Raw genomic sequence first — 57,671 nt, 5'->3', positions numbered from 1 at the left:
ACATATTCAGCCATGTGAGGATGACGATTGGTCATGGGTTGATTATTTGAAGCGGGAGAAAAAAATCGTCCAATACAGTTTGATGCGTGAATTTGATTCGGTTCTGTACCAAATAGCGAAAAGTAATGAAAGCAACGATATACAGGTACTGTTAAATGCCATTATGGATGGCAAAGCTTTAGATGTCCGCAAATTTCAGTTTAGCTATACGCACAAACTCAGACTACTGGATACCGATTATGCCGACGAAAAATTTGACAGATTGGGAATATATTTTGACCTCCTACGCAAAGAACCCGATAAAAAACCGTATTACAGCAAACAGGATTTAATCGAACTGATCAGGCTGGCTTATAAGCACTATCCCGTGGACAGTATTACTTTAGCGGACGGCAATTTCGATATACGCTCCCCCACCTCCCCCGACTACTACGAAGGCAGCTACGCTGTCTTCCCTCACCGCGGGACTTGTGCATGGATGATAGGACTGCCGCACAAAATCGGACAAAGCGATATTCCCGACACGGCGGAGGCCATCGACATAGACGGCAAAAATACCTTAGTTGTCAGCAACCGAGACGAGTGGTTTACCTCTTTCAATGCCGAGCATGTGCAGAAAGCCAATTTTTTGGAAATCGCATTATGGGAAAAAGGGCTATTACCTGTTTTTTGATCATGTTCCGTTTCATTGATAGGAAGGCCGTCTGAAAACGGTTTTCAGACGGCCTAAAATATTCGACCTCTATATTGGATCAAACATACCCCCTCAAGAACAAAAAAATCGTTTGAACAACATTATGTTTAATGCGCAGCGTTGCGAACTGTACGACGACGAACACAGGCTGTATGCCAAGATGGGGTTGGGCATTACTATATATTTCTACGGCGGCGGGAGTGAAAGTGGGCAGCGGAACGTATTGGATGTGTTCAAAAGATATCAAGCGCAATATGACGAGTATCTGAACGGTTTGTTCTTTGAAGAACATCAAAGATTTGTCAAATTCAGTGCTGCGAAATTTGAAAAAAAGTATGGAGAAAAGCCAAAAAACAGCCCAATGGGATGAAAGATTAGAAGCCCATATTAGTTCGGAAAGAAAAAGCGATTATGCCCCGGACTACCATTGCTCCACTCTGACCACATCTCTGACAGGAGAACTCGAATACAATCTCCTCAGCTATTTGAGTTTGGCCTTTCCCATAGGTTGGCTGAAGGATGAAACCAAACGGGCGGAATTTGAAGAGTGGGTGGATTACCTGTGCGCACAATTCGACGTGCTGCACGGCTACGCGGGATTAGAATGTATTTTGCCCTATGATCCCGACGAATGGGAGCCGCACGAATACCAGGTTGCCACCCATTACTATAATGTGATGCCCAACTGCAATGCTTATGCAGGATTAAGGGATTATAAGGATGCAGCTAAAAGCATCGCTTGGTACACCATTCTAGGCAAATCCCTATTCATTCGTATCGAGCCGCAGGTATGGGCGCGGCTGGCGGAGCAATAGGTCAAAACGCAGGCAAACGGCGTTTCCGCCATCAGAATCGACGAACTGCCCGACGTCGGAGATGCCGGAGAACCGCTGCCTTTGAATTACCAGGCATTGAACGAAGCCTTAAGGCCGGTCATCAAAGCCGTTCCCAACCGCCTGCACCACCTTTACGACGCGCCCCATTTTGATGCCGTCAAAACCTATTACTGGACACACCGCTGGGACAACCCGAATATGAAGGATGGCGTATTGAACCCGGCGGTAAAAGCCGTTAAAACTGCGCCGATACTGGTGGAAAACGGCGAAACCGTCCGTGTGCCATACAGCGGAGTATGGCAGCCGTTCAACCATAATGGGGAAGCTATACATTTGGAAAGAGGAAAGCCTTTTCCTGATGTGCCCAAGCCTGAAGATTTGCTGGCGCAGACTTTGTGGAGACTAATCAGCAGGGATGACGGAGGGGACTTGCTTGTTATCCCTTCATTTAGATTTAGATAAATATCAGAAAGACCATCGTAAGTAGCTTAATGGTATTTTATTTTAATGAAGCCCAATAGTAAAAGGCCGTCTGAAAATTTCAGACGGCCTTTTTGTTTTTAGATTCTGTAAGTGATTGTACTACTGAAAGAAACAGGAATTAGCAGACTAAAATAGTAGAGTTATGAATTTAACATAATATAAATTAAGGATGTTTTCCCTATTCCCACATCAAAATCGCTTTTTGTTCCTGATTGTTAACTGAGAGTTAATGATACTCTAGAGAGTGTGCTCATAGTACTCCAATTTTTGGTATAGAATCAATAGGTTTATAAGATAAATTTGGCAGTTTAATCTTGCCGTAACTCTACCACTTAATTATTGGTTAGTGGAATAGGGTAGAGAGTAAGGAGCTTATCATGATACCAACCACCTGCAACTCATAGACTGCTACTCTATCACTGATTACGGGCTTAATGAAATAGGATGAGCTAGGATTTTAAATTACCTGAAACTGCCTTTCAGACTGCTTTCTTCCCGTTAATCTTACCCCTTTACCATCGACATCATGAAAGATACTATATCAAACTCATTGTCATACCTTAATTGCCGGCCAGTTTATCACCAAGGAAAATTATGTTCCGCCGTATTTCACTAATCTCCACACTCCAGCGGCTATTTCTATATCCCTTCTAATAATGGCAAAGAGCCTGCCAACTGAAAGGCGAAAGAAAAAGAAATGCTCGACGGAATGGAGAAAAAAATACTGCTCCGACTTTGTCAAATGCTTGCGCGAACGGCAGGAATACGAAGTGCTGAACCAAAATGGCATCTGCCTGATCCGGGGCTTCATCGCCGACGACGGCAGTAAACCCTTTAAAGCAAATACCGGTGTACGCTTTGTCAGACAGACCGATATGTGGCTGGAAATACTGCATGGCGCGGTGCTGCAGCCGAGTGGGCCAGCCCTGCTCGAACGCGACTTGGTTTCCGAAAAAAGCGCATTGGCAAAAATCTTTAAAATCACAGGCTACCGCACCATTCGCCAAGGCCAGCGTACCATTAACGGCATGTCGGGTACGGAAAAACTGATCAAATGGGACGGCAATAAATATATGTTGATTTGGGAACGAGACGGTGGCAATCCGCGCATCATGATGCAGTTTGGTACCGAGAAGAAAGACGGAACGAAGCGTAGCGAAGCCGAAGTGCTGGCTATCTGGGATACGGTTCTGCCGACTTTAAAGCCGGTTGAGTAGAGATTAGACTGATAACGTAGATACAGAATTGAACATATCCATTGAAAAGCACAAATTACGCCAAGGTTTGCGGAAATTGCATCCCTTGTGCGAATTTTTACGCCCGAAGACCGACACTTCCCGATTGGACTGACCATCATGAACAAACCCCTCAAATACACCCTGATTATCTTAGGCTGTCTGGCAGCAATGTTTATTTGGTTTCTCCTTTGGTTGCAATGCAATCCCATCCATATAGGCGGTGCAAACGGTCAGGTTAAACCCGCGTATTGCAGCATAGGGGAAAAGTGGCAAGAAAAGCAACGGAAGAAAGAAACCTTGAAGACCATTGAAGAAATCAAAAAGAACCTAGAATTTACCTGCGTGCATGAAAAACGCCCACCTCTGTCCGAGGAAACACAGCAACTCTACAACTACGCGCTGCACCGTGATTTGAACCATATGTGGCCAGGCCAAAGAGGAGACGGTTTTTGGGATGAACTGTTGCCGTATTACCGTATTGCAGCCGCTAATGGCGATTATAAGGCAAACGTACGACTGCAGTTCCTGCTCAGCGACGGTTGGACGAAGGTTCCCTATATTGAGGCTGAAACTGAAGTTCACAAGTTGTATAAAATGCTGCACAAACAACTTCCAGCTACCGCCTACTATCTGCTCAAAGGCTATATTGAAGACGGCTACGGTGTCAGTGCGCCCTCCGACAGTGAGCTGGCATTTTTGCGCAAGGCTGCGGATATGGGTAACAGGGAGGCGCAATATGCACTGGCGGAAAAAATAGCTTGGGTTGATGACGAACCGACACGGGAGTTCCGACTGGATTTGATGCGGAAAATCTATCAATGCGCCTCTGAACAGGGGCAGGGAGATGCCTCTGTTAATTTAGGGATTAATTTACAAGGGAGGAAAAGGTACAACGAAGCAGTAAAGACATTTCATCAAGGAGTCAAGAATGGAAACTCAATGTCGGCTAGCTTGATTTCTCAAGGTTTTGGAAGAGATAACGCAAATACTTCTGAAGGTACTTCATATTATTTAGACTTAAAATTTGACTTAGAACGCGCCCGTCGTTACGACATCATTAATACCTATCTTTCAGATTACGACTTCATGTCGCCGACCGTTCCTGATTTGGACGATATCGTTCCGCTACCGCCGGCACCTTTACCCGAATGGGACGGCAAAATTGCCTTTCAACGCTGGGTAGAGGGAAATGAACCACCAAAACCCTCTGATGAACTGCTCAAGAAGCTGGCGGATAAAGCAGGGGTAGATGTTAAAACCAGGTTACCGTTATCCGAATAGCCAGGTACTGCACCTCCTGGTGTTCATTTTATCAATCTTGATTAATCAGATACGAACAAATGCAACTTTATCCCTGTATACTGCTTCCCCTTTTCTTGTCCTCCTGCTTGCAGACAGATCCCAAACCATCTGGCGATATCCCTGTTTCCGTCCGCAGCGTCAATTACAACGCCGATAGGGGCGTTACCTTCAGTCTTTACGATGTGGGTGGTGAAGCCGATCCGCAAATCAAGGAGAATCCGAACAATCCCATCGATATGGACGGTTATTATCCCATTGGCGGTGACAACCTGACCACCCTTGCGGGAGGCGGCATTAATTGTTGTGTGAACCTTCCCGCCAAGTGGCGGCCGGATCTGAAATATACCGTTTTATGGCAGGAGGGGTCGGGTGCGATTGACGACGAGACGACGTACCGTTATACGGCGCAATTGCCTGAATATACGAAACCCGAAGACATTACGGTGGTGTTTTACCCGAACCATCAGGTGGAATTCGTATTAGGTAGCGCAATGGCTGGCGAGGTGGGATGGAAGGGGCGTGAGAAAGCAGATCCGCTGACGGCATGTATGGCAAAGAACGAGAAGAAGTTCTGCTATATGTATTTACCACATTATGAGAATGTGGATGATCAGTTTGCAGAATGGATTAGGAAAGACTGCCGTAATATTTTGACAAATCATCCTGAAAAAACAATTGGCTTTTCTTTTTCTAAACAGGAATGTTTAGATTGGGAAAGAGAATGTCTGACAGGATTAACTCATAAAGAAATTTCTAATAAAGATATGTGTAGAATTAACTGGCGTTCGCCTGAATATGGAGAATAAAACTAGATGGCACAAATTGCTTATTGAAATAACTGGAGACTTTGACAACAAGAGACCTTTGCAAAATTCCCCAAAATTCCCCAAAATCCCCTAAATTCCTACCAAGACATTTAGGGGATTTTGGGGAATTTTGCAAAGGTCTCAAACCGCTTGTTTTGTGGTAGAATCAACAAGATTTTTGCCATACGAAATTACAGATAATCATGACCGACGCAACCATCCGCAACGACCATAAATTTGCACTTGAAACCCTGCCTGTCAGCCTTGAAGACGAAATGCGCAAGAGCTACCTCGATTACGCCATGAGCGTGATTGTGGGACGAGCCCTGCCGGATGTCCGTGACGGTCTCAAGCCGGTACACCGCCGCGTGTTGTACGCGATGCACGAGTTGAAAAATAACTGGAATTCCGCCTATAAAAAATCGGCGCGTATCGTCGGCGACGTTATCGGTAAATACCATCCTCACGGCGATATAGCCGTTTACGACACAATCGTCCGCATGGCACAAGACTTCTCCATGCGTTATGTGCTGATTGACGGTCAGGGCAACTTTGGTTCTGTCGACGGCTTGGCTGCAGCAGCCATGCGTTATACCGAAATCCGCATGGAAAAAATTTCCCATGAAATGCTGGCGGATATTGAAGAAGAAACCGTCAACTTCGGCCCCAACTATGACGGCAGCGAACATGAGCCGCTGGTATTGCCGACCCGCTTCCCTGCGCTGTTGGTAAACGGTTCGTCCGGTATTGCCGTCGGTATGGCAACCAATATCCCGCCGCACAATTTGGGCGATACCATCAATGCCTGCCTGCGTTTGTTGGATGAGCCTGAAACTGAAATCGACGAGCTGATCAACATTATCCAAGCGCCCGATTTCCCAACCGGTGCGACTATTTACGGCTTGAGCGGCGTGCGCGAAGGCTATAAAACCGGCCGTGGCCGCGTGGTGATGCGCGGTAAAACCCATATCGAGCCTATCGGTAAAAACGGTGAGCGCGAAGCCATCGTTATCGATGAAATCCCATATCAAGTAAACAAAGCCAAGCTGGTTGAGAAAATCGGCGAATTGGTGCGCGAAAAAACGTTGGAAGGCGTATCCGATCTGCGCGACGAGTCCGACAAATCCGGTATGCGTGTTGTAATCGAATTAAAACGCAATGAAAATGCCGAAGTCGTTTTGAACCAACTCTACAAACTGACCCAGCTGCAAGACAGTTTCGGTATTAATATGGTGGCCTTGGTTGACGGCCAGCCGCGCTTGCTGAACCTGAAACAAATCCTGTCCGAATTCCTGCGCCACCGTCGCGAAGTCGTTACCCGCCGTACTTTGTTCCGCCTGAAAAAAGCGCGTCATGAAGGCCATATTGCCGAAGGTAAAGCGGTGGCTTTGTCCAATATCGACGAAATCATCCGTCTGATTAAAGAATCTGCCAATGCGCCGGAAGCCAAAGAAAAATTGCTGTCCCGCCCATGGCGCAGCAGTTTGGTTGAAGATATGCTCAGCCGCACTGATTTAGACCTGCAAATGATGCGCCCTGAAGGCTTGCCTGAAAATTTGGGTCTGCACAGTCAAGGCTATTACCTGAGCGAATTGCAAGCCGATGCCATCCTGCGCATGAGCCTGCGCAACCTGACCGGCCTGGATCAGGAAGAAATTGTCGGCGAATATAAAAATCTGATGAGCAAAATCATTGATTTTGTGGATATTCTTTCCAAACCTGAACGCGTTACCCAAATAATCCGCGAAGAATTGGCAGACATTAAAGCCAACTTCGGCGATGAGCGTCGCAGCGAAATCAATCCGTTTGGCGGTGACATTGCCGATGAAGACCTGATTCCGCAACGCGAAATGGTCGTTACCCTGACTCATGGCGGCTACATCAAAACCCAGCCGACAACCGATTATCAGGCGCAGCGTCGCGGCGGCCGCGGTAAACAGGCAGCGGCCACCAAAGACGAAGACTTTATCGAAACCTTGTTCGTTGCCAATACGCATGATTATTTGATGTGCTTCACCAATTTGGGCAAGTGCCACTGGATTAAGGTTTACAAACTGCCGGAAGGCGGTCGCAACAGCCGCGGCCGTCCGATTAACAACGTCATCCAATTGGAAGAAGGCGAAAAAGTCAGCGCCATCTTGGCCGTCCGCGAGTTCCCGGAAGACCAATACGTCTTCTTCGCCACTGCACAAGGCATGGTGAAAAAAGTCCAGCTGTCTGCGTTTAAAAACGTCCGCAGCCAAGGCATCAAAGCCATCGCGCTTAAAGAAGGCGATTACTTGGTCGGTGCAGCGCAAACCGGCGGTGCGGACGACATTATGTTGTTCTCCAACTTGGGCAAAGCCATCCGATTTAACGAATATTGGGAAAAATCTGGTAACGATGAAGCAGAAGATGCCGATATCGAAACCGAAAACGAAGATTCAGACGGCCTGGATGATGAAAATGCCGAAAACGCATTGCCAAGCGGCAAACATGGTGTCCGTCCGTCCGGTCGCGGCAGCGGCGGCCTGCGCGGTATGCGCCTGCCGGCCGATGGCAAGATTGTCAGCCTGATTACCTTCGCTCCCGAAGCCGAGCAAAGCGATTTGCAAGTATTGACCGCTACGGCAAACGGCTATGGCAAACGTACCCCAATTGCCGATTACAGCCGTAAAAACAAAGGCGGCCAAGGCAATATCGCCATCAATACCGGCGAGCGCAACGGCGATTTGGTTGCCGCCACTTTGGTCAGCGAAACCGACGACCTGATGCTGATTACCAGCGGCGGCGTCCTGATTCGTACCAAAGTTGAGCAAATCCGTGAGACCGGCCGAGCTGCCGCAGGCGTGCGTCTGATTAATCTGGATGAAGGCGAAACCTTGGTCAGCTTGGAACGCGTGGCCGAAGAGGCTGAAGATGAAGCCGCTTTAGAAACCGATGCAGCTGAAAACCAAGTGGTAGAAACTGAAGATACTCCGTCTCAAGAATCTTAAACGTCAATGAAAAAGGCCGTCTGAAACATTTTCAGACGGCCTGCTTATTCCAAAAGAAAATCCCGTGAGCGCAACCGAACCGTTCGATTTACCTCTTTTCCTAAAAAATCTGCCCAATCTACCTGGCGTGTACCGTTTTTTTGACGAAGACAACAATGTTTTGTATGTCGGCAAAGCGGTCAATCTCAAGCGGCGCGTTTCCAGCTATTTCCAAAAAAACGACCATTCGCCGCGCATCGCATTGATGGTAAAACAGGTTCACCACATCGAAACCACCATCACGCGTTCCGAAGCCGAAGCACTGATTCTCGAAAACAACTTCATTAAAGCCCTGTCGCCGAAATACAATATCCTTTTCCGCGATGACAAAAGCTATCCTTATCTGATGCTCAGCGGCCATCAATATCCGCAAATGGCGTATTACCGTGGCACGCTGAAAAAGCCCAACCAATATTTCGGCCCGTATCCGAACAGCAACGCCGTGCGCGACAGCATTCAAGTGTTGCAAAAAGTATTTATGTTGCGTACCTGCGAAGACAGCGTGTTTGAACACCGCGACCGTCCTTGCCTGCTTTACCAAATCAAACGCTGTACCGCGCCTTGTGTCGGCTATATCAGCGAAGAAGAATATCGCGACAGCGTGCGTGAAGCCGCGACTTTCCTCAATGGCAAAACCGACGAGCTGACGCGCACCTTGCAACACAAAATGCAAACCGCCGCCGCCAATCTGCAATTTGAGGAAGCTGTCCGTTACCGCGATCAAATCCAAGCGCTCGGCATCATGCAGAGCAATCAGTTTATCGACAGCAAAAATCCGAACAATCCCAACGATATCGATTTACTTGCGCTGGCGGTTTCAGACGGCCTGGTCTGCGTACACTGGGTCAGCATCCGTGGCGGACGGCATGTCGGCGATAAAAGCTTTTTCCCCGACACCAAAAACGACCCCGAACCAAACGGACAAGACTACGCCGAAGCCTTTGTCGCCCAACACTATCTGGGCAAAAGCAAACCCGACATCATCATCAGCAACTTCCCCGTCCCCGATGCGCTGAAAGAGGCCTTGGAAGGCGAACACGGCAAGCAGATGCAGTTCGTGACCAAAACCATAGGCGAACGCAAAGTTTGGTTGAAAATGGCGGAGCAAAACGCACAAATGGCGATTGCCCAACGCCGCTTGCAACAAAGCAGCCAGCAACACCGCATCGACGAACTGGCCAAAATCCTCGGCATGGATTCAGACGGCCTCAACCGCCTTGAATGCTTCGACATCAGCCACACGCAAGGCGAAGCCACGATTGCGTCCTGCGTTGTGTACGATGAGCAAAACATCCAGCCTTCGCAATACCGCCGCTACAACATCACGACTGCCAAACCCGGCGACGACTACGCCGCCATGCGCGAAGTGTTGACGCGCCGCTACGGCAAAATGCAGGAAGCCGAAGCCAACGGCGAGGCCGTCAAATGGCCGGATGTCGTGTTGATTGACGGCGGCAAAGGACAAATCGGCGTAGCCGTATCGGTATGGGAAGAACTCGGGCTGCACATCCCCTTGGTCGGTATCGCAAAAGGCCCCGAGCGCAAAGCCGGCATGGAAGAACTCATACTGCCTTTTACCGGAGAAGTTTTCCGCCTGCCGCCCAACAGCCCGGCTTTACATTTATTGCAAACCGTACGCGATGAATCGCACCGCTTTGCCATTACAGGCCACCGCAAAAAACGCGACAAAGCACGCGTTACTTCCTCACTCAGCGAAATCCCCGGCATCGGCAGCAAACGCCGCCAAGCATTGCTCACCCGATTCGGTGGCCTGCGCGGCGTGATTGCCGCCAGCCGCGAGGATTTAGAAAAAGTGGAAGGTATCAGCAAAGCCTTGGCGGAAACCATTTACGAGCATCTGCACTGATTGGCTTGAACAGCAAAAAGGAACAATATGAAATCTGTCATCATCAAAAATATCGAGATCGGCAAAGGTCTGCCTAAAATTGCCGTGCCGCTGGTGGCTGCCAATACGCAGGAATTGGAGCAGGCTTTGCGCGTATTGAAAGAGACGGCTTTTGACATTATTGAATTTCGTGCGGATTTTTTCCAAAAAGCGCTTAATGCCGATTTTATTGTCGAGCAATTAGGCATTGTCCGACAGGCTTTTCCTGACAAGCCTTTGCTGTTTACGTTTAGAAGGGCGCAAGAGGGTGGTAATATGCCTTGTTCTGACGACTATTATTTTGAATTATTGGAAAAAATCATCCGTTCCAAACAAGCCGATATTATCGACATCGAGCTTTTTGCCGAGGAAGGCGGCGTAAAACAAACCATTGCTTTGGCGCATGAGTATCAGACTGCCGCCTTACTTTGCAATCACGATTTCCAGGCCACGCCGTCTTTAGTAGACATTACAGGCCGTCTGAAAACAATGGCCGAGTGGGGCGCGGATATCTGCAAAATTGCCGTCATGCCGCAATCGCCGCAAGATGTATTGACTTTATTGCAGGCAACATATGATGTTTCACAAATTATCGACCGCCCGATTATTACTATGTCCATGGGTCAAACCGGAGCCGTCAGCCGCTTGGCCGGCTCGACTTTCGGCTCGGCCGTTACCTTTGGTGCTGCAGGAAAAACGTCGGCCCCCGGCCAAATTGATGCCAACGAATTAAGGAAAATCTTAGCGATTTTGGGATAGTTTAATTATTAATATTCAAGGCCGTCTGAAAAATATTTTTCAGACGGCCTGATTTTTTTAAATTTATTTCTTTTAATTTTAAATAAAATAGGTAACAATGGGTTTCCTATTTTAATAACCAGAGGAGAAATAAAATGACTACTACTAAAGAAAACCTGGCGAACCCAGGTCCAGTAGGCCTGTGTGGCTTTGCATTGACAACTTGGTTGCTCAGTCTGATTAACGGCGGCTTTTTTACTGCTCAAGAGGGTGTCGGCTTAGTTTTGGGCATGGCTCTTGCCTTTGGTGGTATCGCCCAAGTTATTGCCGGTATGTTTGAGTTTAAGAAAGGTAATACGTTTGGCTTTACCGCTTTTATCAGCTATGGCGCATTCTGGTGGACATGGGCTTTGTTTACCATCTTTTTTAAAGGTGAAACAGCCCCGGCATTTATCGGTTGGTATCTCTGCGTATGGGGTATGTTTTCGCTGATGATGTTTGTGGCCACCTTAACCAAGCCTAAAGTATTGAGCGGTATTTTCTTTTGCTTGACACTGACTTTCTTTGCACTAGGTATTGGCGACGGCATGGAAAATCATAGCATCGTCCATATCGGCGGTTGCTTAGGCTTGGTAACTGCACTTGGTGCGTTCTACTTGGCAGCGGCAGAGGTTATCAACGAATCTTTCGGCCGTACTGTTTTGCCGATTGGCGAACGTAAATAAGCTTGACCATACAAAACAAAATGCCGTCTGAACGGTGGAAATGAAATCAAAGATTTCGGCCACAATGTTCAGACGGCATTTTTATTTGTCTTCAAATAAATCGACATCAAATAAATCCGGCTCTTTGATGCGCTCACGACAATCAAGCTTGATGTCTTCAGTAACCCGGCAGCAGCACGGCAAAATTTCTCCGGGCGCGACAAAAGCGAGTGGAAAATTATCATAAGAGACTTTCCCATCCAAGATTTTAACCCGGCATGAACCGCAATAACCGCTGCGGCATTGGTATTCAACTTCGTGTCCAGTGCGCTCCAAGCCCTCCAATAAGGTTTCGCCTTGTTGGAGTTGGAAGGTTTTGTCGTGTGTGCTAATGAGTGCCATGTGTGTTTTAGGGCATAGAGGCCGTCTGAACAATGTTTCAGACGGCCTTAAATATATAAATTCAAATAATCAAGCCTTTTTTCCACAAGGCCAAAACGACATGAAGCTGGCTGTTATATTTTTTTTCATTACCCACAATTTCGCGCCAGAAAACGGATTTTTTCTGATTTGCCCATTCGGGATCATTTTTTAAAAGGCTGACCGCTGCAACGGCATATTCTCCGTTTTTGGAATGTTTGGTTTTGACTTTTTCCGGGTTGATTCCTTTAACCAACCCCGCACGACACAATCCCAAAAATGCATTCTTTGGGCATCCTTTTTTTCTAATTGACTCCTTGATGGGAAATGATGCCGCAATCTCTGTCCAAGCTTGTTCCATATCTTCATATTTAGAATATGATTCAGCTGCTTTTACCGCAATGTCGCCATAAATCTTCATTTTTGGTTATACCTTGAGGATTGAAAAGAGATTTTCAGACGGCCGGTTACGCCCAAAGGCCGTCTGAAACGCGGTTTACAGCTCGAAATCGCCCAAATCGTCCGCGCTGACTTCCGAATCAATCTGACCGATTAAGTAAGAAGAAATTTCCACTTCCTGCGGCGCAACCTGTACATTGTCAGAAGACAGCCATGCGTTGATCCAAGGAATCGGATTTTGGGTCGCACCTTCAAATCCGGCAGGAAGGCCAACCGCCTGCATACGCAAATTGGTAATGTATTCAACGTATTGAGCCAGAATTTCTTTGTTCAGGCCAATCATGGAACCGTCTTTAAACAGATAGGCCGCCCATTCTTTTTCCTGCTCCGCCGCTTTTTTGAAGAGTTTGAAACATTCGTCCTGCAATTCGACGGCGATTTCCGCCATCTCAGGGTCGTCAACACCGGCGCGCATCAGGTTGAGCATATGCTGGGTGCTGGTCAGGTGCAGGGCTTCGTCACGGGCAATCAGTTTGATGATTTTGGCGTTGCCTTCCATCAACTCGCGCTCGGCAAAGGCGAAAGAGCAGGCGAATGAAACGTAGAAGCGGATGGCTTCCAATACGTTGACGCACATCAGGCAGAGATAGAGTTTTTTCTTCAACTCGCGCAAAGATACGGTAACAAGCTTGCCGCCGACATTGTGCGTGCCTTCACCCAAGAGATTGTAATACTGGGTGTCTTCAATTAAATCATCGTAATAGCAGGCAATATCTTCAGCGCGGGCGATGATGTATTTATTTTGCACAATATCATCGAACACGACTGACGGATCATTCACGATATTGCGGATGATATGAGTGTAGCTGCGCGAGTGGATGGTTTCGCTGAAGCTCCACGTTTCAATCCAAGTTTCCAGCTCGGGAATAGACACCAAAGGCAAGAACGCAACATTCGGGCTGCGGCCTTGGATCGAATCGAGCAGGGTTTGGTATTTCAGATTGCTGATGAAAATATGTTTTTCGTGTTCGGGCAGATTGGCGTAGTCGATACGGTCGCGCGACACGTCGATTTCTTCCGGACGCCAGAAGAAAGACAATTGTTTTTCGATCAGTTTTTCAAATACTTCGTATTTCTGCTGGTCATAACGAGCGACATTTACCGGCTGACCGAAAAACATCGGCTCTTTAAGCGCGTCGTTTTTGGTTTTGGAAAAGGTGCTGTATGACATGACTAGGTGTTCGCAGGACATGGGGAACTCTTTTTAGATTAACTTAAAATGGTAATATTAATATTGTGAAATTTATCTATTTTATCTAAAACATACTTATCAATTATTAAAATCTTTAATATTTTCAATTAATTCAAAACTCTTATTGGCTAACTCTAAAATCCCTGTAAAACAGGTAACTTTTTTTGCAATTTCTCCCATTTTAGAAAGGAGATTCTTACCAGTTTCTGTATTGCTCATGAATTCTTTATATTCATGGTTGAAATACATATGACCAACAGTATTTTCTAGAACTTCGATAATAGCTTCAGAACCAGTAATTGCATATTGATCAATGGATTCAATAAGACGCAAAAGATATTTTAGAATAGAAGACTTAACATTGTCTTCTATATTTTCAGAAATTAATATGTCCTGATATATGTTTTTTATAGAATTATTTATTTCAATTAGTTCACTTTCATCAATTTTTTTCAAAAATGAAAGTTGATTTTTTTCAAAATTAGCATTAATAATCTTAACAGAAGAATAAAGATATGAAGTCATATTTTCATCTAAATAACAAATGACATCACCCCATTGTCTATCTAACTCTACCGATTTACCAAGAAAAAACAATATGTTTCCCATCCAATTCTGACAATGTTCGATATAGTCAGGTTCATTTACTTGGAAATAGTTATTAATTTCCTCAATTAAATTTATAACTTTGCTAATCGAAAATAGAATATTATGATCACTAGCTTCATCGTTAGTTAGATTTAAAATCTCCATCCACGCACCTCTTGAAGTACGAAGTGATGGAACTCCTTTAGCTTTTTTAATAATTTTCAATAATCTTTGTGCTGGATTATCATAATAAGCATTAGACACTTTCTTCCATCCTTTGTTTTATTTTCAGACGACCTTTTAAACTCTAAAGATCGTCTGAAAATCCACCTTATCAAATCTTACAAGCCCCACCTGCGCAGCCGTCATCTTGAATATCGGCTTGCGTATCGTCCGCACCATCGCGGGTGTTATGGTAGTACAGGGTTTTGACGCCGTATTTATAGGCAGTCAGAAGGTCTTTCAGCATTTGTTTCATGGAAACTTTGCTGCCTTCAAATTTGTTCGGGTCGTAGGCAGTATTGGCAGAAATTGATTGATCGACAAATTTCTGCATTACGCCGACGAGTTTCAGGTAGCCTTCGTTGCCGGGAAGCTGCCACAGGGTTTCGTAGGCATCTTTCAGGGTTTCAAATTCTGGTACGACTTGTTTCAAAATACCGTCTTTTGATGCTTTAACACTGACCAGGCCGCGTGGAGGCTCGATGCCGTTGGTGGCGTTGGCGATTTGCGAACTGGTTTCAGACGGCATGAGTGCGGTCAGGGTAGAGTTGCGCAGGCCGTATTTGACGATGTCGGCGCGCAGGCTTTCCCAGTCGTAGTGCAAAGGCTCGCTGCACACGGCATCCAAGTCTTTTTTGTAGGTATCGATAGGCAGTTTGCCTTGCGAATAAACAGTTTGGTTAAACAGCGGGCATGCGCCGTATTCTTTGGCAAGGTTTACCGATGCTTTGAGCAGGTAATACTGCATGGCTTCAAAGGTGCGGTGGGTCAGGCCGAGCGCGGAGTCGTCGCTGTAACGTACGCCGTTTTTCGCCAAATAGTAGGCGTAGTTGATAACGCCGATGCCGAGTGTGCGGCGGTTCATGGTTGCGGTGCGTGCTGCTGCAACCGGATAGTCTTGATAATCCAACAGGGCATCAAGTGCGCGTACGGTCAAATCGGCAAGCTCTTCCAGTTCGTCCAAGTTGTTCAATGCGCCCAAGTTGAAGGCGGACAAGGTACACAAGGCAATTTCGCCGTTCGGATCATTGATGTTGTCCAGCGGTTTGGTCGGCAGGGCAATTTCCATGCACAAGTTGGACTGATGAACAGGCGCAACGTGTGGATCAAAGGGACTGTGCGTGTTGCAGTGGTCAACGTTTTGGATGTAGATACGACCGGTACCGGCGCGCTCCTGCATCAGGGTAGAGAACAATTCTGTTGCCGGCAAAGTGCGTTTGCGGATGTTTGGGTCTTGCTCGTATTGAGTGTAGAGACGCTCGAATTCGTCTTGATCGGCGAAGAAGGCATCATACAAACCTGGAACTTCATTCGGCGAGAACAGGGTAATGTTGCCGCCTTTGATCAAACGGGTGTACAGCAGGCGGTTGATTTGTACGCCGTAGTCCAGTTGGCGGATGCGGTTGTCTTCCACGCCGCGGTTGTTTTTCAATACCAACAGGCTTTCGGCTTCAATGTGCCACAATGGGTAGAACAAGGTTGCCGCGCCGCCGCGTACGCCGCCTTGCGAGCAGGACTTAACAGCCGCTTGGAACATTTTGAAGAATGGGATACAGCCGGTGTGTTGTGCTTCACCGCCACGGATTTCACTGCCCAAGCCGCGAATACGGCCGGCGTTGATGCCGATGCCTGCTCGTTGGGAAACGTATTTCACAATCGCGCTGGTGGTGGCGTTGATGGAGTCGAGGCTGTCGTCGCATTCAATCAACACGCAGCTTGAGAATTGACGGGTAGGCGTACGCACGCCGCTCATGATAGGCGTAGGCAGCGATACTTTGAATGTGGAAACGGCGTCGTAAAAGCGTTTGACGTAATCCAAACGGGTCTCTTTCGGGTATTTGCTGAAGAGACACATCGCTACCAAAATGTATAAGAACTGCGGTGTTTCATAAATTTGGCGAGTAACGCGGTTTTGAACCAGATATTTGCCTTCCAGCTGTTTCACGGCAGCATAAGAGAAGGTCATGTCGCGGCTGTGGTCGATATAGGCATTCAGCTCGTCGAATTCTTCGCGGCTGTAATCTTCGATGATGTGGCGGTCGTATTTGCCTGCCTCGGTCAGTTTTTTAACGTGATCGTAGAGGTGAGGCGGTTCGAACTCGCCGTAAGCAATTTTGCGCAGGTGGAAAATGGCGAGGCGGGCGGCCAGATATTGATAATCGGGCGTGTCTTGTGAGATCAGGTCGGCTGCGGCCTTGATGATGGTCTCATGGATGTCGTCGGTACGGATACCGTTGTAAAACTGAATATGTGATTTGAGCTCGACTTGCGATACGGAGACGTTTTGTAAGCCTTCCGCCGCCCAAGTAACAACACGGTGGATTTTGTCTAAATCGATATCTTCCAAGCGTCCGTCGCGTTTGGTTACTTTAATATTCGTTGCTGCATTCATTATTCAGTCTTCCCATTAAAAAACACAAGATACGGTATTTGATTGCTTTGAACGGCACAATATAATGTATTTTTCTTTGTTTAACTAGACTTGACAATGCGCTTTTTTCGGGGGTTGATTAAAGAGGGGAATGGCTCAGGCTAGGTTTTATGTGGGTTTGTGGCGGTCAGGCATTATTTTGTGTTTGCATCACATTTGTTCAAAAATTTTCTAGAGGCTTATGAAATAAAGAGATTTATATTTAGATTTCGTCTAAATGGAAGGTGTGTTAAATTTTGCAAAGCAAGTAGTATGATGTAGTAATTAACCACATTTTTTATCATATAAAAAATGGGCGTTTTGCCAGTGCTCAGGCGAAACATATAATGGAAAAACTATTTAGGAGAAGAATCATGTTGATGCTGAAAAATTTAGGTTCCGCACTGGCGGCGATTGCCATATTGAGTTTGGGTGCTTATTCTGCCGAGGTGGCGGCCAAGCCGCATGGCCCTCATGTGAGCAAACACCAGCCAGCGAAGAAAAACAAATTGCATCCTGCCTGCAAGCAATACCTTGAGCGCCGTGCCGCTTGGTATCGCTACAAGGGCAACAAGGCCGAGTTGAGGGAAAACCGTAAAGCGGCAAAAGCGTTCCGTGGTTTGCCTTATGCCGAGCAAAAAATCCAATGCCAAGCCGCTTATCGGGCATTTGATGATTTTGATCACGGCAAATTCCGACGCCGTTAATCGGCTGATTTGAATAAAGGCCGTCTGAATATTTCAGACGGCCTTTGATATTTATTTCTCAACGATGATTTTGTTTTCGGCTTGAGGCTCGTATTGAGTGGATTCATCACCGTAATACAACACGCCCAGCTTGATGGGGATGCGGCCTTGCGATTTGCGGTGGGCATTGGAGTCGCGCAGGGAGTAGGCGCATCCGCAGTATTCTTGTTGGTAGAAATGTTCGCGTTTGCTGATTTCAATCATGCGTGCGCTGCCGCCGCCTTTGCGCCAGTTGAAATCCCAATAAACCAAGTCATCGTACGGCTCGGCGGCGCGATGGCCGCAGCCATTAATTTGTTTCATGTCTTTCCAGCGTGAAATGCCCAGTGAGCTGGTGAAAACATGAAAGCCGTTTTCATGGGCGTATTGCGCTGCTTTTTCAAAACGCATGTCGAAACACATGGTGCAGCGGATACCGCGTTCAGGTTCAAATTCCATGCCTTTGGCTTTGGCGAACCATTCTTTACGGTCGTTTTCGTAGTCGTCGTCTTTATCGACAAAGGGGATACCGAATTTGTCCGCAAAGCGCATGTTTTCTTCTTTGCGCAACATATATTCTTTGTGCGGATGGATATTGGGGTTGTAAAAATAAATGGTGTAGTCGATGCCGCTGGCAAGCATGGCTTCCATCACTTCGCCGGAACATGGGGCGCAGCAGGAATGCAGCAGGACTTTTTTATGGCCGCCGGGCGGAACGAGAATAGGGCGGTCAATATCGGTAACGATAGGCGTGGTTTTTTCGGTCATGGTTGTATTCTGTTTTTGATATTTTTTTCAGACGGCCTTTATCTCTGAGGCCGTCTGAAGGGGTTGAAATCTATTTGTCTATTTTAACAGAGCAATACTTTATGGAACAGATTGCTACTGCTTTTCTTTTTCGTTCAATGGCTTGAATTCTTGCGCATCAGGAGGTGGGGCTGCGAAGATGATGTCTGGATTTGGGTGCGCCGCAAACTCTGCCAGCAGATTGCGATAGTCCAGCGACTGCTTCATCAGTTCGGCGGCGGCGGTGCGCAGGTTGTCCACATCTTCCGGTGGCAGATAGAAACTGGTCGGGATATTCAATACTTTTTCCCTCAACTCGGAAGGAGGGAGGTCTTTGAGGTTGAGGCTGACGAAGGAGAAGCTGATGCCGTCGGTCTGTTTGTCTTTATTCCACTGATCGACAAAGGCACGGAAACGGCGTAGGGATTCTTGCGAGTTTTGGTCAATGGGGATATTGACGATGGAGGAGACGACGTCGCGGAAACCGGGAACGGCCGCGGTTTTGTCCAAATTGCTGCTGACTTGGTTTTGCGCATTGACGTTGATGACGACGATATGGCGGATGTTGTTTTGCAGGATTTTGTTTGTCAGGATTTTTTCCGGGTACATTTCCGTCATATCCAAAAGGCTGCGCATACCCAGATTGTCGGTCAGGCCGCCGTCTATCAGGTGGATGTAGGGTCGGTTTTTCCCGTCTGCGTATTTTTGGAAGCGCTCGTAAAATTCTTTTATGGTGCGGCTTTGTTGTCTGCCTGTTTCGCTGTCGTCTGCATCTTCGATTTTGATCGGCGGCGTGTAGCTGCAGCGTCCGCCGTTGTTGTTTAGGGTAATCGGTGCAAATACCATAGGCACGGAGCTTGAAGCTGCGACGGCGCGGGCAAGTCGCAAGTCGCCCAAGTCGATACACATCGGGTCGAAATATTCCTGCGTGAAATTGAAACGCTCGCCTATGCCCATATCGGTGGCGGAAATGATGGCAAACGGGCCCTTGGCATTTTTTTCCAAATCGCGGAAAGTGGTTTTGCCGAAAAGGTAGTTTTCAAACTGCTCCTGCAACAGATCGCCGCGTCCGTATTCAGGCGAGGCCAGTCGGGGCAGATTGGACATGGAGAATGCCTGTTTGACGACTTGGCGTTGGAAGTTTTGGTGTAGGAAACGTTTATAAAACAAGGGAATGGTTTCTTCGCCCTTGAGTGCAAAATAAGCCGCCAAAACCGAGCCGCCAGATACGCCGACCACCACATCGACATTCGACATCAAAGACTGTTTTTTGCCGCCGATGGTAATCTGTTGCTTATGAAGCTGCTCCAACACGCCATAGCCTAAGGCTGCCGCGCGCGTACCGCCGCCGGAGAACATCAATACAATAAGCGTATCGTCTTCGTTGTTGCGCTGAAGTTGGCTGGTTTCAAAGCGGTAGCCGCGTTGCAGGTCGACCGTATCAATACCGGCAAGAGGCTGATATTTCACCAGCGAGCAGGCGGATAATAGGGCTGCGGAGAGTAGGGAAAGGGCGGATTTAAAAGGGAATTTCGGCATAAACACAGGAAAGTCGGTTGTTCATTCAAAACGGATTATAAAGGTTTTCAGACGGCCTTTATAGAAGGTAGACTTTCAGACGGCCTTTTTGCATCGATTTTCCGTTATAATCAACACAATCTTTATCTTTCCAAACCCTTATGGCGCAACCAAACCGCATCAACCACGAACCTGTCTTTCTGCTTGCTTCCGCCCCTTGGCGCGAGAGCAGCTTGTGGGTGGAGGCTTTCAGTCGCCGTTATGGACGGGTGGCTTTGTTGGCCAGAAGCGCGCGTAAACGACAGAGTGAATTGCGCGGCGTATTGGTGCCGTTTGTGCCGGTGAGCGCATCTTGGTATGGTTCGCAAGAGTTGAAGACCCTGCATCGCGCCGAATGGATAGGAGGTTGGCCGCAGCCGCAGGGCAGGGCTTTGTTTAGCGGATTGTATGTGAACGAGTTAATGCTGAAATTGACCGTCCGCGAAGATCCGTTGCCCGAGCTTTACGATGTTTTGGCGGAAACCATGAAAACCATTTGTTGCGAGGCCAACCACATTGCCGCTTTGCGCCGTTTTGAATGGACGCTGCTGACACGCTTGGGCTTTGCCCCCGATTTGTTCCATGACGGCAACGGTAAGGAAATCAACGGCGAAGAAACGTATTGGCTCACGCCGGAAGAGGCTGTGGTACCCTTGACCGAGGCCGACCGCTTCCATGCGCTCAATAAGGGCGTTGCCATATTGGGCGCGACTTTAATCGATTTGAGGGAAGGCAGTTTCGTTCATCAGGAAAGTCTTGGGCAGGCTTTGAAAGTAACGCGGCTTTTGATTGACAACCTTCTACCCGAGGGCATCAAGTCTCGGCAGGTTTTGCAGCAGTTGCAGCAGTTTGGCTTGGGCAGTTGAATTTTTTCAGACGGCATTTGATAGGTAAAGGCTCAGGCCGTCTGAAACCTTAATGAAAGGACATTATTATGTTGTTAGGCGTAAACATCGACCATATTGCCACCGTCCGCAATGCGCGCGGTACGATTTATCCCAGCCCTGTCGAAGCGGCGCTGATTGCAGAAACCCACGGCGCAGATTTGATTACCATGCACTTGCGTGAAGACCGCCGCCATATTAAAGATGCGGACGTGTTTGCCGTTAAAAACGCCATCCGCACGCGCCTGAATTTGGAAATGGCGCTGACGGAAGAAATGCTGGAAAACGCGCTCAACGTCATGCCGGAAGATGTGTGCCTCGTGCCTGAAAAACGTCAAGAAGTAACCACCGAAGGCGGTTTGGACGTATTGGCGCAACAGGATAAAGTGGCCGAGTTTACTAAAATCTTGACCGACGCAGGCATCCGCGTGTCCTTGTTTATCGATGCCGACAACGCGCAAATCCAAGCCGCTTATGATGTCGGCGCACCCGTTATTGAGTTGCACACCGGTGCGTATGCCGATGCGCACAGCCACACCGAGCAAATGAAACAATTCGAGCGGATTCAAAACGGCGCGCATTACGCCAGCGATTTGGGTTTGGTCGTCAATGCCGGACACGGCCTGACCATTCACAACGTTACGCCGATTGCTCAAATCCTCGCCATCCGCGAACTGAACATCGGCCATTCGCTGATTTCCCAAGCACTCTTCCTCGGCCTGCCTGAAGCAGTCCGCCAAATGAAGGAAGTCATGTTCAGAGCCAGAATGCTGCCTTAACGGCATCAGCCATACCGGCTAAAGCGGTTTGCTTTGGCCGGTATTCACACTTTCAGACGGCCTGACTATTTAAACAAGGAGCAGACCCATGATTTACGGAATCGGTACAGACATTGTTTCCCTCAAACGCATTATCCGCCTGAACAAAAAATTCGGACTGGCATTTGCGCAACGCATTCTCAGCCCGGAAGAGCTGTTGGAGTTTCCGCAGGCAGGCAAACCGGTCAACTATCTTGCCAAACGCTTTGCCGCCAAAGAGGCTTTTGCCAAAGCCGTCGGTACGGGCATACGCGGCGTAGTGTCTTTCCGCAATATCGGTGTCGGACATGACGCATTAGGCAAACCTGAGTTATTTTTTGCACCGGCTTTGACCAAATGGTTGGAAGAGCAGGGTATCCGAAGTTGCCATCTCAGTATGAGCGATGAAGAGGATACCGTTATGGCTTTTGTCATTGCGGAAAAATAAGGCCGGATTTAAGTAGTCTGAAATAGAAAATCCTTTTCAGACGGCCTGAAGGGTTAGGTATTTGTTGAAGGTCGGGCGTATAGGCCCGACATCGTTTTTGTACGTATAAATTGGCAGGTATCACTGCCTGCCGCATATAAGAATAATCTCATGATGACTGAAGACACACGTCCATTGGTGCAAGTGGTTGCCGGAATTTTACTCGACCAAAACGGCCGCTACCTGCTCAGTTCCCGCCCAGAGGGCAAACCGTATGCCGGTTATTGGGAATTTGCAGGCGGCAAAGTCGAAGCGGGCGAAACCAACTTCCAAGCCTTGCAGCGCGAGTTTGAAGAAGAACTCGGCATCCGTATCCTTGCCGCTACGCCGTGGCTGACCAAAGTCCATTCCTACGAACACGCACATGTACGCCTGCATTTTTTATGGGTGGAAGCTGACCAATGGACGGGAGAAATCCAATCGAGGGAAGGGCAGAAATGGGCATGGCAAAAGGCAGGGGATTTTACCGTTGCGCCGATGTTGCCTGCCAATAGCGCATTATTACGTTCCCTCTCTATTCCGCGCCAGCTTCAAGGCCGTCTGAAAAGCGGCTTGAGCGGTCAAAACAGCATGGGCGAATATCATGTTGTGCCGTATATGTCGGCTCAGCATCAAACCGCATCTGCCGTATTGCTGGATTTTGCCGATTGGCAACAAGGCGAACCGATAGAAGCGCCCAGCGTGTGGCCAATCATTGAAAACGCCGAACAATGGCAGCAGGTGCAAAATGCCGATGCTGTCGTTTGGAAAGTGGCGAATGAAGCGGCAGCCAAGCAAGTTGTCGATATTTTGGCACAAGGCGTGGCGATGCCGCTGATTGTGGCGGCTCCGGAAAGCATGGTCTCCATTTATCGCGAACAGTGGCAGAGCATGGGTGCGCATGCCGTTTTGACCGATAATGACATTGAGGCCGTCTGAAATGAGTAAAAATCAAAAACTACTGATTGCCGCTGTTTTACTGATTGTGTTTGCGGCGGCCAAACTGCTGCTTTTGGATTGGTGGCAGCGGCAACAGATAAAAGCGAATGTAGTCGAATGTAATTTAATACAAGGCTGCGTCCTGCCTGACGGTTCAAAAGTGCGTGCGACCTCTATCAATACGCACGAGCCGTTTGATATTGTGGTGGAGAATGTGCCGAAGAATACGGGCGCGGTCAGTATCAGTTTCAGTATGAAAAACATGGATATGGGTTTCAACCGCTATAACCTGACGCAACAATCGCCACAAAGTTGGCAGGCTGCGCAAATCCGTTTGCCGTTTTGCGTCGAAGGCCGCCATGATTACACTGCCGACATTACTATTGGCAAACAAACTTTTCAGACGGCATTTAGTGCAGAGTAGTCATCATGCAAAGGCCGTCTGAAAATTTAAAGGCAAAAATTTTAATTTTTTCAGACGTATATTTAAAAGTTCTTTATAAATGAATCAATTATAAATTATTTTTAGACAGATTGTTTACAATCATTCTGACTATAAGCCAAAAGAATAAAACGGACAGAAGCTAGGCCACATAAGGATTTGATGTGGTGCTGCCTGTCCGTTTTTTACATTTGTTGCAAAAAAATCGTTTATTAATAACTGAATTTTTTATAATTTTTTTGAAAAAAGTGTTTGACAAGACCGGTTTTATTTTTTAAATTTGTTTCCATAAATAAAAACTACATCGCACTACAAAGGAACATCATCATGAATCTGTATCAAACCACTCTCTCTTGTTATAGATTTTCCCCTCTCTCCGCCGATCCCGTCGTCGTCTGCTTATTGCCAGTCGCGGCGGTCTGAAGGCTCTCAACCCGAATCCAGTTTCCGCATTCCTTCAAACACTTCGGGTTTTAAAACTTCTTTCCCCTGTTGCATTCATATACTGATTAATAATATTTAAAAAACAAACGCCTCCGCTTCAGCCTTATTATATTTATTGGTTTTGATAACTATTTGTTTTTATTAATTTTAAATTTTTAGATGGTTGATAATGGAAATTTTATAGGCCGTCTGAAAACAGTTTTTAGAACGATTGTTTCTTTTTAAACGGTTCGTTTCAAGTTGTGAAAAACTGAGCCGTCCGATTAATACTGAAAAAAGTCTATAAAGGAGAAATATGATGAGTCAACACTCTGCCGGAGCGCGTTTCCGCCAAGCCGTGAAAGAATCAAATCCTCTTGCCGTAGTCGGTTGCGTCAATGCTTATTTTGCACGATTGGCTACCCAAAGCGGTTTCAAAGCAATCTATCTGTCTGGCGGCGGCGTGGCAGCCTGCTCTTGCGGTATCCCTGATTTGGGCATTACCACAATGGAAGATGTGCTGATCGACGCGCGACGCATTACGGACAATGTAGATACCCCTTTGCTGGTGGACATCGATGTAGGTTGGGGCGGTGCATTCAATATTGCCCGTACTATTCGTAACTTTGAACGCGCTGGTGTTGCAGCGGTTCACATCGAAGATCAGGTAGCGCAAAAACGCTGCGGCCACCGTCCGAACAAAGCCATCGTTTCTAAAGATGAAATGGTCGACCGTATCAAAGCTGCCGTAGATGCCCGCGTTGATGAGAACTTCGTGATTATGGCGCGTACCGATGCGCTGGCGGTAGAAGGTTTGGATGCCGCTATTGAACGCGCCCAAGCTTGTGTCGAAGCCGGTGCGGACATGATTTTCCCTGAAGCCATGACCGATTTGAAAATGTACCGCCAATTTGCAGATGCAGTGAAAGTACCTGTATTGGCCAACATTACTGAGTTTGGTTCCACTCCGCTTTATACCCAAAGCGAGCTGGCTGAAAACGGCGTGTCGCTGGTACTGTATCCGCTGTCATCGTTCCGCGCAGCAAGCAAAGCCGCTCTGAATGTTTATGAAGCGATTATGCGCGATGGCACTCAGGCCGCAGTGGTTGACAGTATGCAAACCCGTGCCGAGCTGTACGAGCATCTGAACTATCATGCCTTCGAGCAAAAACTGGATAAATTGTTTCAAAAATAAGTAACCGCTTTCAGACGGCCTTTCAACAAATCCGCATCGGCCGTCTGAAAAATAAAACCCATAAAAATACAAAGGAGAAATACCATGACTGCAACTACTCAAACCCCGACTTTCAAACCTAAAAAATCCGTTGCGCTTTCTGGCGTTGCGGCCGGTAATACCGAATTGTGTACCGTTGGCCGTACCGGCAACGATTTGAGCTATCGCGGTTACGACATTCTGGATTTGGCACAAAAATGCGAGTTTGAAGAAGTCGCCCACCTGCTGATTCACGGCCATCTGCCCAATAAATTCGAGCTGGCTGCTTATAAAACCAAACTCAAATCTATGCGCGGCCTGCCTATCCGTGTGATCAAAGTTTTGGAAAGCCTGCCTGCACATACCCATCCGATGGACGTGATGCGTACCGGTGTATCCATGCTGGGTTGCGTTCATCCTGAACGTGAAAGCCATCCGGAAAGTGAAGCGCGCGACATCGCCGACAAACTGATCGCCAGCCTCGGCAGCATCCTCTTGTACTGGTATCAATATTCGCACAACGGCAAACGCATTGAAGTTGAAAGCGACGAAGAGACCATTGGCGGTCATTTCCTGCACCTGTTGCACGGCAAACGCCCAAGCGAATCACACATCAAAGCCATGCACGTTTCACTGATTCTGTATGCCGAACACGAGTTCAACGCTTCTACCTTCACCGCCCGCGTGATTGCCGGTACAGGCTCTGATATGTACTCCTGCATTACCGGTGCAATCGGCGCGTTGAAAGGCCCGAAACACGGCGGCGCGAACGAAGTGGCTTACGATATTCAAAAACGCTACCGCAATGCCGACGAAGCCGAAGCCGACATCCGCGAACGCATCGGCCGCAAAGAAATCGTGATCGGTTTCGGTCATCCGGTGTACACCATCTCCGACCCTCGCAACGTTGTCATTAAAGAAGTGGCACGCGGTTTGAGCAAAGAAACCGGCGATATGCGCCTCTTTGACATTGCCGAACGTTTGGAAAGCGTGATGTGGGAAGAGAAAAAAATGTTCCCGAATCTGGACTGGTTCTCTGCCGTTTCCTACCAAAAATTGGGCGTACCGACCGCTATGTTCACACCGCTGTTCGTAATTTCCCGTACAACCGGTTGGAGCGCACACGTTCTCGAGCAACGCAAAGACGGCAAAATCATCCGTCCGAGCGCAAACTACACAGGCCCTGAAGATTTGGCATTCGTGGAGATTGAAAACCGCTAATACGCGTAACAGCAGGGTGGGCCGCCAGCCCGCCCCATCTCGAAATGCCGTTTGAAAATAATGAATAAATTAAGTTTTCGTTTTTCGACGGCCTAGTGCAGTATGCGAGAGAGAGAGAGCCGGCCGTTTGGAAAACATGCTGCTCTGCTGTCGTCATTCCCATACAGGCAGAAATTCAAAAGTTGAAATGTTCTGCTGTAAAGAGTGCTGAAAGATTTAAGTTTGGATTTCCGTCTATACGGGAATGATGGTAGCGGAGCAGCAATTTTTTTTCATACCGCGAATAGATTTCAGACAACAAGCAATAAAACAGAATTCATGGTTTCAGACGGCCTCAAGGTCCGAATCAACAGGCCGTCTGAAACTCCAAAACCAAAAAAAAAGAATAGATTTAGGAGAACCGACATGACTGCCAACCAACGCTACCGCAAAGCTTTGCCCGGTACGGATTTGGAATATTACGACGCGCGTCAGGCGTGTGAAGATATCAAACCAGGCTCTTACGACAAGCTGCCTTATACGAGTCGCATCTTGGCTGAGAACTTGGTCAACCGCGCAGACAAAGTCGACCTGCCTACGCTGCAAAGCTGGCTGGGTCAGCTGATTGAGGGAAAACAGGAAATCGACTTCCCTTGGTATCCGGCGCGCGTGGTGTGTCACGATATTCTGGGTCAGACAGCGTTGGTGGATTTGGCAGGCCTGCGCGATGCGATTGCCGAAAAAGGCGGCGATCCTTCCAAAGTGAATCCGGTAGTGCAAACCCAGCTCATCGTCGACCACTCTCTGGCCGTTGAATGCGGCGGTTACGATCCCGATGCTTTCCGCAAAAACCGCGAAATCGAAGACAGACGTAACGAAGACCGTTTCCACTTCATCAACTGGACAAAAACCGCATTTGAAAATGTGGACGTGATTCCGGCGGGCAACGGCATTATGCACCAAATCAACTTGGAAAAAATGTCGCCGGTTGTCCAAGTCAAAAACGGCGTAGCATTCCCTGATACCTGCGTCGGTACAGACTCACACACGCCGCACGTCGATTCATTGGGCGTGATTTCCGTAGGCGTGGGCGGTTTGGAAGCCGAAACCGTGATGTTGGGACGTGCCTCCATGATGCGTCTGCCTGATATTGTCGGCGTTGAGCTGACCGGTAAACGCCAGCCGGGTATTACTGCCACCGACATCGTGTTGGCACTGACTGAATTTTTGCGTAAAGAGCGCGTGGTTGGCGCATTTGTCGAATTTTTCGGTGAGGGCGCAAGAAGCCTGTCTATCGGCGACCGTGCCACTATTTCCAACATGACTCCTGAGTTCGGCGCGACTGCCGCGATGTTCGCTATTGATGAGCAAACCATTGATTATTTGAAACTGACCGGCCGCGACGATGCACAAGTGAAATTGGTGGAAACCTACGCCAAAACTGCAGGCTTGTGGGCAGATGCTTTGAAAACCGCCGTTTATCCTCGCGTATTGAAATTTGATTTGAGCAGCGTAACGCGCAACATGGCAGGCCCAAGTAACCCGCATGCCCGTTTTGCGACCGCCGATTTGGCCAGCAAAGGCTTGGCTAAACCTTACGAAGAGCCTTCAGACGGCCAAATGCCAGACGGTGCAGTGATTATTGCCGCGATTACTTCATGTACCAATACTTCCAATCCACGCAACGTTGTCGCCGCCGCGCTGTTGGCACGCAATGCCAACCGCCTCGGTTTGAAACGCAAACCGTGGGTGAAATCTTCGTTTGCCCCAGGTTCAAAAGTAGCCGAAATCTATTTGAAAGAAGCAGGCTTGCTGCCTGAAATGGAAAAACTCGGCTTCGGTATCGTTGCCTTCGCATGTACCACCTGTAACGGCATGAGCGGCGCGCTGGATCCGAAAATCCAGAAAGAAATCATCGATCGCGATTTGTACGCCACCGCCGTATTGTCAGGCAACCGCAACTTCGACGGCCGTATCCATCCGTATGCGAAACAGGCTTTCCTCGCTTCGCCTCCGTTGGTCGTTGCCTACGCGCTGGCAGGCAGCATCCGTTTTGATATTGAAAACGACGTACTCGGCGTTGCAGACGGTAAAGAAATCCGCCTGAAAGACATCTGGCCTACTGACGAAGAAATCGATGCCATCGTTGCCGAATATGTGAAACCGCAACAATTCCGCGACGTTTATATCCCAATGTTTGACACCGACACAGCGCAAAAAGCACCAAGCCCGCTGTACGACTGGCGTCCAATGTCCACCTATATCCGCCGCCCACCTTACTGGGAAGGCGCACTGGCAGGGGAACGCACATTAAGAGGTATGCGTCCGCTGGCGATTTTGCCCGACAACATCACCACCGACCACCTCTCGCCGTCCAATGCGATTTTGGCCAGCAGTGCCGCAGGCGAATATTTGGCGAAAATGGGTTTGCCTGAAGAAGACTTCAACTCTTACGCAACCCACCGCGGCGACCACTTGACCGCCCAACGCGCAACCTTCGCCAATCCGAAACTGTTTAACGAAATGGTGAGAAACGAAGACGGCAGCGTACGCCAAGGTTCTCTGGCACGCGTTGAACCCGAAGGCCAAACCATGCGCATGTGGGAAGCCATCGAAACCTATATGAACCGCAAACAGCCGCTCATCATCATCGCCGGTGCGGACTACGGTCAAGGCTCAAGCCGCGACTGGGCTGCAAAAGGCGTACGTCTCGCCGGCGTGGAAGCGATTGTTGCCGAAGGCTTCGAGCGTATCCACCGCACCAACTTGATCGGTATGGGCGTGTTGCCGCTGCAGTTCAAACCGGGTACCAACCGCCACACCCTGCAACTGGACGGTACGGAAACCTACGACGTTGTCGGCGAACGCACACCGCGCTGCGACCTGACCCTCGTGATTCACCGTAAAAACGGCGAAACCGTCAAAGTTCCGGTTACCTGTCGCCTCGATACTGCAGAAGAAGTGTTGGTATATGAAGCCGGTGGCGTGTTGCAACGTTTCGCACAAGACTTCTTAGAAGGAAATGCAGCGTAAGGTAAATCGGGTATCTTCAAAATGCCCAAGTTACGCTAAAAAAGGTTTTCAGACGGCCTCGAATGTTTGAGAGGCCGTCTGAAAAAACCATACTAGAAATACAAAGGAGAACTCGAAATGCCGCAAATTAAAATTCCAGCCGTTTACTACCGCGGCGGTACATCTAAAGGCATTTTTTTCAAACGCACCGATCTGCCGGCCGCTGCGCAGGAAGCAGGCGAGGCGCGCGACAAAATTCTCTTGCGCGTACTCGGCAGCCCCGACCCTTACGGCAAACAGATTGACGGCTTGGGCAATGCCAGTTCGTCCACCAGCAAAGCCGTGATTTTGGATAAATCCGAACGCGTCGATCACGATGTCGATTATTTGTTCGGACAAGTTTCCATCGACAAACCTTTTGTCGATTGGAGTGGCAACTGCGGCAATCTGACCGCCGCCGTGGGCGCATTTGCCATCGAACAAGGCTTGGTCGACAAATCCAAAATCCCTTCAGACGGCCTGTGTACCGTCAAAATTTGGCAGAAAAACATCGGCAAAACCATTATTGCCCATGTACCGATGCAAAACGGCGCAGTTTTGGAAACAGGCGATTTTGAGCTTGACGGCGTAACGTTCCCGGCAGCCGAAGTACAAATCGAATTTCTTGATCCGGCCGACGGAGAAGGCAGTATGTTCCCAACCGGCAATTTAGTCGATGAAATTGATGTGCCGAATATAGGCCGTCTGAAAGCCACGCTTATCAATGCTGGGATTCCAACCATTTTCCTGAATGCTGCAGATTTGGGCTACACAGGCAAAGAGTTGCAAGACGACATCAACAACGATGCCGCCGCTCTGGAAAAATTTGAAACCATCCGCGCGTATGGTGCGCTGAAAATGGGCTTGATCAGCGACGTATCCGAAGCTGCCACTCGCGCCCATACTCCGAAAGTCGCTTTTGTCGCTCCTGCGGCCGATTACACCGCTTCAAGTGACAAAACCGTCCAAGCTACCGACATCGATTTATTGGTACGCGCACTGAGCATGGGCAAATTGCACCATGCCATGATGGGTACCGCTTCAGTTGCCATCGCTACCGCCGCCGCCGTGCCGGGAACGCTGGTCAACCTTGCAGCCGGAGGCGGAGCGCGTAAAGAAGTCCGCTTCGGTCATCCGTCAGGCACACTACGTGTTGGTGCAGCCGCCGAATGTCAGGATGGACAATGGACGGCCACCAAAGCAGTTATGAGCCGTAGCGCACGCGTGATTATGGAAGGACAAGTCCGAGTGCCGGAAGATTGCTTTTAAGTTTTCAGACAGCCACGCTATGAAACAAGGCCGTCTGAAAACCAAATAAGCAGATTTTAGTCGGGTAGCGATACCTGCAATGGAGATTAGGGTTGGGCATAAAGCCTGACTAAACACCAAACCAAAGGCAATCTGGAAAGCTCTCAAATGTTTTTGCTTTTTTCAGACGGCCTGAAGCCAAAAAAACAATCAAAATTCAAAGGAGAAACACCATGTCCAACCAACTCATTCTTGTTCTGAACTGCGGCAGCTCTTCACTCAAAGGTGCCGTTATCGACCGTAAAAACGGCAAAGTTCTTCTGAGCTGTCTCGGCGAACGCTTGGGTACGCCCGAAGCAATCATTACGTTCAACAAAGACGGTAAAAAATGCCAAACTGCTTTGACCAGCCGTAACGACCACGCCGGTGCAGTAGGCATGTTGCTGAAAGAACTGGAAAAACATGGTCTGCACGACCAAATTAAAGCCATCGGCCACCGCATCGCACACGGCGGCGAAAAATACAGCGAATCTGTTTTGATCGACCAAGCAGTCATGGACGAACTCAATGCCTGCATTCCGCTCGCTCCGCTGCACAACCCTGCCAATATCAACGGTATTTTGGCCGCACAAGAACATTTCCCGGGTCTGCCCAATGTCGGCGTGATGGATACTTCGTTCCACCAAACCATGCCGGAGCGTGCCTACACTTATGCAGTTCCGCGTGAATTGCGCAAAAAATACGCTTTCCGCCGCTACGGTTTCCACGGTACCAGCATGCGTTATGTTGCCCCTGAAGCCGCACGGATTTTGGGCAAACCGCTGGAAGACATCCGTATGATTATTGCCCACTTAGGCAACGGCGCATCCATTACCGCCATTAAAAACGGCAAATCCGTTGACACCAGTATGGGTTTCACGCCGATCGAAGGTTTGGTAATGGGTACACGTTGCGGCGACATCGATCCGGGCGTATACAGCTATCTGACTTCCCATGCCGGTTTGGATGTTGCCCAAGTTGATGAAATGTTGAACAAAAAATCAGGATTGCTCGGTATTTCCGAACTTTCCAACGACTGCCGTTCTTTGGAAATCGCGGCGGACGAAGGTCATGAAGGTGCACGTTTGGCCCTAGAAGTCATGACCTACCGCCTTGCCAAATACATTGCTTCGATGGCTGTGGCTTGCGGCGGCGTAGATGCGCTCGTGTTTACCGGCGGTATCGGCGAAAACTCGCGTAATATCCGTGCCAAAACCGTTTCCTATCTTGATTTCTTGGGTCTACACATCGACACCAAAGCCAATATGGAAAAACGCTACGGCAATTCAGGCATTATCAGCCCGACCGATTCCTCTCCGGCTGTTTTGGTCGTTCCAACCAATGAAGAGCTGATGATTGCCCACGATACGGCGCAGTTGGCCGGCTTTTTGGAGGAAGTAGGCTAGGGCGAAGATTTTCTTAGCCCATAAACAATAAAAAGTGCGGATTTATCATCCGCACTTTTTTAATTACAGCTTAATCAAGCCACTTGGGTTTGATGTTCGTCGCCGTTGCGCTCACGAACTGCACCCAATCGGTAAACGGTTTCGCCTTGTTCGCTCAAGAATGCCTGTACTGCATCGGCATCTTCTTTGGCAATGATTACGACCATGCCGATACCGCAGTTGAAGGTACGGTACATTTCTTGGGTTTCCACATTGCCTGCTTTTTGCAGCCATTGGAACAGTTTAGGCAATTCCCACGCTTTGGCATCGATTTGTGCAACAGTATTTTCAGGCAAAACGCGAGGTACGTTTTCGGTAATGCCGCCGCCGGTAATATGGGCCATGCCTTTAATGGTGAATTTCTCCAAAGCGGCAAGGATAGGTTTCACATACAGGCGAGTAGGGGCGATGATGGCTTCGCGCAAGGTTTTGCCGTTGTCAAATTCCGCGTCCAAATCAGGATTGTCGCGCTCGATGATTTTGCGTACCAACGAATAGCCGTTGGAGTGTGCGCCGTTGGAAGCCAAGCCCAAAACAACGTCTCCGGCCTGAATGTTGCGGCCGTTGATGACGCGTTCTTTTTCAACCACGCCGACGGCAAAACCGGCCAAGTCGTATTCGCCTTCGGGATACATGCCCGGCATTTCGGCAGTTTCACCGCCAATCAAAGCGCAACCGGATTCTTCACAGCCTTGGGCAATGCCTTTAATCACATCAGTCGCGCGGGCAACATCCAGCTTGCCGCAAGCGAAATAGTCCAAGAAGAACAAAGGTTCCGCACCTTGAACCAAAATGTCGTTGACGCTCATGGCAACCAAATCGATGCCGACAGTATCGTGTTTATCCCAGTCGAATGCCAGTTTCAGCTTGGTGCCGACGCCGTCCGTACCGGAAACCAATACCGGATTTTTGTATTTTTTGCCAATTTCGACCAAAGCGCCGAAACCGCCCAAATCACCCAACACTTCAGGGCGCATAGTACGCTTGGCAAAGGGTTTGATGTTTTCGACCAGTTGATCGCCTGCGTCGATATCCACGCCTGCGTCACGATAGCTCAAAGAAGTGCTCATTGGATTTCCTTATTCGGGTATGGGTAGATTGTCGGAGCGTATTTTATCTTAAATTGAAGGATTCAGGCTGAATTTTTTGGCATTATTGTCAACAATTGTTATTTTATCTTAATAGCCGTCGCGCGTTCAGACGGCCTTTGTGAATCTGTTATACTGCTTATTTATTTTGAACACCTTAAGCATCAATTGGAGAACACCTTTTTATGTATCAAAAGAAAACGCGCGGCGCAAAACCGTGGATTATTATGGCTTGCGTTATCGCAGCCTTTATTTGGCTTTTATATGCTTTGGGCGATGTTTTGACACCGTTTATTGTGGCCGCCGTTTTGGCCTATGTTTTGAATCCCTTGGTTGAGTGGCTGCAATTGAAGCGTATCCGTCGCGCGCCGGCCTCTATGATTATTATGGCGTTTGCCTTGCTGGTATTGCTGTCGTTGGTACTGATTATCGTGCCTATGTTGTTGAACCAGTTTAACAATCTGGCCGAACGCCTGCCACAAATCGTAGGCTTTGTTCAAAACAAATTGCTGCCGTGGCTCAATAGCGTCAGCGGGGATTATATTCAAATCGATCAAGAATCAATTATTGCATGGTTGCAGTCGCATACGGATGAGTTGAGCAATACGCTTAAAGAATGGATTCCTACCTTGATGCGTCAAAGCGGCAACGTGATCAGCGGCGTCAGCAATTTGGTGTTGTTGCCTTTGTTGCTGTATTACTTCTTGTTGGATTGGAAACGTTGGTCTTCCGGAATCAGCAAATTGGTTCCGCGTCGTTTTATCGAAACCTACACGCGTATCAGCAGCAATATGGATGAAGTTTTGGGCGAGTTCCTGCGCGGCCAGCTGATGGTTATGATGATTATGGGCTTGATCTATGGCTTGGGCTTGATGCTGGTCGGTTTGGATTCCGGCTTTGCCATCGGTATGATTGCCGGTATTTTGGTATTTATTCCGTATTTGGGTGCATTTACCGGCCTTTTGCTGGCAACAGTTGCCGCACTTTTGCAATATGGCTCATGGCAGGGCTTGTTGATGGTCTGGGCTGTATTCGGTGTCGGACAATTCTTGGAAAGCTATTTCATTACACCTAAAATCGTCGGCGACCGCATCGGTTTGTCGCCTTTCTGGGTGATTTTCTCGTTGATGGCTTTCGGACAACTGATGGGTTTTGTTGGTATGCTTGCCGGTCTGCCACTTGCCGCTGTGACGCTTGTTTTATTGCGTGAGGGCGCATCTGCCTATTTCGGCAGCCATTTCTACAAACATAAATAAATCGATAATATTAAGGCCGTCTGAAATCCAAGTCTCAGACGGCCATTGATAACAAAGAAAGTCTATATGTTAGCCATTATCGGCGGCAGCGGTTTGACCAAACTGCCGGAACTCGAAATTACTGAACGAAAAATCGTACGCACCCCTTACGGCTTAACCAGCAGCCCTATTTTGTTCGGCAGGTTAGGGCGCTTGGACATTGTTTTCCTTGCCCGACACGGCTTCAGTCATACCATCGCGCCGCATGAAATCAACTACCGCGCCAATATCTGGGCGTTGCACTCTTTAGGCGTTGCAAACATCATTGCCATTTCTTCAGTCGTCGGTATCAATCCTGATTTTGAAAACGGCAGTTTGGTGTTGCCGGACGATTTGATCGACTATACCTATGGCCGTAAAGATACTTTTTTTGAAGGCCAAGAATGCCCTGTCGTCCATACCGATTTTTTCAACCCTTATTGCGATGAATTGCGACAAGAATTGTTGAATATCACGAAAGCGCATAATGTGCCGATTTACGACTCCGCCGTTTATGGCTGCCTGCAAGGCCCGCGCCGTCCAACTCGCGCTGAAATCGCCCGTTATCGACGTGACGGTGTAGATGTACTCGGTATGACCGGCATGCCCGAAGCCGTTTTAGCCAGAGAGTTGAAAATGGCCTATGCCCACTTTTGCAGCGTCAGCAGTATTGATTGCTTTGATAGCGGAGTAGGGACTGAGGGCTGTAATGAACAGACTTCTATGACGATGACGAAAATCCGACAATTATTGAATGGTTTGTAACTGATAATGCCGTCTGAAATAATGTTTTCAGACGGCATTGTTTTATTTAGGAAGCCGTTTCACGCGCCCAATGAGGTAGGGAGGCTTTTTGTTTGCGGAACGAGGCAAGTTGCATGCCCCGACATTTTTCAAAAATCAATTCGACCCCGCTTTGCAGCTGCAAAATTAAGTTGGTATTCGTTTCCGTTTTAATAAAATCGATATTGCGTTGTACCAAGCGTTGAATGACGGCATATACATCAAGGCAGCCATTTGCAAAAAACCACGGATTCAACTTTACCCAACGACCGCCGCTTAATGCAGCATCAGGCTGAAAATCAGCACGAATTTGTGTCAAACGATTGTCGGAGAAATGCAGTTCAATATCGCCATAAAGCCAAATATTCCAGCCTTTTTGCACCAACAAGCCTTTAGGGACGCAATCAGGCGCAGGAAACATCTGCAAAATAGACTCTGCCGATTGTCCGATTTCCAGATAGTCAAACCGGCCGGTATACAAAAAATCATAAATATCAACGGCAATAGGAAAGTGGTAACGCATGGCAACAACCATAGAAAAGCGATTAACCAGGCTATCTTAAACTTAAAATATAATGAAATCAATTCTTATTACTATTTATTTATATAAGAAAGGCCGTCTGTTGTTCAGATGGCCTTGTATCTTTGGTTTAAACCGATATTGGTTTACTCAGCCTTTAAATCAGCTACGCATTGCTTATCGCGTGCCTCAAAAGCTTCCGCGCCACCCAAGAGCTTGAGTTGCTCCTCAGGGCTGATTTTGCCGAAGTTTCGGATTTGCTCGTCAGAGAGTTTGCTTAAAGGCTGATCCCACATACAGACACAATAGTCTTGAGCCAATTTCTCGTTTTGCGCATCCAAACCTTTTGCCTTCAAATCAGCTTGCCATTTTTCAGCAAAAGGAATGTTTTTCACGCAAGATTCCACCACATTTTGTTTCATCTGTGGCTTGTTCATGGCGCATTGTGAGAGCAGGGCGGTCAGAGCCAGCAAAGACAAAATAATCCATGCCCAAATGCGGATGGTGCGGATTTTTGCCTTGGCTTTCTTTCTGGCCGCCAGTTGTTCTTCAGACGGCCTTTCCGTTTGTTGCTCAGTCATGCAGGCTTTCCATGCGGATCATGGTGATCGGAGCATCCACGCAACTCAGCGCTTCAATCGCAGCGATAGCGCGTTTGACGTTGTGTTCCACTGTGGTGTGGGTCAGAATCACAATTTCGGCAGTACTTTGATTAATCACGCCTTTTTGAATCAGAGCCTCGATAGAAACATTTTCTTTGGCCAAGAGTGCGGCAATTTGACCCAAAGTGCCCGGTTCGTCAGTTGCTTGAACGCGCAGATAGTAGCTGCTGGTGATTTCATCCATAGACAGAATATTTTGCGCTTGAACTTGAGAAGGTTGGAATGCCAAGTGAGGAACACGATGGTCAGTTTCCGCTTCAATCAGGCGGGCAATATCAATGATGTCGGCAACTACGGCAGAAGCAGTCGGCAATGCACCGGCGCCCGCACCGTAATACAAGGTTTCACCAACCATATCGGCATTGACACGGACAGCATTCATCACGCCGTTAACGTTAGCCAGCAAACGGCTTTCAGGAATCAGAGTAGGGTGTACGCGCAACTCGATACCTTTGTCGGTTTTACGGGTAATACCCAACAACTTGATACGATAGCCAAGTTCTTCAGCGTATTTGATATCGCGGCTGTCGAGTTTGCTGATGCCTTCCAAATAACAGGCAGAAAAGTTCATCGGCGTACCAAATGCCAATGCGCTCATAATCGTAATTTTATGGCCGGCATCATGACCTTCGATATCAAAAGTAGGGTCAGCTTCTGCATAGCCCAAAGCCTGAGCTTCTTTCAAGACGTCTGCAAACGCGCTGCCTTTTTCACGCATTTCAGTAAGAATGAAGTTGCTGGTACCATTAATAATACCGGCAATACTGCGGATTTGGTTCGCAGCCAAACCTTCACGCAAAGCCTTGATAATAGGGATACCGCCGGCAACAGCAGCTTCAAACTGTACCATGACATTTTTTTCTTCCGCCAAAGGGAAAATTTCATTGCCGTATTCAGCCAGCAGTTTTTTATTGGCAGTAACAATGTGTTTGCCGTTTTCAATCGCTTTCAATACCGCATCTTTGGCAATACCGGTACCGCCAAACAATTCCACAACAACATCAACATCTTGATGTTGAACCAGCTCAAACGGATCTTTGATAAAAGCAGCATTTGGGCAAATTTGTTTGGCTTTTTCTTCGCTCAAATCACAAACAGCAGAAATACGAACTTCACGTCCCAAGCGGCGGCTGATTTCCGCAGCGTTGTTCTGCAATACAGTAGCCGTACCGCCACCGACTGTACCCAAACCTAAAAGACCGATATTTACTGGCTTCATTGTGTCTCCTTTTGAGCCGATACTTTAAAATAATCACGAAAAACCAAGGCTTGTTATAATCGCTTGCAATCGTAAATTCAGAGCAAAGCATCAATGCACAAGGTCAAACGTTGAATCCTACCTGATATTGCTTGATTTTGCACCTTTTTTTGCAAGTTTCCCAAGACCGTTTGAAAAATCGTTCTACCATAAAAACAGGAATTGCCATGAAAATCACAGAAAACCATATCGATGAAGCAGCATCATTTTTTTCATCCTCACAAGGCATATTGCAAATCGGAGAACAAACATATTCAGAACCCATTTGCTGGCAAGATGGCAAAGTGAGCATCATCCCTCAAACAACCATCGAGGAATTAAACGAACAAATTTTTATATCAGCAATTGAAATAGCAGAAAACCGTCCTGAAGTCATTATTATAGGTACAGGAGAAAAACAAAAATTTCTGCATCCCAAAATTGCCGCAGCCTTATCAGCTTACGGAGTCGGCCTTGAATGCATGAATACAGCCTCAGCTTGCCGAACTTTAGTTTTGCTGCAAGGCGAAGGACGAAGCGCATGGGCTTGGTTGTGGCCATAATTTGTAGAAAAGACTTTTGCATCATACCAGTTCAGATTCGCATAATTTATATTATGTTAAATTCATATACCTAGTATTTTAGTCTATTAATTCCTGCTTCTCCTAGTTGTACAATCACTTACGAAATTCAAAAGTAAAAGGCCGTCTGAAAGGTTTTTCAGACGGCCTTTTTGTTTATATCCCCCCAGCCTTTTCTCAACAAATCCCTTGTTGTTAAATCCCCGTTTTTTTTTCAATTTCATCCAGCATTCTTTTGGTTGTAATAACAAAACGGTTGTAGTGCAGCCTGTTCTTTTCATCATGATACTGAACAGAACGTGGACTTTGAGGCCGTCTGAAACGATTTCGTTACGGATTCTGCCCCATGCTTCGTATTTGGCCGTCCATACGGCTTCGCCTTTTGCATTATGTGCGGCAATCGGCGTACCCAGATGGTCAATGATCAATTAATCATATGATCCTAAGCCTACGAATTTCTTAAGAATTTAGCTAATTTAATGTAGTGATCAAAAGAGTTATTGCAGCTTGCTTTGCATCATAAGTGAAACTTAAATAATCCCATACGATATTCGAATTCTTAAATTCTAATTTCATTGGGTTGATAAGCTCATAACTTGAAGCCAAAATAGGATATTTCTTAATAAACCTACGAACAATCTTCGAATTAAGTATAGTATTATCTAAATAAACATAATCTTTAAATATGATATAAATATCAATTTTATGAGAGATAACGATTATTATATTTGCCTTTTCACTTAGGTATGTAATGTCTCTATCAAATACATAGCTGTTTCTAGAAAATGTAAAAAACTCCTTTAATTTATTTAGAAATTTTTCCGTAAAATCAATGGCTATATTATTATCTATCGTAATTCTTTTATGATTCATAGATACTTGTAAGTTATTCATATCATTTTCCATAATTAATCAATTTAGAGGCCTTCTGAGACAGTTTCTTGACGGATTCTACCCCATACTTCGTATTCGGCCATCCATGCGGATTGGTTTCGGGAGCGTAACTGTACGGCTCAGTGGATGCCCAAATGTCTTTGCTTCATGCGATACAATATTTTTAACTGAAAAGGCCGTCCGAAAAGAGGGTAAGCTTTTCAGACGGCCTTAATATTTTACATTATTAATCCAATCTACTTTTCACTCAGCATTCTTAAGATTAAACTTATGCCCGAATACCATGGTAAATGAATATATATTTATCATCTTTTTTATGGATAGAACCTTCTAATGTGAGGTCAGTTTCTTCATTATCTGCATATAAACAACTTTCGATCCCTATAATTTCTTCAGTATTATTCATTTTATATATTTCAAATATTGCTCTGTTATCATTTTGTGCAGTTACCGCAATTTCTTTAGGTGCCAATGATAATTTTTTATCTGAAATATTTTCATAATCTAATTCTTCCAAAATTTCATCATACACATTTTTATTAAGCTGAAATTTAATTTCAAGCTGTTTAAAATCTCTTTGATTCAATAAATTCAAAAATTCTTCTATAAGATCAAAAAAATTCTCTTTTATTTGGAATGTAAACATATTTATTTCCTTCTACTTGGACCACAGCATAGGTGTAATTGTCTTCGCTACCGGCAGGATGAAAGTGAGTGCTTTGCTTGAGCAGATCGGTATGTTCAAGCAGTCTGCCTTCCACATTATACAGGTAGTATTCCCTCATGCCATCTGCTTGAACAACAGCCTTGGGAGAACACATCCTATTAGTTTATTAAAGTTTTAATTCTTCAAAATGGTTGTTTATCAAAATATCTGAAACAGAAGATAAATCCATTAATGCTTCATTAATTATATAATTTTTCAAATTTTCTGTAGAACTTGAGTAGTAAACAGTTGTTGCCAAATTTACAAAGTATCTTTCACCACTTATAGATATAATTTTATCGTCATCCGTAATAAAATAAATACCTTTCCCTTCAAGATAAATTATATGATTTTTTCTTAAATCTACAGTCCACTCTTCAACTAATTTATTTACACATGCATTTTCAATATACAACTCAAAATAATGGCTATAAGAAAAATCTATACCAGCTTTAATAAATAAATTTTTTCCAAAGAATTTTGACTCAAAATCAGCCCAAAATTCATCTTGAAATTTCTTATTTACTTCTTTTATAAAATTTTTAAATTCAATCATTTAATTACTCCTGATGGCAGCTTGATATGCGTCATATCTGCTGCTTTATTAGCTAGTGGATTGATATTTGCTGTTTTTAAAAATTTATTTGGATACCAATTACCTAATGCATCGCCATATTCCCATCCGTACCCTTGTTTTGTATTACAATCGACCCCCTGCCTTCTTCTAGCCACTCTATAAGTTGTTGTCATATTTGAAGTGGATCCTGAAGGCGCACTAGCGTCAGGACCATGAATACGAACTTCATAATCGTACCCTCCAACAGACCATTTTTCTTTGAATCTAGCAGGATACTTACTTCCAGTTTTAAAGCCCTGACGATTTAACGCCCTTTTTAATAAAGTAGGTGCAGAAAATGATTTGGGAGCAATTTGGCATAAACCTAACTCATCTACCCATTGATTTGGGTTATTTACGTATGAATATAAATTCTCTCCCCCTTGCAACCCAATCGGGTCCTGACTTACAAACCGCCCGATTTCAGGGTCGTAATACCGGAAACGGTTGTAGTGCAGCCCGCTTTCTTCGTCGTAATACTGACCTTGGAAACGGAACGGGATGTTGGCTTTGAGGCCGTCTGAAACGGTTTCTTTGCGGATTCTGCCCCATGCTTCGTATTCGGCCGTCCATACGGCTTCGCCTTTGGCATTGTGTGCGGCAATCGGTGTGCCGAGATGGTCGAGTTGGTAATAAACCAATTCAGGCTGGGCTTCGGAGTGCCCTTGGGGTTCGGGCGGGATTTTCAGCAGCGGATCGGTTTCGGGGTCGTAGCTGTACGGTTCGGCGGGTTTGTCTTCCCTTTCTATGCCTATCGGTGAGGCCGTCTGAAATTGCGCCAGCGGTTCGAATGTACCGGGTTCGAACAGGTAATGGGTGTTTTGTCCGTTTGTGCTTTCGATGGCAAGGGTGTCTTCCTGCCAGTGGTAGACGGTGGTTTCTCCGTTGCGGATTTTGGCGGTACGCCTGCCTAAGGGGTCGTAGCGGTATTCGGTACTGCCGTTGCGGTTTTCTATTTTAACGAGTTGGTTGTAGCCGTTCCAATGGTAGTCTGTGGTTTCGCCATTGCGGGTTTTGCGGATCAGGTTGCCGCGTTGGTCATAGTCGTAGTGTACGCCTGCGTACTCTTTAAGCAGGTTGCCCCAGACTTTGTTTAGGGACGGTTTTTCTTGGCTGTTTGTTTGGCCTGTATGGTCTTGTTTGTTGCCGCTTAGGTCAAGACGGTTATCGGCTGGGTCAAAGGCGAAGGTTTCGCTAAAATCGGGAGTGACGGCGGCGATCAGTCTGCCGATGGGATCGTAGCGGTATTGGGTTTGACCTCCTCTGCTTTGGATATGGGTCAGTTGTCCGGCGGCATCGTAGCCGTATTCGCGCCGGCTGCGGTTGTGGATTTGCTGCAGGATTCTGCCCATGGGGTCGTATTGTGTTTGTTGGCGGATATGTTTGCCAAAGGTGCGTTCGGTTTCGCGGTGTAGTTTGTCGCGTTCGAAGGCCGCTATTTCGTTACGGTTGAGGGTAATGCCGTGCAGGTGGCCGCTGCCATAGTGGAGATAACCGATACGCTGCCCGTCGGGACGGATGGTTTCGGTACGGTTGCCCAATGCATCGTAGCGATGATGCCAGACGTGGCTTCGGGCTGTGCCGTCCAGGCTGTCGTGACGGTACTCCCTGATAAGGTTGCCAAGTTTGTCGTAGAAGTATTGGTGGCGGCTGTGGGCGTTTTGGGTTCCTGCCAGCCTGCCGCTTGGGTCATAGGCGTAGTTTTCTTTGTCGGTTTCGTGTATCTCGCCGTTTTCATTGGTTACAAGGATGCTGCGGCTTTCGATACGGCCAGCGGGATCGTATTCCAGTTTGGTGACAGTACCGGCTTCATCTATGCGTTCAAGTACGCCGCTGCCTTGGGTGTAATGGTAGCGGGTGATTTTACCGTCAAAGCCTTTTTCTTCGGTCAGCGCGCCGACGCTGTTGTAGCGGAAACCGTAAAGATCGCCGTTTTGGTTCAGTAACCCGATTAAGCGGCTGCTGAGATCGTAGCGGTATTGGACTTGTTGTCCAAGTGCATCAGTACGGATGAAGAGACGGCCACCTTTGTCATAGGTATAGTGAGTGCTTTGCTTGAGCGGGTCGGTATGCTCAAGCAGTCTACCTTCCGCATCATACAGATAGGATTCCCTCGTGCCGTCTGCTTGGACCACAGCTTCGGGATTGCCCCGTGAGTCATAGCTATAGTGTGTGCTGTTGCCTTCGGCATCGGTTTGGGTCTGCAGACGGCCCCTATCATCATATTGCCAGCGGCTGGTATAGCCGGAGCAGTCGGTATGACTTAAGATTTGTCCATCCTTCGTCCAAGTCAGGGTTTTAATACCACCAAGTGCGTCGGTGATTTCTATCGGTAAGCCTGCATCGTTATAGCGATAGTGGGTTTCGTTCTCTTCGGGGTCTGTTTCGAGAATCATGTTGCCGTTGGCATCATATTGACGTAACCAGCGGTGTCCCTCGGGGTCGGTAACGGCAGTCAGATTATTATCGGCATCGTATTCGAAAGAAACGACACTACCATCGGCTCGGATGTGCTCGAGCAGATTGTCTTTGTCATCATAGGTGTAATTGTCCTCACTACCGTCAGGATGAATATGAGTCGTAATGTTTTTACGGTCATCTCGGAAAAACCATTCTTCGGTATGATCAGGATAAATAATCCGATAAGTATAGTTTTCTGCATCATACAGATAACTGGTCTCATAGCCATAAGCATCAGTTACAATCGTTTCACGGATGTTTTCATCCCATCTCAACCTTAACTCTCCGCTACCGTCATCGTTATATTCTCGAATACATTTAGCCCAATGGCGACGTCCTTGCCACTCAAGGTTGACACCTCTACCGGTACGGTCCGTATAACGCGTGATTAAGTGGTCTTGGTAAGCATATTCGTAAACATCTCCTGCCTCATCAGTAGCCTTGATAAGATTTCCAGCCTGATCATATTCGTAGCTTGCCAAAATACGGGCATTATCACCGGCTAATTCAATACGGCTGATTTTATCCTGTTCATTATAGTGAATAACCACCAGGCGGTTGTTGGTATCATTAATCCCAATCAAATGCTGCCCTGAATAATGGAAACCAAGTGCATTACCATTGCGATCTTTAATGGCCGATAATCGGAAAGCATTCCCATAACGCTCATAAATCTCCAGCAGATCTTTGCCAACGTTAAGGGTCAGCATATCTTCACTGACCCGCATCAGCGTAAAATCTTCTATCGGATGGTGATAAGCCCTGTCGGGTTCCAATAATGGGAAAGACACGGTCCGACCGTCAGAGGTATGGTACAACAACTCTTGTTTGCGGATACCGATGCGGGCGGTATAGGGGGTAATCCAGCGTGCGCCCAATTCACCTTTTTCATAGGTGATAAGGCCGGAACAGTAGGTACGGCCCCAGCTTATCGGCATGATGCCGGGCAGGGAGAAATCCACATGTGTAAATGTTTCTTGTCCGGAGGCAAAATCGATAGATTGTGGAGAAGCTCCGGTATCGCAACTTTTACATTTAGAAGGCTTGTCCTTACTTTTACTTTGCTGAGTAGCTGCATCCAGACGAGCGTTTGGGTTGGTTTTCTGAGCTTTACCAGTAACTGCAGCCGAACGGCCATGATTTTTACGTCTTTTAAGTGCCTCTAAAAGTAAGCTTAATAATTTTAATAAATCTCCTGCCAGACCCATAATCCGGGCATCCACTTTATGGCTATATCCATTCAATTGTGCTGCGATTGTTGTCAACTTGGTTTTAATCGATTCCGGAACCAATTTGGCAACAGCCGAGTTTGCCAAGTCTTTTGCAACGGCTTCAGTTTTATATCCTGCCGCTACACGATATAAATTGCGACCTTCTTCTGTCCATACAGTCCCTTTGTTAAAAGCTTCATCTGATTTTTGATGTAGCATGCGGGTATCAAAAACCTTCCCGGAAGCTATTTTTGATAAGGCATCTGCACTGGATGACAAGGTTCGCTGGGCATGACGGCTGACTTCCTTAAGCATGCTATCCATTTGTCCTTGGATAGTCATTATATAGCCTTCAATATCTCCCTTATGCCCCTCTAAGAAGTGATTGACAATTGCAGTAACAACAGGTTCTGTGAGAAGTCCTTTGTGCCGCAATGCTTGATCCCGTACTAAATGCAAGGTAGGACGTAATGTTACCCTTGCTGCATTACCGGCTCCCGGAATAATCCCGATAACATTAATAGCTAAATTCATCCAGTCGAGTGTATTGGTATCTTTTTTGTTGACCATCTCTTTAATCACAAACATTGTGTCAACAACAGCCATTGCATTGCCGATTACAGGTATGGATCCGGCAGCCATGGCCAGCCTATCCAAAGTGATATAGCCGTCTGAAATCTGTCTGAGCCAACTGTCAAATTTGTTAGCTCCTGCTCGGGCATCTTTGGTAAAAGTATTTTTAGGACCAACTGCAACTTTTGTATGTGGTGTTGTTTGCGAAGACATCTGGATATTACTCTTTAAAATATAAACTGATATAACAATAAAAATTGAATGGATTTCAGATTATTTCTTTTTGATATTAGATATAATCTTTTCAGCTGAAACAGGCTGTTGCTTGATGGATAAGCTTTTGGCTAAATCTTTATACGATAGATTTTTTACGTTGTCAGAAACTTGCTTCAATGCTTGTACTTGTGAAGCCAAATTTTTAACATCTGCCAAAAGTGAATTCACTTCTTTTTTCGCAAATTCAAATTGTGTAATTTGATTTTTATCTGATGTGATTTGCTTACCAATTGGCAAAACCCTAAAAGCTTCTTCGATGATATCTTTTTCATCATGGCCATCTCTCGGATCTTTACCAAAGACCACCTTTGCTGCACCTTCAGCCAGCCCGCTCACAACTGCATAACCATTACTATCTAAAATACCTTTGCGCACTTGTCCAGAGCTATCGATAACTGTGAATTTGCCTCCAGCTACCCCATCTTTCTTTGGCGTTGCATAATAATGAAGCAACTCAAGTTGCCCTTTGGCCGCTTTGGGCATAGAGCTTTGGACGGATTGGCTGGCAGGACCGACTTTCTGCCAAGCAGATGATTTATTGATAATCTGACCAGGCGTTCCAATTTCAACCTGCCCTCCTCCGATTGTGATGTATGAACCATCACAAACTAAAGTAAGCTTTTTCGCTGCAGAAATAGTGATTTCACCGTTTACACTATCGATACGGATATCTTTGGCCGCTGCAGCAGTAATATTGTCCTGTTGGGCTTGTAATGTAATGTCCCCTTTAGCCGCAACCATTTTAATGCCTATGGTTTGGGCAAAAAATCTGATCAATTCGCCGGCAGCAACAGTAAATTTTTTAAATGCACTGTTATGAATGTTATTGCCCGCAGTATGAAGAATGTTTTCAGTAGCACTGGTTTGAATATGCTTTGGTGTACTCAATACAATACCTGCCGGTGCACTGGCAATCAGGCCGGCATTTTTCAAACCTTTAGCATCCAAGTTACTCAGACTGCTACTGCCATATTGCCCCCCTTGATCCATTAAATCTTGACTCCCCCCATTTGCATCCTGATCACCTAGAGGGATTTCAGCACGTTTGGCGGCCTTAGCCAAACCCTGTGCCATATCTAATGCTTCTTTTAATTGCTGAATGGCTGCCTCCATATCTAGAACTTCACCATTGGCAGCACTTTGGGCATTTGCAGACAGAAATAAGCCTTTTCCTGCACGTACTGCTCCCCAATGATCTGTCCTTAGTTCAAAACCCTGTCCATCATCTCCCCGGATTTTTCGTTCACTATCAACAATATGACCAAGGTTTAGTTGAGTCTTACCGTATTCTGTAGCGAGTTTGATGTGTTCCTGTCCCTGCAGGTCTTCCATCCTCAGTTTGTTGTTCGCCCAGGTACGGATAACGTTGCGGGTATTCCAATCGGCAGGAATATGGTCGGTATGGGCGCTGTCGTGCATCACTCCGGAGATATACGGACGGTCGGGATTGCCTTGGACGAAGGAGAGCATCACTTCGGTGCCTTCGTGTAAGGGGAAGTGGATGCCGTATTCGGGACCGGCATACGGTTTGGCCAATCGAACGGGACGGCTTTCCCCGCCCGGACTCCATTCGTCCAAATCAAACGGTAATTTGACGCGGTAACGGCCCATATCGTCGATATAGGCGTAGGTGCAGTTCTCCGCAGCAGTGACCCGTGCCGGTAAGGTACCGTCGATATGCGGACGCGGGGTGGTGCGTTCGGGACGGTAGGTGAGTTGGGCGGGGATGGCGGTAAAGGTATGGCTGTAGGCGCTATCTCGGCTGCCGCTGTGTTCCATACTGAGTACCAGCCAGCCGTCGGGTGCTTCGGGGAAGGAGACATCGGTTTGGAACACCTTCATCGGTGCCATCGAAACGACGTTGCCGCCGCCGGCTGCGACGGTTTGACGGCAGAGGTTGGCTTCTTTCAACAGGGTCGTCTGAACTTGGGCTTCGTCGGTTGTTTTGGGATGAAGGCCCCAGTGCTGCTGTTTGCCCAATAAGACGGTATTGTCGGCTGATTCTTCGGACTGTTTGTTGTCGGTTTCGGCAAAAAGGTCGGTATCGGCACTGCGGTAGTTGTAGTCGGCCGTGCGTATGCCTTCGACGATGGGGTTGTGGCGGATGCTTAAGTTGAAGAGTGCTTCGGTACCGACACTCTCCAATCCGGCATGGGGTCGGTAGGAAACGGGTAAGCCTTGGCTGCGCCAATAGTGTGCGGGACTGTCGCCGAAGACGACTACGTCGCCATGTTGTTCATGCTGTTCGAAGGCATACCAAATGCCCTCTTCTTCACACAGACGGTTGATAAAGTCGAAGTCGCTTTCGAGATATTGGGTGACATACTCGCGTACAGCGTAGTTGCGGCTCTTTTGGAAACGGTAGTCGACACCGGAGAAGCCGTGGTGTTTGAAGACGGCGGCAACAATGTCGGGGACGGTTAGGTGTTGAAACAGCCGGGAGGTTTGGAAATGTTTCATTGCCGCGAAACGCGGCTCTAAAACAAAGCGGTAAACGGCTTCATCCTTGGATACCGACAACTTCTCGCATGAGGTGATAATGCCCTGCCATTGCTTCGCCGGCGGGTCGTCTGAAGCAGACCCGAATGCCCCGGCCACTTCCGACAATAAGCCTTCCTGCGGACGAATCTCAAACGCTGCGCGCTGGTTGAGGTAAGAAGACAGCGGCATTGAGGAATCGGTCGAGGTAACGGTGATTTCGACACGGTAAGCGGTATTGACCGCCTCGGAGGCGGTGAAGGAACGGACTGAAAGTGAGGGGGAAAAACGGGCGAAGGTGAGATGGTAGGATTGGAGGGCGGTCATGACTGAAAAGTTTTAGAATGACGATGAATCTTGTATGGTAACGGGGATAATGCCGATGGTAAAGCGAATGGGATGAATGGAAAAAAGTCTGTCCGAACGGTCGAAATAAGGGATAAAGAGACATTTCCCCCTGCCCTATTCCACCATTCAGGGAAAAAGTGGTAAATTAAGCAGCCACATTTCTCTTAAAAACCATTGATTTTATACTAAAAATTGGAGTATTATTAACTTACTCTCTAGAGTATCATTAATTCTCATTTGACATATAGGAACAATAAGCAGAATTTGTAGAAGAATAGGAAAAAGGAAATTAATTTATATTATGTTAAATTTATAATTCTAGTATGTTAGTCTGCTAAGTCCTGTTTCTTCTAGTTGTACAATCATTGTACAATCACTTACATAATTCAAATATAAAAGGCCATCTGAAGAATTTCAGACGGCCTTCTCTTTATCAATATCCATGAAACCAATTCAGATCACAGTTTTATTCCAAAGCATGATTAAATTTCTTTGATAGAATTTTAGATAGCCCTATTCATTGACTACCACCACTTTCCCAAACCCGTCCGCGCTTTGCAAAAAACGGTGGGCTTCGGGAACTTGTTCCAATGTAAACACGCGTTCAATTAAGATTTTCACATTAAATTGCCAGATATAGTCAAACATCGCATCCAGCTTGGCTTGCGACACATTGCCCGAATGAAAGGCGGTGAGATAGCTGTTGTTTTTGAGTTCGATAATCGGATCAAAACCGTTTACGTATCATATATTACCTAGCTGCCCTGTATTGCAGACGATGCCGTATTCGTTGATGCGGGTGAAAGAATCACACAAAGTTGCCGGCCCGACCAATTCCAGAATTTTGTCATAGCTTTGGTCGGTTTGTAGTTTGCCATCGGCTTCAGTAATCACTTCGTCAAATCCGACTGCTTGCAGATGGGTAGCTTTGGCAGGATTACGCGTTGAACCGTGTAATACGATATGCGGAAACCGTACTTTAAGAAGCTTTGCAAAGGCTATGCCCACACCGCTGCTGGCACCACGCACCAATACACGATCTTGCGGCGCGATACGAAGCTGCTGTAATGAGCCGAACGCGGTGTAGTAAGTTTCGGGAATTGCGGCAAGGGTTGTCCAATCCAAATCGGTATGTTTGGGGTAAATTTGCTCGTTTAGCAGCAACACATATTCGGCGTAGCTGCCGTCAAAGGCGCGCCCCATTTCTCTCCCATAATAGAGACGACCTTTTGTCCGACCGCCAGCGCAAGTGTGGAACTTTGCGCCACTTCGCTCACACATTCAATGCCCAAGATGCGCAGAAATTGGACAGACGGCGATTTACCTTCACGCGTGAAAATCTCGGAATGGTTGATGCAGAAGCCTTTGATTTTTACGGTTTTCATAATACCTTCCTAAGAATTTGATGCTTTCAGGTAGCCTACTGCCAATTTTACTTTCCTAACAACCCATTTTTCTCTAAATAATTCCGAGCCACGTTTTCCGCGCTTTCGCCTTGCACTTTCACACGGTAGTTCATCTCGCTCATTTCCTCTTCGCTAATTTTTCCCGCCAGTCGGTTAAGTGCGGTCACAATTTGAGGATTTTTTTCAGCAAATTCTACTTTCATCAGCGGTGCGCCCTGATAGGCGGGGAACAGGGAAATATCATCTTTCAGCAGGCGCAACTGGTATTGCTTCAATTCTGCGTCGGTAGAAAAGGCTTCCACTAGGTCGATTTTTTCATTCAACAGCGCCGTATAGCGCAGGGCAGGCTCTAGGCTAACAATATGTTTCAGCGTGATACCTGCTGCCTGCATGCCTTTATAGCCATCCGCTCGGTCGGTAAACTCTAGTGAGAAACCTGCCCGAATATTGGGCGCTACCTGCTTCAAGTCGCTGATTGTCTTCAGTTGGTGCGCCGCGCCGTAACTTTCTTTGACTGCCAACGCATAAGTGTTCTGATAAGACATCGGCGGCAGAAACTCTAGCTGATATTGTTCCGCCAATAATTGTTTGCCCCGTTGGTAGGTTTCATCTGGCGCCAGATGGCGGTTTTTCTGTTCAGTTGGCACTTGTACTAAGGCTTCCAGCACGGTGCCTGTGAATTCGGGGTAAATGTCGATTTCGCCGCTTTTCAGTGCGTTAAACAAGAAAGTGGTTTTACCAAAATTAGGTTTGACTGTGACTTTCACGTTCGAATTCTCACGTTCAATCAATAATTTATACATGTTAATCAGAATATCCGGCTCACTCCCCATTTTGCCGGCAACCACCACGTTTTTTGTAGCAGGTGTAAATGAAATCTGAGACAGACCGAGTGCGCCGAAGCCCACCGCCAATGCAAGAATAATCGGCAACTTGCGTCGCGATTTCTGCAACAGCCCGATAATGCCGCTTACGCCGACAGCCAGTAATGCGGAGAGCAATGCGCCGGTAAACGTCATTATCATGTTGTTGCGGTCAATGCCGAGCAGAATTAGGTTACCCAAGCCGCCTGCGCCAATTAGCGCCGCCAGAGTTGCCGTGCCGACAATCAGCACCGCCGCCGTGCGAATGCCTGAAATCATGGCAGGCAAAGCCATCGGCAGCTCAATCCGCCACAATGATTGCCAGCGCGACAGGCCGAATGCGGTGTACGCATCTTGAATCGATTGGTCGATTTGGGTCAGCCCCAAATAGGTATTTTGAAAAATAGGCAACAGCGCGTATAGCGTGAGCGCAATCAAGACAGGCGGCGAACCGATACCGACAAACGGAATCAGCAAACCCAGCAGCGCCAAAGACGGAATGGTTTGCAATATATTGGTGAACTGCAATACCGCTTCCGCTGCCCGCTGTCTGCGCGCAAACAACACGGCCGCAGGCACTGCAATCGCCACTGCCGCGAGCAAAGTCAGGCTGGAAAGCCATAAATGCGTAAGCAGCATTTGCCAGAGTTCTGCCGGGGTAACGTTTAGGGATGAGAACATAGTTTTAATTGTTATGGTTAGTATGTTGAATAATAGATGTTTATGTTTGCTTTACAGCAAGGTATTAGCGCCTTGAAAGAGGTTTCAGACGGCCTTCACCATCATAACACTGCCCTTCTCACAGCTTCCTGTCCCTGTTTATCCAACCGTAAGAATTGGTGGATGATGCGTTCGGCATCGGGTGCGTCGGCGGTGGAAAACAGCGATTGCACATAATCATTTGCCGGCTGCTTTTTGATTTCTTCAGGTGTGCCGATTTGTACCAGTTTGCCATTATGCATTACACCGATACGGCAAGCGAGTTTGGCGGCTTCCTGCATATCATGGGTAACGAAAACGATAGTGGTGCCAAATTTTTGGTGAATCATAGCAATTTGGTCTTGCAGCACGGTGCGCACCAGCGGGTCAAGTGCTGAAAACGGTTCGTCCATCAGCAGAACTTGGGGCTTGGCTGCAATGGCTCGCAAAATGCCGATGCGCTGCTGTTCACCGCCGGAAAGTTCGTGCGGATAGCGGTCGCGGTAGTGCGCAGGGTCAAGTTCCACCAGCTCCAATAATTCATTCACACGCATTTTGCGTTCGGCTTTCGGCCAGCCCAGTACGTCAGGCATGAGTTCGATATTTTCTGCGACGGTCATGGTGGGAAAAAGCGCGATTTGCTGCAATACGTAACCAATTTGGTGGCGGAGCTGGCGGATGTCGTAGTCTTTAATCCGTTTCCCATGCAGATAAACGTTGCCATCGGTCGGTTCAATTAGCGCGTTAATCATGCGTAAAGTGGTGGATTTGCCGCTGCCCGAGCCACCTACCAACACGAAAAATTCACCCTGATAAATGGTCAAATCCAAATCGCGCACAGCATATTTGCCGTCATAATGCTTGCCTGTACCACGAAACTCGATAAATGGGACAAGATTATTTTGCATATTGTGCCTTTACTACGTCTTCAAAACTAAGTGGTGCTCGTCCCAACAACTGCGACAGGTCATCTGAAACGGTAGCAAGCTCGCCTTTGGCAATGGCAGTGTAGGTAGAAACCCAGGCTTCAATCTGCCAATCGGGCGTATCAGGATACTCAGCTTTACGGCTGGCGAAGGCTTCTTCCACAGTTTCATTGTGGTAGCAGTGCGGTTTGCCGGTAATTTCGGTTAATACGGCGGCTATTTCAGCAAAACTTAATGATTGGGAGCCGGTCAGCGTGTAGGTCTGATTATCGTGACGATGGTTGCTATATGCGATATCTGCAATGACGTTTGCCGCCGCTTGGGCGACATCGCGTTGCGAAACGCAGGCAACGCGCCCATCGTCGGCTGGACCTGCGATGATGCCTTCTGTATTGGTAATCGTTGCCATTATCTCGCTGTAAAAATTGTCGCGCAGAAAAGTGTAGCGCATATTTGTTTGCCGGATTGCATTTTCTGTAACCGCATGGGTACGCGCCAGCGTGAAGGTGCTGTCCAACGCTGCTTGAGCGAAAGAGAGATAGACAATGTGTTGCACGCCCTCTTCCGAAGCAGCCTGCACCAAAGTCAAATGCTCCTGTTCACGCATCGGACTTTCGGCGGCGGACACCATAAACAGCACGTCCACCCCATTTAAAGCCTGCTTAGCAAGCTCCAAATCGCCATAGGCAAACCGTCGCGCCTCGCAGTTCGTGAGATTGGGCGCTTTGGCAGGGTTGCGCAGCGGCAGAATAAGCGGCAGACCGCGTGTGTTCAGATGACGGGCGACCATACCACCGATGTTGCCGCTGGAGCCAGTGATGGCTAGATTCATGTTGTTTTCCTTATGCGTTTTCTAAAGAGATAGCTTTGCCGTTTACAGGGTTTCTGTAAAACCATGTGCATGCTGCTTTTTGGGTTTCAGGTAGACTGAATAGATTCAAGGGATGGTTTATTAATGGTTATTTTATTGTAGCAGTTTTCCTGCATACGATAAGCAGCGAAAGGCTTACTTGATTATTAAGCTGATATTAATAATTAGGTTAGGATATGTGGTCTTTCCGTTTTCAGGTCCCTTATGGCTTAAAACGGACCTCTTTTACTAGTTTTTAGAATTTAGGTGGCATTTACATTACCAAGTATTTGTACTGCATTTCTCTATTCTCAAAGAATTTAAAGAGCTTGGGATATGTCCCCACGGCCCTATTCCACTACTAAATAATTAAGTGATAGAGTTATAGCATAATTAAACTGACAAATTTCTTAAAACCTATTGATTTGATACTAAAAATTGGAGTACTATGAGCACACTCTCTAAAGTATTACTAATTCTCATTTGACATATAGGAACAATAAGCGGAATTTGTAGAAGAATAGGGAAAAGGAAATTAATTTATATTATGTTAAGTTATGATTATAAATTATAATCATAACTTATTAATTTAATTAGTATTTTTAAAATTCTTATTCTAAGCAACTTTCAAAGAACAGGATCTTTTGTATCGCTCAGTGGATATCTAAAATTCTAAAAACCATTTGAACTTAAAGATTCAAACGGTTTTTTAGTATCAATTTATTTATATTCCATACTTTTAAATACGGTTAAATTTTAAAATTTAATCCTCCTTCAAATCCCTGCTTACCCCATCAAGATCTGCCAGTACTTAAACCTGCTTTTCCATTTTCCCACAAAGTTTTCAGTAAAACTTTCCATGCCGACAATTTGGGAGCAGGCTGTTTGCCTTGTCCGATCAAGTCCATTTGCATCATATACCAGTTCATTTCCAACATTGCGCCCGCTTTTTTATCAACCAATGCTACGCCTGTTTTGATGCGGTCGGTTTGTACGGTTTGGTAAGTGCCGTTTTGCATTTGGTTCGCCAAATCAGGCACTAAGGCAAACGGACGGGCAACACCTACCAAATCCAAATGGCCGCTGGATAAGGCATCCTCCATTGCGCTTTGTGAACGGAAGCCGCCGGTGATAATCAGTGGAGCTTGGCTGACTGCTCGGGCTTTTTCGGCGTAATCGATGAAGAAGGCTTCGCGTTTGCGGGTACTGTCTTTGGCGGCGAGCATTTGCGGGCTTTCGTAGTTGCCACCGGAAACTTCAATAAAATCAATGCCCATTTCCGATAACTTTTGTACCACTTGCACCGATTCGCTTTCGTCAAATCCGCCTTTTTGGAAATCGGCTGAATTGAGTTTTACACCGACTAAGAAATCTTTGCCAACGGCAGCGCGGATGGCGGTGTAGGTTTCCAAAAGGAAGCGCATACGATTTTCCAAACTGCCGCCCCATTGGTCTTGGCGGCGGTTGTGGTGTGGCGAGAGGAATTGGCTGATGAGATAGCCGTGTGCGGCGTGAATTTGTACGCCTGAAAAGCCTGCCTGTTCGGCAATTTTCGCGGTTTGCACGAATTGCTGAATCAGCCAGTTGATTTCATCGGCACTCAATTCGCGCGGCGGATTGATAAAGCCGTCCATGCCCACCAACGGCACGGCGCTCGGCGCAAGCGGCGTTTTATTGACCACCGCAGGCGACTGTTTGCCCGCATGGTTGATTTGCATGATGAGCAGCGTGTCGTTTTGCGTGCCGGCTTTCGCCCATTTTTTCAGCATCTCAAGGCTGCGGTCGTCTGAAATCACCACATCGTTTATCGAACCTTTGCCACTTTCAGCCATCATTACATTGCCTGTAACCAACACACCCGCTCCGCCTTCTGCCCAAGCGCCGTACAGGCGGACAAGTTTTTCAGACGGCTGGTCGTTTTGGGCAAGTTGTTCTTCCATGGCGGATTTGAAAATACGGTTTTTGGCAGTCTTTCCGTTTGGAAAAGTGAACGGGGTAAATAACATAATTCTTTCCTTTAAGTTTATAAGTTTAAAAATGTAAACGTATTTGGGTAAAAATAAAGGGTTAACGGATAACCCTATTTTGAAAGCGGGCAATTTTGAGCCATTAAATCGGCAAGCTGTTTCAACCTCGCCACCGCATCCGCCATGGCAATACTGTAAAACCGCTCTTTGCCGACCTGCTCCACTGCCACCGCACCGGCTTGCAACATGATTTTCAAATGATGCGACACCGCAGGGCGCGACAGATGCAGATGCTCGGTCAGCTCATTCACATTCATCTTGCCGTGTTCCCACAGCACACGCAGGATTTGATGGCGGTTTTCATCACTCAACACGGTAAAAATGGGAATGCACTCGCGCATTAAATTCATGGTTTGTTGCGGCATATTCGGCCTTTTAAGTTTATATGTTTAAAAATTTGAACGTATTTTAAAGGGAAAGATGGGGAATGTCAAAGGGGATTTTCAGGAAGTTGTTTTAATGTATAAATCACCGCTTTTCATCAATCATTATCTCAGTCTACAAGCCGTTTCAGACGACCTTTTTCGTAATAAAGAGCGGTCAAATTTTTAAGTGTTTTGCAAATCATCTTAAAAATTTGACCACTTGCATCATTATCAAGACCGCAGCCGTCTGAAACATTGATAGACCGGTTACTGATGCCCGCTTTCTGCTACTTTTGTCCATTTTGCCAATGTCTGCTTCATTTGTTCCTGAGGGATGAAGCGGGCCATCCGTTCTACTTCCTTGCCTTGATAAAACAGCAGCCATGCAGGTGCGGTCAGCACGTGGAAACGTCCGGCCATTTCGGGTATTTCAGCAATATCGGCTTTTACGGCATACACATTTCCTTCCTCTGCCAAAGCTGAGTCAAGCTGGGCGGCCACGACCGTACAAACACCGCAGATTGGGGCTTTGATGTACAGTGATACTAAAGGGTGTGTGGCGATGGCCTGTTCGATGTCTTTCAGAGTGTGCAGTTGTTGCATGTCATGTACTCCTTTGAGCGATTAAGCCCTTTTCTAGTTGTCCAGAAAAGGGGCTTTTAATGAAATGAAAACAAGAAAACGTTTTGAGTCGTCTAGATTTTTTCCACAACCACTTTTGCCCGCGCTTTCAGGCTGTTCAACACTGGCGAGGTGGCGGCGGAGCGGTCGGCGAAATTTTGCAGGGTAGGAAGGTCTGCGTCGGCTTTTACTTTTACGGTTAGCACCAGATTATCCAGTCCGCCGTAGCCATCTTCCATGCCAAACAGTTTGGCCAAGTCGATACCGCCGCTTGCGGATATTTCAAACTGTTCCAGTTTCACGCCTGCTTGTGCTGCTTGCAACTCGAAACCTATGGAGCAGCAGCCTGCCGCAGCGCCGATCAGGTATTCCATCGGACTTGGGGCGGCGTTTTCACCGCCCATGTTTTTCGGTTCGTCTGTGGTAAAGGCATGGAAGCGGCGCACGGAGATTTCGTTCTTCGTGCCGGATACCCAGCGCGAATCGGCGCGTAATGCTGCCTTGCCTTTTGTATGGTCGTTTTCAATCGCTGCCATGGTAGTTCGGAAACGTTCGATATCTAACCCGTTAATCATGTTTTGTCCTTTCATATGATGAATTGCAGATGGTTTTTCGCTACACTTACACGCCCATTTTCCACGCGGAGATGCGTTTCAAATTATCCACCGTGTCGTGATTGACGATGGTGGCGAACGTGCCGTCCAGTTTGGCAATTTCGGCTTTGTCTTCATTACTAAGCGCAAAATCAAAGACATTCAGGTTTTCCGCCATACGTTCGGGTTTGGTGGATTTTGCCAACACGATGATGCCACGTTCCACCAGCCAGCGGGTAATCACCTGCGCCATGGATTTGCCGTATTTCGTACCAATTAGCGACTGACAAAATGGTGGGCAAAAGCCCACCGCTTCAAGTTGATGTTTTATCATTAACCGAACACTTTTTTCAAATGTGCTTGGTAGTCTGCGAAGTATTGTTCTACTTGTGGATTTTTAACTACATCGTTACATGTAAATGTCGGTAGACGGGTCAAACCGATGAACTCGTTGAGTTTGTGGAAAGGCATGTACACAGCATCCACATCTTTGCCTTCAAAGAAGTCGCCTTCACGGGTGAACGCTTCAATCGGCGCATTCCAAGTAAGCGAAAGCATGTGTTTTTTGCCTTGCAACAAACCACCTGTACCGAAACCTTCGGTCGGGCTGACACGATGACGGCCATCACTGTGGTAAAGCTTGCCGTGTCCAGCTATAAATACTTCGTCTATGTATTTCTTCACTGTCCAAGGCTCGTGCATCCACCAAACAGGCATCTGCCAAATCACGGCATCCATCCACAAGAATTTTTCGATTTCTGCCTCAACATCATAGCCAGCATCAATCACAGTTTCTTTTACATTGTGTCCAAGTGCGGTCAAAACTTCTTTTGCTTTTTTGTGAAGCGTGTTGTTTAACTCACCATGCGAATGGCCGAAAGCTTTACCACCGTTTAATAATAAAATGTTCATTTTTACTCCTAGAATAAATAATTTATAAAAAAAGGATGGGATGTTTACGGATATTGTCTTCTGTTTAATCTCATGAAAGTGCGGTCATTTTATGATTTGTTTTTATTGAGATAAATAGGGTTTATCTTTATAATGTAATGAATTAAATTCACTAATAAAAGAGCGTTTAAAGAGAAAATGCAGAACTTTAACGAACTGAATTATTTTTTGACGTTGGCGCAAACACAGAGTTTTGTAAAAGCGGGACAGCTTTTAGGGATTTCTTCTTCGGCGTTGAGTCATAGCATGAAAAATTTAGAAATGCGGCTAAATTTGCGTCTGTTCAACCGCACTACACGCAATGTGTCGCTGACCGAAGCCGGGCAGCAGCTTTTCGACCAACTTTCCCCACTTTATCAAGCCATAAACCAAGAAGTCGATGCATTAAATGATTTTTTGAATACGCCATCGGGATTGATTCGCATCAACGCCCCGGCGATGGCAGCGGAAGCCGTGT

The 57,671-nt window shown here is 47.0% G+C and carries 55 protein-coding genes (2 of these 55 running past the window's edge); 26 read left to right on the top strand and 29 right to left on the bottom strand.

All coding sequences use genetic code 11. The annotated features are described in order from the left end of the window. The 11 genes from CYJ98_RS03655 to CYJ98_RS03605 all read left to right on the top strand — a co-directional run. Positions 1–673: the 3' portion of an Imm52 family immunity protein gene (locus tag CYJ98_RS03655; RefSeq protein WP_101756290.1), read on the top strand. It extends 161 nt beyond the left edge of the window; the window shows 673 of its 834 coding nt (coding positions 162–834); the start codon falls outside the window, past its left edge; its stop codon occupies positions 671–673. 112 nt (positions 674–785) lie between these two features. Continuing rightward, positions 786–1,064, top strand: a complete 279-nt coding sequence (locus CYJ98_RS03650; protein ID WP_162817326.1) for a hypothetical protein — start codon at positions 786–788, stop codon at positions 1,062–1,064. After that, on the top strand, positions 1,030–1,509 hold the full coding sequence (locus CYJ98_RS03645) for a type VI immunity family protein (protein WP_101756288.1): 480 nt from the start codon (positions 1,030–1,032) through the stop codon (positions 1,507–1,509). Before CYJ98_RS03650 ends, CYJ98_RS03645 begins: the two co-directional genes overlap by 35 nt. An 81-nt stretch (positions 1,510–1,590) precedes the next feature. Continuing rightward, positions 1,591–1,992, top strand: coding sequence for a hypothetical protein (locus tag CYJ98_RS03640; RefSeq protein WP_101756287.1), 402 nt, complete (start codon positions 1,591–1,593; stop codon positions 1,990–1,992). 791 nt (positions 1,993–2,783) lie between these two features. Next, entirely contained in the window at positions 2,784–3,230 is a 447-nt protein-coding gene (locus CYJ98_RS03635; RefSeq protein ID WP_240315433.1) for a T6SS immunity protein Tli4 family protein, read from the top strand. A 138-nt stretch (positions 3,231–3,368) separates the two neighbouring features. Continuing rightward, entirely contained in the window at positions 3,369–4,532 is a 1,164-nt protein-coding gene (locus tag CYJ98_RS03630; RefSeq protein ID WP_101756286.1) for a DUF6396 domain-containing protein, read from the top strand. Between the two features lie 59 nt (positions 4,533–4,591). Further along, positions 4,592–5,359, top strand: a complete 768-nt coding sequence (locus CYJ98_RS03625; RefSeq protein ID WP_101756285.1) for a DUF3304 domain-containing protein — start codon at positions 4,592–4,594, stop codon at positions 5,357–5,359. 203 nt (positions 5,360–5,562) lie between these two features. Further along, positions 5,563–8,334, top strand: a complete 2,772-nt coding sequence (gene gyrA, locus CYJ98_RS03620) for a DNA gyrase subunit A (protein WP_101756284.1) — start codon at positions 5,563–5,565, stop codon at positions 8,332–8,334. A 64-nt stretch (positions 8,335–8,398) separates the two neighbouring features. Further along, positions 8,399–10,240, top strand: a complete 1,842-nt coding sequence (gene uvrC, locus CYJ98_RS03615) for an excinuclease ABC subunit UvrC (protein WP_101756283.1) — start codon at positions 8,399–8,401, stop codon at positions 10,238–10,240. 27 nt (positions 10,241–10,267) lie between these two features. Next, on the top strand, positions 10,268–11,017 hold the full coding sequence (aroD, locus tag CYJ98_RS03610; RefSeq protein WP_070711945.1) for a type I 3-dehydroquinate dehydratase: 750 nt from the start codon (positions 10,268–10,270) through the stop codon (positions 11,015–11,017). 134 nt (positions 11,018–11,151) lie between these two features. Beyond that, positions 11,152–11,721 (top strand): acetate uptake transporter, encoded by a 570-nt coding sequence (locus CYJ98_RS03605; RefSeq protein ID WP_101756282.1) that lies wholly within the window; start codon positions 11,152–11,154, stop codon positions 11,719–11,721. Between the two features lie 81 nt (positions 11,722–11,802). On the opposite strand, the gene yfaE is transcribed toward CYJ98_RS03605, so the two are convergent. From yfaE to nrdA, 5 genes are all read right to left on the bottom strand, one after another. Beyond that, positions 11,803–12,102: a class I ribonucleotide reductase maintenance protein YfaE gene (gene yfaE, locus CYJ98_RS03600; RefSeq protein ID WP_003686421.1), complete on the bottom strand. Its 300-nt coding sequence runs from the start codon at positions 12,100–12,102 to the stop codon at positions 11,803–11,805. 61 nt (positions 12,103–12,163) lie between these two features. Beyond that, positions 12,164–12,541 (bottom strand): DUF6979 family protein, encoded by a 378-nt coding sequence (locus CYJ98_RS03595; protein ID WP_101756281.1) that lies wholly within the window; start codon positions 12,539–12,541, stop codon positions 12,164–12,166. 75 nt (positions 12,542–12,616) lie between these two features. After that, positions 12,617–13,750 carry a class Ia ribonucleoside-diphosphate reductase subunit beta gene (gene nrdB, locus CYJ98_RS03590; protein ID WP_101756280.1) on the bottom strand — a complete coding sequence of 378 codons (1,134 nt, stop codon included), beginning with the start codon at positions 13,748–13,750 and terminating at the stop codon, positions 12,617–12,619. Between the two features lie 99 nt (positions 13,751–13,849). Beyond that, the gene (locus tag CYJ98_RS03585) at positions 13,850–14,623 is read right to left on the bottom strand and encodes a hypothetical protein (protein WP_143485315.1); all 774 of its coding nucleotides are present in this window, start codon (positions 14,621–14,623) and stop codon (positions 13,850–13,852) included. A gap of 70 nt (positions 14,624–14,693) precedes the next feature. After that, positions 14,694–16,973 carry a class 1a ribonucleoside-diphosphate reductase subunit alpha gene (nrdA, locus tag CYJ98_RS03580; protein ID WP_101756278.1) on the bottom strand — a complete coding sequence of 760 codons (2,280 nt, stop codon included), beginning with the start codon at positions 16,971–16,973 and terminating at the stop codon, positions 14,694–14,696. Positions 16,974–17,365: 392 nt separating this feature from the next. Here nrdA and CYJ98_RS03575 point away from each other — a divergent pair, with 392 nt between their 5' ends. Then, complete coding sequence (locus CYJ98_RS03575) at positions 17,366–17,698, top strand: hypothetical protein (RefSeq protein ID WP_049349442.1); 333 nt, start codon at positions 17,366–17,368, stop codon at positions 17,696–17,698. A gap of 51 nt (positions 17,699–17,749) precedes the next feature. On the opposite strand, the gene CYJ98_RS03570 is transcribed toward CYJ98_RS03575, so the two are convergent. Next, positions 17,750–18,484, bottom strand: a complete 735-nt coding sequence (locus tag CYJ98_RS03570) for an epoxyqueuosine reductase QueH (protein ID WP_101756277.1) — start codon at positions 18,482–18,484, stop codon at positions 17,750–17,752. Positions 18,485–18,598: 114 nt separating this feature from the next. Beyond that, on the bottom strand, positions 18,599–20,041 hold the full coding sequence (locus CYJ98_RS03565; protein WP_101756276.1) for a patatin-like phospholipase family protein: 1,443 nt from the start codon (positions 20,039–20,041) through the stop codon (positions 18,599–18,601). A gap of 140 nt (positions 20,042–20,181) precedes the next feature. Here CYJ98_RS03565 and recO point away from each other — a divergent pair, with 140 nt between their 5' ends. The 10 genes from recO to CYJ98_RS03515 all read left to right on the top strand — a co-directional run bounded on the left by recO (position 20,182) and on the right by CYJ98_RS03515 (position 32,167). Continuing rightward, the gene (recO, locus tag CYJ98_RS03560) at positions 20,182–20,925 is read left to right on the top strand and encodes a DNA repair protein RecO (protein WP_101756275.1); all 744 of its coding nucleotides are present in this window, start codon (positions 20,182–20,184) and stop codon (positions 20,923–20,925) included. Positions 20,926–20,993: 68 nt separating this feature from the next. Further along, complete coding sequence (gene pdxJ, locus CYJ98_RS03555) at positions 20,994–21,722, top strand: pyridoxine 5'-phosphate synthase (RefSeq protein ID WP_101756274.1); 729 nt, start codon at positions 20,994–20,996, stop codon at positions 21,720–21,722. A gap of 88 nt (positions 21,723–21,810) precedes the next feature. Further along, complete coding sequence (acpS, locus tag CYJ98_RS03550) at positions 21,811–22,188, top strand: holo-ACP synthase (protein WP_003686416.1); 378 nt, start codon at positions 21,811–21,813, stop codon at positions 22,186–22,188. 153 nt (positions 22,189–22,341) lie between these two features. After that, positions 22,342–23,145: an NUDIX domain-containing protein gene (locus tag CYJ98_RS03545; protein WP_180947884.1), complete on the top strand. Its 804-nt coding sequence runs from the start codon at positions 22,342–22,344 to the stop codon at positions 23,143–23,145. Between the two features lies 1 nt (position 23,146). Next, a complete protein-coding gene (locus tag CYJ98_RS03540; protein ID WP_101756272.1) occupies positions 23,147–23,569 on the top strand; it encodes a hypothetical protein in 423 nt (140 codons plus the stop codon). A gap of 760 nt (positions 23,570–24,329) precedes the next feature. After that, positions 24,330–25,205 carry a methylisocitrate lyase gene (prpB, locus tag CYJ98_RS03535; RefSeq protein ID WP_039862334.1) on the top strand — a complete coding sequence of 292 codons (876 nt, stop codon included), beginning with the start codon at positions 24,330–24,332 and terminating at the stop codon, positions 25,203–25,205. A gap of 84 nt (positions 25,206–25,289) precedes the next feature. Next, positions 25,290–26,444 (top strand): bifunctional 2-methylcitrate synthase/citrate synthase, encoded by a 1,155-nt coding sequence (prpC, locus tag CYJ98_RS03530; RefSeq protein ID WP_049335196.1) that lies wholly within the window; start codon positions 25,290–25,292, stop codon positions 26,442–26,444. Positions 26,445–26,849: 405 nt separating this feature from the next. Further along, on the top strand, positions 26,850–29,456 hold the full coding sequence (gene acnD / locus CYJ98_RS03525; RefSeq protein ID WP_101756271.1) for a Fe/S-dependent 2-methylisocitrate dehydratase AcnD: 2,607 nt from the start codon (positions 26,850–26,852) through the stop codon (positions 29,454–29,456). Between the two features lie 117 nt (positions 29,457–29,573). Beyond that, positions 29,574–30,743 carry a 2-methylaconitate cis-trans isomerase PrpF gene (prpF, locus tag CYJ98_RS03520; protein ID WP_101756270.1) on the top strand — a complete coding sequence of 390 codons (1,170 nt, stop codon included), beginning with the start codon at positions 29,574–29,576 and terminating at the stop codon, positions 30,741–30,743. Positions 30,744–30,955: 212 nt separating this feature from the next. Beyond that, the gene (locus CYJ98_RS03515) at positions 30,956–32,167 is read left to right on the top strand and encodes an acetate kinase (RefSeq protein ID WP_101756269.1); all 1,212 of its coding nucleotides are present in this window, start codon (positions 30,956–30,958) and stop codon (positions 32,165–32,167) included. A 74-nt stretch (positions 32,168–32,241) separates the two neighbouring features. On the opposite strand, the gene purM is transcribed toward CYJ98_RS03515, so the two are convergent. Next, positions 32,242–33,276: a phosphoribosylformylglycinamidine cyclo-ligase gene (gene purM, locus CYJ98_RS03510; protein WP_101756268.1), complete on the bottom strand. Its 1,035-nt coding sequence runs from the start codon at positions 33,274–33,276 to the stop codon at positions 32,242–32,244. A 203-nt stretch (positions 33,277–33,479) separates the two neighbouring features. Here purM and CYJ98_RS03505 point away from each other — a divergent pair, with 203 nt between their 5' ends. Both CYJ98_RS03505 and CYJ98_RS03500 read left to right on the top strand, forming a co-directional pair. Further along, positions 33,480–34,550 carry an AI-2E family transporter gene (locus CYJ98_RS03505; RefSeq protein ID WP_101756267.1) on the top strand — a complete coding sequence of 357 codons (1,071 nt, stop codon included), beginning with the start codon at positions 33,480–33,482 and terminating at the stop codon, positions 34,548–34,550. Positions 34,551–34,616: 66 nt separating this feature from the next. After that, on the top strand, positions 34,617–35,333 hold the full coding sequence (locus CYJ98_RS03500; protein ID WP_101756266.1) for an S-methyl-5'-thioinosine phosphorylase: 717 nt from the start codon (positions 34,617–34,619) through the stop codon (positions 35,331–35,333). 46 nt (positions 35,334–35,379) lie between these two features. Here the strand turns inward: CYJ98_RS03500 and CYJ98_RS03495 are convergent, their stop codons facing one another. From CYJ98_RS03495 to CYJ98_RS03485, 3 genes are all read right to left on the bottom strand, one after another. Continuing rightward, positions 35,380–35,874, bottom strand: coding sequence for a hypothetical protein (locus CYJ98_RS03495; protein WP_234395607.1), 495 nt, complete (start codon positions 35,872–35,874; stop codon positions 35,380–35,382). Positions 35,875–36,017: 143 nt separating this feature from the next. Further along, positions 36,018–36,452 carry a hypothetical protein gene (locus tag CYJ98_RS03490; RefSeq protein ID WP_049322347.1) on the bottom strand — a complete coding sequence of 145 codons (435 nt, stop codon included), beginning with the start codon at positions 36,450–36,452 and terminating at the stop codon, positions 36,018–36,020. Then, the gene (locus CYJ98_RS03485; protein WP_101756264.1) at positions 36,445–37,752 is read right to left on the bottom strand and encodes a homoserine dehydrogenase; all 1,308 of its coding nucleotides are present in this window, start codon (positions 37,750–37,752) and stop codon (positions 36,445–36,447) included. Before CYJ98_RS03485 ends, CYJ98_RS03490 begins: the two co-directional genes overlap by 8 nt. Positions 37,753–37,958: 206 nt before the next feature. Between CYJ98_RS03485 and CYJ98_RS03480 the strand changes: the two genes are divergently transcribed. Continuing rightward, a complete protein-coding gene (locus CYJ98_RS03480) occupies positions 37,959–38,333 on the top strand; it encodes an Mth938-like domain-containing protein (protein ID WP_049343859.1) in 375 nt (124 codons plus the stop codon). Positions 38,334–38,419: 86 nt separating this feature from the next. On the opposite strand, the gene CYJ98_RS03475 is transcribed toward CYJ98_RS03480, so the two are convergent. The 18 genes from CYJ98_RS03475 to CYJ98_RS03390 all read right to left on the bottom strand — a co-directional run bounded on the left by CYJ98_RS03475 (position 38,420) and on the right by CYJ98_RS03390 (position 57,175). After that, the gene (locus CYJ98_RS03475; RefSeq protein ID WP_101756263.1) at positions 38,420–38,779 is read right to left on the bottom strand and encodes an RHS domain-containing protein; all 360 of its coding nucleotides are present in this window, start codon (positions 38,777–38,779) and stop codon (positions 38,420–38,422) included. 43 nt (positions 38,780–38,822) lie between these two features. Continuing rightward, positions 38,823–39,245: a hypothetical protein gene (locus CYJ98_RS03470; protein ID WP_143485314.1), complete on the bottom strand. Its 423-nt coding sequence runs from the start codon at positions 39,243–39,245 to the stop codon at positions 38,823–38,825. Positions 39,246–39,513: 268 nt separating this feature from the next. Next, positions 39,514–39,891, bottom strand: coding sequence for a hypothetical protein (locus CYJ98_RS03465; RefSeq protein WP_244169026.1), 378 nt, complete (start codon positions 39,889–39,891; stop codon positions 39,514–39,516). A gap of 187 nt (positions 39,892–40,078) precedes the next feature. Continuing rightward, entirely contained in the window at positions 40,079–40,507 is a 429-nt protein-coding gene (locus CYJ98_RS03460) for a hypothetical protein (RefSeq protein WP_101756260.1), read from the bottom strand. Continuing rightward, positions 40,504–44,457, bottom strand: coding sequence for an RHS repeat-associated core domain-containing protein (locus CYJ98_RS03455; protein WP_167382878.1), 3,954 nt, complete (start codon positions 44,455–44,457; stop codon positions 40,504–40,506). The genes CYJ98_RS03460 and CYJ98_RS03455 overlap by 4 nt, the downstream gene beginning before the upstream one ends. 627 nt (positions 44,458–45,084) lie before the next feature. After that, on the bottom strand, positions 45,085–47,892 hold the full coding sequence (locus CYJ98_RS03450; protein ID WP_101756258.1) for a type VI secretion system Vgr family protein: 2,808 nt from the start codon (positions 47,890–47,892) through the stop codon (positions 45,085–45,087). A 534-nt stretch (positions 47,893–48,426) separates the two neighbouring features. Then, positions 48,427–48,561, bottom strand: a complete 135-nt coding sequence (locus CYJ98_RS03445) for a zinc-binding dehydrogenase (RefSeq protein ID WP_234394578.1) — start codon at positions 48,559–48,561, stop codon at positions 48,427–48,429. 96 nt (positions 48,562–48,657) lie between these two features. Then, positions 48,658–49,116: a hypothetical protein gene (locus CYJ98_RS03440; protein ID WP_199903559.1), complete on the bottom strand. Its 459-nt coding sequence runs from the start codon at positions 49,114–49,116 to the stop codon at positions 48,658–48,660. Then, positions 49,068–49,298, bottom strand: a complete 231-nt coding sequence (locus CYJ98_RS03435; protein ID WP_199903558.1) for an alcohol dehydrogenase catalytic domain-containing protein — start codon at positions 49,296–49,298, stop codon at positions 49,068–49,070. Before CYJ98_RS03435 ends, CYJ98_RS03440 begins: the two co-directional genes overlap by 49 nt. A gap of 47 nt (positions 49,299–49,345) precedes the next feature. Further along, positions 49,346–50,863 (bottom strand): ABC transporter permease/substrate-binding protein, encoded by a 1,518-nt coding sequence (locus CYJ98_RS03430; protein WP_101756257.1) that lies wholly within the window; start codon positions 50,861–50,863, stop codon positions 49,346–49,348. A 101-nt stretch (positions 50,864–50,964) separates the two neighbouring features. Then, on the bottom strand, positions 50,965–51,789 hold the full coding sequence (locus CYJ98_RS03425; protein ID WP_101756256.1) for an ABC transporter ATP-binding protein: 825 nt from the start codon (positions 51,787–51,789) through the stop codon (positions 50,965–50,967). After that, positions 51,779–52,639, bottom strand: coding sequence for an SDR family oxidoreductase (locus CYJ98_RS03420; RefSeq protein WP_101756255.1), 861 nt, complete (start codon positions 52,637–52,639; stop codon positions 51,779–51,781). Before CYJ98_RS03420 ends, CYJ98_RS03425 begins: the two co-directional genes overlap by 11 nt. A gap of 812 nt (positions 52,640–53,451) precedes the next feature. After that, on the bottom strand, positions 53,452–54,663 hold the full coding sequence (locus tag CYJ98_RS03415; RefSeq protein ID WP_101756254.1) for an NADH:flavin oxidoreductase/NADH oxidase family protein: 1,212 nt from the start codon (positions 54,661–54,663) through the stop codon (positions 53,452–53,454). 74 nt (positions 54,664–54,737) lie between these two features. Further along, the gene (locus CYJ98_RS03410; protein WP_070591088.1) at positions 54,738–55,049 is read right to left on the bottom strand and encodes an ArsR/SmtB family transcription factor; all 312 of its coding nucleotides are present in this window, start codon (positions 55,047–55,049) and stop codon (positions 54,738–54,740) included. Positions 55,050–55,316: 267 nt separating this feature from the next. Then, positions 55,317–55,652, bottom strand: coding sequence for a thioredoxin family protein (locus CYJ98_RS03405; RefSeq protein WP_101756253.1), 336 nt, complete (start codon positions 55,650–55,652; stop codon positions 55,317–55,319). A gap of 92 nt (positions 55,653–55,744) precedes the next feature. Continuing rightward, on the bottom strand, positions 55,745–56,245 hold the full coding sequence (locus CYJ98_RS03400; RefSeq protein ID WP_240315434.1) for an OsmC family protein: 501 nt from the start codon (positions 56,243–56,245) through the stop codon (positions 55,745–55,747). Between the two features lie 46 nt (positions 56,246–56,291). Then, positions 56,292–56,597 (bottom strand): aldo/keto reductase, encoded by a 306-nt coding sequence (locus CYJ98_RS03395; protein WP_234395619.1) that lies wholly within the window; start codon positions 56,595–56,597, stop codon positions 56,292–56,294. Next, positions 56,597–57,175 (bottom strand): NAD(P)H-dependent oxidoreductase, encoded by a 579-nt coding sequence (locus CYJ98_RS03390; protein ID WP_101756251.1) that lies wholly within the window; start codon positions 57,173–57,175, stop codon positions 56,597–56,599. Before CYJ98_RS03390 ends, CYJ98_RS03395 begins: the two co-directional genes overlap by 1 nt. Positions 57,176–57,352: 177 nt before the next feature. Here CYJ98_RS03390 and CYJ98_RS03385 point away from each other — a divergent pair, with 177 nt between their 5' ends. Further along, positions 57,353–57,671, top strand: partial view of a LysR family transcriptional regulator gene (locus CYJ98_RS03385; protein WP_101756250.1) — the 5' end (the start) only. It continues 572 nt past the right edge of the window; 319 of the gene's 891 nt are visible here — the first part of the coding sequence; it begins with the start codon at positions 57,353–57,355; its stop codon lies beyond the right edge, outside the window.

It is taken from the genome of Neisseria perflava, from assembly GCF_002863305.2.
GTDB lineage: Bacteria > Pseudomonadota > Gammaproteobacteria > Burkholderiales > Neisseriaceae > Neisseria > Neisseria perflava_A.
This window is presented reverse-complemented; position numbering and strand designations above follow the sequence as displayed.

Coding starts and splice junctions, on each gene's coding strand:
- CYJ98_RS03480 (WP_049343859.1), top strand. CDS start 37,959: ATGAAAATCACAGAAAACCATATCGATGAAGCAGCATCATTTTTTTCA.
- CYJ98_RS03465 (WP_244169026.1), bottom strand. CDS start 39,891: ATGTTTACATTCCAAATAAAAGAGAATTTTTTTGATCTTATAGAAGAA.
- acpS (WP_003686416.1), top strand. CDS start 21,811: ATGATTTACGGAATCGGTACAGACATTGTTTCCCTCAAACGCATTATC.
- CYJ98_RS03505 (WP_101756267.1), top strand. CDS start 33,480: ATGTATCAAAAGAAAACGCGCGGCGCAAAACCGTGGATTATTATGGCT.
- CYJ98_RS03570 (WP_101756277.1), bottom strand. CDS start 18,484: ATGACCGAAAAAACCACGCCTATCGTTACCGATATTGACCGCCCTATT.
- recO (WP_101756275.1), top strand. CDS start 20,182: ATGGCGCAACCAAACCGCATCAACCACGAACCTGTCTTTCTGCTTGCT.
- CYJ98_RS03440 (WP_199903559.1), bottom strand. CDS start 49,116: ATGGGGCGCGCCTTTGACGGCAGCTACGCCGAATATGTGTTGCTGCTA.
- CYJ98_RS03595 (WP_101756281.1), bottom strand. CDS start 12,541: ATGAAGATTTATGGCGACATTGCGGTAAAAGCAGCTGAATCATATTCT.
- aroD (WP_070711945.1), top strand. CDS start 10,268: ATGAAATCTGTCATCATCAAAAATATCGAGATCGGCAAAGGTCTGCCT.
- prpF (WP_101756270.1), top strand. CDS start 29,574: ATGCCGCAAATTAAAATTCCAGCCGTTTACTACCGCGGCGGTACATCT.
- CYJ98_RS03645 (WP_101756288.1), top strand. CDS start 1,030: ATGGAGAAAAGCCAAAAAACAGCCCAATGGGATGAAAGATTAGAAGCC.
- CYJ98_RS03470 (WP_143485314.1), bottom strand. CDS start 39,245: ATGAATAACTTACAAGTATCTATGAATCATAAAAGAATTACGATAGAT.
- CYJ98_RS03445 (WP_234394578.1), bottom strand. CDS start 48,561: ATGTTTGACTATATCTGGCAATTTAATGTGAAAATCTTAATTGAACGC.
- prpB (WP_039862334.1), top strand. CDS start 24,330: ATGAGTCAACACTCTGCCGGAGCGCGTTTCCGCCAAGCCGTGAAAGAA.
- CYJ98_RS03500 (WP_101756266.1), top strand. CDS start 34,617: ATGTTAGCCATTATCGGCGGCAGCGGTTTGACCAAACTGCCGGAACTC.
- CYJ98_RS03565 (WP_101756276.1), bottom strand. CDS start 20,041: ATGCCGAAATTCCCTTTTAAATCCGCCCTTTCCCTACTCTCCGCAGCC.
- CYJ98_RS03545 (WP_180947884.1), top strand. CDS start 22,342: ATGACTGAAGACACACGTCCATTGGTGCAAGTGGTTGCCGGAATTTTA.
- gyrA (WP_101756284.1), top strand. CDS start 5,563: ATGACCGACGCAACCATCCGCAACGACCATAAATTTGCACTTGAAACC.
- CYJ98_RS03390 (WP_101756251.1), bottom strand. CDS start 57,175: ATGAACATTTTATTATTAAACGGTGGTAAAGCTTTCGGCCATTCGCAT.
- CYJ98_RS03515 (WP_101756269.1), top strand. CDS start 30,956: ATGTCCAACCAACTCATTCTTGTTCTGAACTGCGGCAGCTCTTCACTC.
- CYJ98_RS03490 (WP_049322347.1), bottom strand. CDS start 36,452: ATGACTGAGCAACAAACGGAAAGGCCGTCTGAAGAACAACTGGCGGCC.
- CYJ98_RS03395 (WP_234395619.1), bottom strand. CDS start 56,597: ATGATAAAACATCAACTTGAAGCGGTGGGCTTTTGCCCACCATTTTGT.
- yfaE (WP_003686421.1), bottom strand. CDS start 12,102: ATGGCACTCATTAGCACACACGACAAAACCTTCCAACTCCAACAAGGC.
- nrdB (WP_101756280.1), bottom strand. CDS start 13,750: ATGTCATACAGCACCTTTTCCAAAACCAAAAACGACGCGCTTAAAGAG.
- CYJ98_RS03400 (WP_240315434.1), bottom strand. CDS start 56,245: ATGATTAACGGGTTAGATATCGAACGTTTCCGAACTACCATGGCAGCG.
- nrdA (WP_101756278.1), bottom strand. CDS start 16,973: ATGAATGCAGCAACGAATATTAAAGTAACCAAACGCGACGGACGCTTG.
- CYJ98_RS03410 (WP_070591088.1), bottom strand. CDS start 55,049: ATGCCGCAACAAACCATGAATTTAATGCGCGAGTGCATTCCCATTTTT.
- CYJ98_RS03435 (WP_199903558.1), bottom strand. CDS start 49,298: ATGAAAACCGTAAAAATCAAAGGCTTCTGCATCAACCATTCCGAGATT.
- CYJ98_RS03575 (WP_049349442.1), top strand. CDS start 17,366: ATGTTGATGCTGAAAAATTTAGGTTCCGCACTGGCGGCGATTGCCATA.
- CYJ98_RS03420 (WP_101756255.1), bottom strand. CDS start 52,639: ATGAATCTAGCCATCACTGGCTCCAGCGGCAACATCGGTGGTATGGTC.
- CYJ98_RS03625 (WP_101756285.1), top strand. CDS start 4,592: ATGCAACTTTATCCCTGTATACTGCTTCCCCTTTTCTTGTCCTCCTGC.
- CYJ98_RS03460 (WP_101756260.1), bottom strand. CDS start 40,507: ATGATTGAATTTAAAAATTTTATAAAAGAAGTAAATAAGAAATTTCAA.
- CYJ98_RS03455 (WP_167382878.1), bottom strand. CDS start 44,457: ATGCTACATCAAAAATCAGATGAAGCTTTTAACAAAGGGACTGTATGG.
- CYJ98_RS03405 (WP_101756253.1), bottom strand. CDS start 55,652: ATGCAACAACTGCACACTCTGAAAGACATCGAACAGGCCATCGCCACA.
- CYJ98_RS03630 (WP_101756286.1), top strand. CDS start 3,369: ATGAACAAACCCCTCAAATACACCCTGATTATCTTAGGCTGTCTGGCA.
- prpC (WP_049335196.1), top strand. CDS start 25,290: ATGACTGCAACTACTCAAACCCCGACTTTCAAACCTAAAAAATCCGTT.
- CYJ98_RS03415 (WP_101756254.1), bottom strand. CDS start 54,663: ATGTTATTTACCCCGTTCACTTTTCCAAACGGAAAGACTGCCAAAAAC.
- CYJ98_RS03430 (WP_101756257.1), bottom strand. CDS start 50,863: ATGTTCTCATCCCTAAACGTTACCCCGGCAGAACTCTGGCAAATGCTG.
- CYJ98_RS03605 (WP_101756282.1), top strand. CDS start 11,152: ATGACTACTACTAAAGAAAACCTGGCGAACCCAGGTCCAGTAGGCCTG.
- CYJ98_RS03425 (WP_101756256.1), bottom strand. CDS start 51,789: ATGCAAAATAATCTTGTCCCATTTATCGAGTTTCGTGGTACAGGCAAG.
- pdxJ (WP_101756274.1), top strand. CDS start 20,994: ATGTTGTTAGGCGTAAACATCGACCATATTGCCACCGTCCGCAATGCG.
- acnD (WP_101756271.1), top strand. CDS start 26,850: ATGACTGCCAACCAACGCTACCGCAAAGCTTTGCCCGGTACGGATTTG.
- purM (WP_101756268.1), bottom strand. CDS start 33,276: ATGAGCACTTCTTTGAGCTATCGTGACGCAGGCGTGGATATCGACGCA.
- CYJ98_RS03540 (WP_101756272.1), top strand. CDS start 23,147: ATGAGTAAAAATCAAAAACTACTGATTGCCGCTGTTTTACTGATTGTG.
- CYJ98_RS03495 (WP_234395607.1), bottom strand. CDS start 35,874: ATGCGTTACCACTTTCCTATTGCCGTTGATATTTATGATTTTTTGTAT.
- CYJ98_RS03450 (WP_101756258.1), bottom strand. CDS start 47,892: ATGACCGCCCTCCAATCCTACCATCTCACCTTCGCCCGTTTTTCCCCC.
- CYJ98_RS03485 (WP_101756264.1), bottom strand. CDS start 37,752: ATGAAGCCAGTAAATATCGGTCTTTTAGGTTTGGGTACAGTCGGTGGC.